A 57,287-nucleotide genomic window follows, 5' to 3' on the forward strand; every position below is an offset into this window, starting at 1 on the left:
ATAGGCTGTGCCTACGTATGCCAAATTAAGAACAGTACTCGCCAGCAAGCAGCGCTTGAATGTCATTCATCTTCTCCCCGATACATGCCCCTTTTTCGAGAGCATCAGCGGTTACTTATCACTTCCCGAATCGTAGCCGAATTTGTTTCGCTAGAAAGGCATTCCAACGTTATGGGCTGCGTATGCTTTCTATGCGTATACGAAGCCCAGACTAGACATCGCAAGGACGGAGGTGACGCCCGGCCCTTGGAAGTGCGCATGTTCAAATTGGCGGTAAAGTAAGGCCAGCAGGGAACAAAAACGCCATTACATCTCGGGGGCGCGGGCAGTTGCCACAGACACGCTTTCCCAACTGTCGAAGTCACTGGTAACACGGGCCAGCTTTCCTCGAGTCCATCCAAGCGCGTCGGCCCCGAGCGCAAGTCGCAGCGGAGGGGCATCCGCATCGAGTGCGGTCAGGATCGCCTCCGCCGCCATATCCGGATCGCCTAGCTGGCGGCCATGAAAGTGGTGCATGATCTCCGTCATGTCACCGGCCAGCGTACCCGCATATGCCGCAATCCGATGGGTCGGCGCGGCGAGCTTCGCGGAATTGAATGCGGCGCGGATAGCGCCGGGCTCCACGATCATAACGCAGACGCCGAATGGCGCCAATTCCTCCGCCAGCGCCTGGCTCAAATCCTCGAGTGCCAATTTGGCCCTCAAGTTCGCTCCTCCCTGTTATGCTTATGCCTCGACCACCTTCGGATCACCGACGCGCCATGGCGCCACACCGACCGTCCAGCCGCCATCACACACGATGTTCTCGCCGTTGATGAAGCCCGCATTATCCGACGCCAGGAAGGTCGCAAGCGCGCCGATATCTTCCGGTGCGCCGTTGCGCGTCACATAGGATACATCCAGCGCGGACTGGAGCGTGTCCTTCATCATTTCCCGAGCTTTGCCATGGGCGATGAAACCTGGGCAGATTGAGTTGCAGCGGACGCCCTGCTTACCATATTGCACCGCGGTGTTCTTGGTCAGCGAGATCACGCCCGACTTGGCCGCATTATAGCTGGTGAGCCAGCTATCGCCCACGAGACCACCGGTCGACGAAATGTTCACGATTGCTCCCTTACTGACAATAAGATGAGGCAACGCGGCCTTTGTCGCGATAAATACCGCACGCAGGTTCGATTTAATGGACTTGTCGAAGGTCTCGATCTCAGTTTCGAGGATGGTGCGGTCGGCATAGGTGAGGCTCGTATCCGCCGCATTGTTAACCAGAATGTCGAGCTTGCCATGGCAGTCGATCACCGTGCGCACCATCGAGAAGATAGTGTCGGCGTCATAGGCGTCGAAGGACACCGCCATCGCATCGCGACCGATGTCCCGGGCGATTTTCTCAGCACCCTCGACATTGATGTCGGCCAGTACGAGCGTCGCGCCCTCGTCGGCCAAATGGCGGGCGATTTCCCGGCCGATGCCACCTGCCGCACCCGTGACAATGGCGACGCGATCATCGAGTTTTCCCACGTGCAGTCCTCTCTTTTAATGACCCTCGGCCCCCAGTCGAGCACAGCGCGAACGCGGGCAAAGTCTGTTTCCGATTCTCGATGGACAACACCTGCTCGCCACTTACGCCCGGAATCGCAGCCTGGTCGCCTGTCTGCACGACCAGCTCTGCCCTCGCCGCAAAGTTGCGCACTACCCCGCGGTCACGATCCTCACATTGCCTGCCATGCGCTACCATGTGTCGTTTACGGCGCTGTTCAACCCGAAATCGTATATCCGCCGTCTACGGGGATCATCACGCCGGTAACGAAGCTACTTTCGGGTGCACACAAAAAGCCGATGACGTCGCCCAACTCAGATGCTTCCCCCCAGCGCCCCATCGGCGTACGCTGCAAGGCCGGACGAGACGCCTCGTCGTCCTCCCACATTGGTCGCGACATATTCGTCTTGATCCAGCCCGGCGCCACCGCGTTTACTCGGATGCCGTCCTTTGCCCAAGCGACTGCTAACGACCTGGTTAGAGCGGCGATGCCGCCTTTGCTGGCCGCATAGCCTGGAGTCATCGCGCTACCGAAGGTCGAATAGATTGATCCGATGTTCACGACTGCGCCGCCTTGGCGGGCCAGCAAGGGGTGCGCGGCCAGCGCCATGCTCATCGTGCCGGTCAGGTTGATGTCCAGCGTGCGGGCAAAGGTGGCGAGGTCAAACTCGCCGTAAATCGCCCGGCCTGCCGCATTGACCAGCGAATCCAGACGAGGAAGATCGGAAACCAGCGCAGCCACCGCATCGGCGTCGGTCACATCGAGGACGCGAGCGGTGATGCCCTGCTCCAGAGGGGTCAGGGCGATCTCGGCGGCGTCGATGCCGGTAACGATCACCTGGTAGCCTTGCCGCACGAGCGCACGCGCGCTGGCAAACCCAATCCCCATCGGATGCGCGCCGCCGGTCACCAATGCGATCTTATTCATCGCGTTCAATCCTCTTCAGTTCGTTGAAGCCGCGTCAATTGACCCAGGAATGATTGCCGCGCGGCCAATTGCTCGCCCAAGCCCAACACGGAAACTACGCGCTTTTGGGTTTGGCATCCCGGCAGACCATTGGCTTGGACTCAGTGAAACGATGCTGTTTCGCCGCAGTCAACGCGGATGTTGCTACCGGTCATGCAGGCCGCAAGAGTCCCCGAAAGGAAGACGACCGCGGCCGCGATCTCGTCGGGCCGTGCCATGCGGCCAACGCAATTGTGCCATTTTTCAGCCACGAGCCGTCTTTCGATTACGTCAGGTTCGGTGTCGGTCCATCCCTCAGCTTGCGCGATGGGAAGCAGATTCGATGTCATGGTCTCGGTCAGCACTGCGCCTGGGCTGATGATGTTGGCGGTAATCCCGGTGTTGGCGAGTACGCGAGCAAGACCCACTATGATGTTGACAAGCGCCGCCTTGCCCGGCGCGTAGGCGGGGAAATCGATGGTGGGCTTGGAATAGGCCGCGCTGCCGATCACAATCACCCGCCCCCATCCGCGCTCCCGCATACCCGGGACGAAATTCTGGACGAGCCTGACCGCGGACAACACATTGCGGTTGTAGGTGCCAGCCCACTGCTCGAGATTGACGGCAAACCAGTCGGGCGAGAACGGCTGCGCATCCCCGGCATTGCTGACCAGCACGTCGATCCCGCCGATCGCAGTGTTCACCTCATCGACCAGGGCTGCCACCTGGTCATCGTCGGAAAGATCGCCCAGCACCGCGATGGCGCGGCCGCCGGCTTCGACGATATCCTTCACAACCTTGTCTGCCCGGGCACGGTTGCGCCCGTGGACTACCACGGTCGCCCCATGAGCGGCCAGCATCCGTGCGCAGGCTGCGCCGATGCCGCTGGTGCTGCCACTGACGAACGCGCGCCGTCCTTTCAGTCCGAACTCCATCTCATTCTCCCCTAGGGATCGCGGCGACGCTCTGGCCGCCGTTCGGTTTCAGGCTTTGGCGGGCAGTCCCTGCCACCGGATCCGCATCGGGTGCGCAGCGGGCGCGCCAGGCACCTGCGGCTGACCAAAGATCTCGACTGCCAGCGAAACCTCGGTCAGGCTCAGCACGATGCGGTTGAGCAGGTCCTCTGGCTCCGGTAGCTGGCCCAGCGGGAACGCGTCAAGATGCACGAAGATCGCGTCGAGGCGCGGCTGCACCACGTTGTAGAAGTGCTGCAACTCGGCCATCGTCGACTGCACCCTCACCCGGTTGCGTTCGTCTTGCGTGAAGCACTGGCCCCAGGTGGGCGCAAATTCAGCAAGGTCCTCAAACCCGGCGGGCAGGGCCACATTCTTTGCCTCGGTCATGGTATCACCTCACTCGTTCGCGACTGGACAAGGCTGTCAGTACCAACAGACATTCAGGTCGTCGGGTCCGCGCAGATTGAGCCCGACGATCTCGGACCGCGGGGCGTCCGAATCGCGACGGATTGCTGGCAGGATGTCGAGTATCGCGTTCATGGCCACTTCTACCTCCAGCCGGGCGAGCGGCATCCCAAGGCAGATATGCGCACCAGCCCCAAAGCCCAGCATTGTCGGCGTCAGCTTACGGTCGAAATCAAGCTCGTCAGGATTTTCAAAGACGCGTTCATCGCGGTTGGCCGATCCGATGCAAAGTGACAGCGCAGTTCCTGCGGGCACCTTCACGCCATGGAATTCGGTATCGACACGGGTTTCGCGCGCAAGGTAGGCTGCGGTCGGCTCCATCCGCATCGTCTCGGTAATCGCCTTGGTCATAAGGCTGCGATCGTCGCGCAGACGCGAAAGCATTTCCGGTCGGTCCATCAGCAGCACCAGCATATTGCCCAGCGTGCGAGTGGTAGTCTCGGCGGCGGCTGGCAGCAAGCCTCGGATAAGGCTGGTGATGATGTGATCGTCGAGCGTTTCGCCTTCGTATTCGGCGCTGATCATGCGCGACATCATGTCGGTGCCATCGGCGCCGGCCTTGCGCCGCGCCTTCACCACCTCCAGCGTGGCGTCATAGATATTGCGCGAGGCTTCCAAGGCGGCGGCGTGGGCCTGGGTCACGGCTTCGGGATCGGTCGGCGTTCCCGACAGGATGCGCAGCGCCCAGCCGGCAAACTGCGCCGCGAATTCGCTGTCGTCCGGATAACCGAGAATGCGGTAGACGACGTCGATCGGGAAGCGGAGCGTAAATTCGGATACGAGATCGCACTTGCCGCGCGGCTTGAGCGCTTCGAGGTGATTGCGGATCTGCGGCTCGATCAGCTGGCTGCGCCAGTCGCGCAGGGTCGTCGGCGTCAGGGCCTTGGCCATCGCGCCGCGCAATTTGCGGTGCTCGGTGCCAGAATAGGCGGTGAGGATGCCGTCGCCCAGGAAATCGCCCAGACCGATCGCCTGCAGCCCGGCCGAGAACGTCTCGTCGTCCTGCAGCGCGCGGGCCACGTCTTCGTAGCGAAACAGGCTGTAAATCTGGCGCCCGCTCAGAATGTAGTCCGCCTGCGACGGAACGCCGTAGCGTGCCAGGATATCACCATCCATGATCGGCCGCTTGTCGCGGAGTTCGCGATACATAGGAAAAGGATTGCGTTCGACCGGATCGCCCGAGCTGTAGAGTTTGTTGAGGGCGGCGAACTCGCTCGCCACGTCCGCTGTTGTAGCCATTTTCCCATCTCCTAAGCGCAGCATTCTTGCCAGGCGCGGCCCGGCGGATCGATGGTTCGCCTTATTCGGCAGCCATCAGCATGTCGGGCAGGGGTTCTCCCCCATAGAGGTAGTAGTCGACCGCACGAGCGAACCAGCGCAACAGGGGTTCGTTCTCACCAAATGTCTGATGCGTTTTGGCTCCCATCTCGAACCCACGCTGCTGCAGTTCAGTCAGGGAAAAGTCTTCGGTCAGCACGTCGCGGGCATTGGTGGCGGCATAGGCCATAGCGAATTCCTCGCGCAGCGAAACCGGCGGCCGGGCCGAATGCTGGCGGACCTCGACAATGGTCCGGCTGGGCGCGAGCGGCCAGAACTCCATCCAGATATACCCGCCGCCCAGCGGCTGCAGGCACACATTCGGGAAGATCGTGATGGTCTCGACACCGAAATTGGGAATCCCGATGCGGTTGATCGAGGGATGCGTGGCGAAATCGCTCCGCTCGTTGCCGTCGCGCGGCAAGGTGGCCGGTGGCAATTGGTCAACCACAAACTGCACGATGGGCGTCTTGGGCCGCCAGTCAAAGTTGCGCTCGCTGGTCAAGGTGCTGTGCGGACCAAAGAGGCGGATGTCGAAGAAGTTGAAGGTGGGATTTTCGCGCGTCACGATCTGCGGGGTTAGCGTCCGCGCATGCGCGGTGGTGATGTGATAGCCCTCGCTGAAGGTGTGCATCCCCGATTTCCAGTTGGACGCGAATTCAGTAGTGGCCTTGGTGTGAAAAGGAAAGCGCTCGAACGGCAGAGTTTCATGCAGCTCGCCCAGCCCACCCAGGAATTCGCGCAATGTCTGGGCCGGCTCGGGTGCAAAATTGATGAAGATGAAGCCGTTCCAGATATCCAGCGCGATCGGAGTCAAACCGTGCTTGGCCTTGTCCACTTTGGGAAACTGCTCGGCCGCCGGAATCGCGCGCAGGGTACCGTCGGCACCATAGAGCCACGAATGATACGGACAGCGAAACGTTAGCGAAGAGCCTTTATTCTCGTTCACGACCACCGCACCGCGATGTGAGCAGGTGTTGTAGAAGGCGCGGATCTCGCCATCCTTGCCACGCACGATCAGCGCCTCGGCCTTGACCGTGGGCACGTCGCGCACGAAAAAGTTGCCGGCTTCGGGAATGTCTTCCACCCGCCCTGCGATCAGCCACAGCTTGCGATAGATCTGCTCGACCTCGAGCGCATAGATTTCGGGCGAGACGTGGCTTTCGACGGTTGCCGTGTGCTGGTCGATCCCGAGCTGGCCAGCCGTTGTCCAGTAACGCGAGAGGTCGTTCATGTGGTTGCTAGTCCCTTGCAATTCATGGGGCGCACCGCGCGTCATGACCCCCGTCGGAAATGCGGATCCACCCGGTCAGCACAACAGCGCGCCGTCGACCATGACCTCGGCCCCCGACATGTAGCTGGCTTCATCCGAACACAGGAACACGACGACCCGCGCGCATTCCTCGGAACTGCCGACCCGGCCCATCGGCATCATGGTTGCGGCATTGTCGCGCACCGACTGGACCAGCGAAGGGGTGTCGATCGCGCCCGGAAACACCGTGTTTACGCGCACGTTGAACCCCGCGAGGTCCTTGGCCGCAAGACGCGTCATCCCGCGCACGGCCCACTTTGAAGCGCCGACCGGAAAATATCCCGCCAGGCTGGTGGTCGCCAGTCCGGAGGAAATGTTGACGATGGCGCCGCCGCCTTTTTCGCGCATCGACGGCAGGACCGCCCGAATGCCGAAGAAGCTGCCCATGAAGTTGATCTCCATGATCTCGCGCATGTAGTCGGTCTCGATCTCGTGGATGCCGCCATAGGCCCCCACGCCGCCGTTGTTGATCAGCACGGTCGGTGGTCCGAAGCGTTCGCGCGCCAGGTCGACCACACGGGTCCAGCCTGCCTCGTCGGAGACATCGTGCTTCATGAATACCGCGGCATCGCCAATGTCGCGCGCGATCGCCTCTCCGGCCTCGTTCACGTCGGTGAGCACGACCCTGCCGCCTTCGGCCGCGATTAGCCGCGCTTCCATTTCCCCCATTCCGCTTGCCGCGCCGGAAACGATAGCGACCTTGTCCTTGAAACGGTTCATCGTTGTTATCACTCGCCTTCGTCGAAAATTCCCACGCACGATGCCGGGGCAAACGCGCGTTGCAACGCCAGACGGATCGGAAAAAGGAAGCACTAACGCCAGCCCGTCATCGTTCTTGCCGCAAGCGGCAATCGCCGCCAGGCACCAACAGCCCGGGTAACTCAGCCTCGGTTCAGACCTTTCACACTCCCGTAGCGGCAGACAACTTCAAGCGTTCAAAGGTTGATCTTTCGCCCGATTCCGTCAAACCGCAAAGTGCCCTATGGGCGGTTTGGCGGCCACTGAATTCGTTAGAAGGCCTTGGCAACCCCGGCCCTGCGCCCCGCACGCAAGAGCCGGCTAGGCCAGAACGATCATACCTTGCGCCGCAGGGCGCGGAAGCAGGCGCGCAGCTCCTGCACGAACAGATCAGGTTGTTCGAAGGCGGCAAAGTGCCCGCCGCGCTCCAGTTCGTTCCAGTAGATGATATTGGAATAGGCCCGCTCCGCCCATCGACGCGAAGGCCGGAAGATCTCCCGGGGAAAGATACTAACCCCTACCGGCATGGCGATGGGGATGCGCCGGAAAAAGTCCGCCGCCTCCCAATACAGGCGCGCCGACGATGCGGCCGTGGCGGGCAGCCAGTACATCATGATGGCATCGAGCATCTCGTCGCGCGACAACACGGTTTCAACATCGCCGTCGTGGTCGGTCCAGAAATGGAACTTCTCAAAGATCCACGCCGCTTGCCCGGCCGGCGAATCCGTCAGGGCGTAGCCCAGGGTCTGCGGCCGGGTGCCCTGGATCGCGGCATAGCCGCTGCCATTTGCCTGGTGCTGTTGCATGTTGGCGAGGCTCAGTTGCTCGGCGGCAGTCAGATCGGCGAGATCGTTTTGCTCCGGCAACACGATCTGCATATTGAGGTGGATCGCAAGACATCCGTCAGGCCGGTCCGCGCCGATCTGGGTGGTCACTGCGGCACCCCAGTCTCCGCCCTGCGCGACATACTGGTCATAACCCAGCCGCCGCATCAATTCGGCCCAGGCCTTGGCAATGCGTTCGATCCCCCAGCCCGGTCCCGAGGGTCGGTCCGAGAAGCCGAAGCCAGGCAACGAAGGGGCGACAACGTGGAACGCGTCACTCGCATCGCCGCCATGTGCGACCGGATCGGTCAGCGGCCCGATCACTTTCAGGAATTCCACCACGGAACCCGGCCAACCGTGAGTTATCAGCAGCGGCATTGCGCCGGGATGGGGTGAGCGGACGTGCAGAAATGGATGCCCACCCCGTCGATCTCAGTGCGCCACTGGCCCAGGGCATTGAGTCGCGCTTCGCAGCGCCGCCAGTCGTAGTGCTTGCCCCAGTAGTCGCACAGCGCCTGCACTTTCGTCAGCCGCGCCCCCTGGCTCCAATCGCCGGTCGCTTCGGGTTCCGGCCAGCGGGTACGTTGCAGGCGCTGCCGAAGATCATCGAGTTCGCTTTGGGCAATCGCAAGTGTGAATTCACTGATCGAAACGGACACGGCCTCTCCCCTGCGGGCGCGAACGCCGCACAACCCTTACCGCGGCAAGCGGATAAGTAGCGTGTAGGCGCGCCGCCACTAAAGAATTGAGTAATTCGGGCCTTTCCGCGCTGCTCAGCATCTGCGGTGCGGGCATAGAGCGGATCTTTCCCCCGTTATAAACGATGCGGGACTATTGCGAAGGCCATGCCGCTTGGGACACTCCCAGCCAAGGCATCAGAGGCCTTGCCCTGCTCGCCCCCACGCGCACGATACGCATGGCGGCGCGCCAGTTAGCTACTCTGCGGCGACCGCAATCGGCATCAGTCCATCGACTGCACCCTGCACGACCGCGGCGCTGTGGCGACACATCATTTCCTGTTCGCCAAACTGGATATAGGGCACCGCGCCAGATTTCAGCACGGCCTGCTGGCGCTCGATCGCGCCATTGTCCTCGATCAGCGTATCGCGGTTGAAGGCAAGCGCGTAAATCTGCGAGAAGACCTCGCTGTGGGAGCTGGGCGTGCGGTAATAGTAGACCGCTTCCCACTCGCACCGGTCTGGCGAAATGGGCTGGAACCGGTTCAACCAGCAGCCATTCGAGCCGGCATTGATCTGGGCATGGGGGAACAGTACCATCTGATCGGAGCCCCAACTAGCCGGATCTCCCCGGTCGATGGCCTCCCTCCCGTTGAATCCGTCAGCCTTTTCCTGTGTCGGATCGGCATCCGTCGCGCCGACCAGTTGAGCCGAGTGCAGGAACGAATACTTCTGCACCGGGCGGGTGTCAGACAACTCGTATTCGGGATTGATCGCAGTCGACCAAGTCCGGTGCTGGCCGAGCGCCTCCCAGAACAACGGATGGCAAAACGGATTGGCAGTGGTCGACACCATTCCGCTCACTGTGCGCGAATGCAGAGCCCGGATGTGATAGCTTTCGCTCTGCGCCTCAAGCCCCAGCTTCCAGTTCGTGTCGATCACCTGTTTCATCGTGACGCGGTGGGGAAAATCCTTGAACGGCAGGTTCTGGAACCGCGCGCTGACGGGCGCTAGGTATTCAGCCAGAGTCTGGCGGGGCTCCGGATCGAGGTTTATGAAGATAAACCCTTCCCACACGCCTAGGTTGACCGGTCGCAGAGCCGAGGCCTCTTTGTCCAGTCCAGGAAAACACCCCTCATCGGGGACAGCCTTCAGTCTGCCATCGGCGCCGAAGGCCCATGCGTGGTATGGGCAGGAAAATCGTAGACTGTTGCCACTTTCGCCCCACACCAGCTTCATTCCGCGATGAGTGCAGATATTGTGGAACGCCCGCAGTTTGCCTTGCTTGTCGCGCCAAATCAGCACCGAGGCCGAACGGCAGTGCACATCCCTGACGATCCAGTCGCCCGGATTGGCCACGTCGGCCACGTCCGCGATATTGAGCCACACCTTGCCAAACAGCTCGGTTTCGGCGGCAAAGCGCTCCGGCGACGTGTAGACCGCCGTATCGACATGGCCCGTGGACATGATCACCGGGTCCGGCTGCAGCGTGCCGCTGCCCAGGGTAAAGTTTTGCGGTTCGAATTTCGGCAGAGCGAACACAGGTCTCTCCTGTAAGGTTGGTCTTGGGTTCAAATGTTGGCAACCGGAGGAAATCCGGCAGCCCTCGCATCAAAAGGCTATGGCCTCCATAGCACGCGAGCATTGCTCCGAGGATGCAGGATGAACGACTCGAAAGCACCACACGACCTGCGCAGCCGGTTGCTGCGCGCTATCCACACCCGCTCAATGAAAGATCCAATCACACTGAATATACTCTCACGGCCAAGCTGCGCTGCTGCTTGCCAGAAGTTGGCTACCGTGGTTCCGTCGGATTCGATCTTCATCCGGGTTCACCTCTCCTTCCTAGGCCGTCGCCCATGCCCGCCGGGCTAGGATCGGCGTAAACGCCAGCAGGCATTTGCACCATCCGTCGAGGCTGGGCCACACGCCTAAATTGTGTTTTCGCGACCGATGCGAAGCTATGCATGAAGATTCACAGAGTCCATCGCGTACTTTGGAACCCGCTTCCAATCCCCCCCCCCAGATCATAATCCGTGCATTATCTTGATATACATTAATGATTGTACGAAATGCCCTCGCCTGCGCTGTCCGGAGCTGGCTGGATAGCCGGCGTATCCTTTTGGCCGGGCCTGCCCGCGCATAAACCGTAGCTTTTGCCATTGGGTCAATCATTTGCACCCCGCGCGACATTTCAAAGCCCAGCGACCAGATTGGAGTGCGGGCCACCGTCTCGTCGGCTAACCTCCGCAAGGCGCACGGTACCGGCCCGCCTACTACAAACGGCAGACGCGACCGCACCCCTTGCGAATCCGGACACATAAAGCCATATCATGCATTATTTGGCGCGCAGCCAAATGCTTGGCGCCGAGTTTGGGAGAATACAATGAAAGTCCGCGCCCTTGAAGCCGACTTCACCGAAATCGGTCCGCGCTGGGCCGAAAACCGTGAATTTGCGCAGCTTTACAACGCAGCGTCGATCTGCCCGGCCTATCTCGAACCGTTTCTGGTCAAGGTGATGATCGAGGCGCGCAAGAGGCTGCGGCCGGATCAGAGCGTAATCGACGAGCAGATTCGCCTGTTTAACCTTCAGGAAATGCAGCACTGCAAGCAGCATATGGCGTTCAACAAGATGCTGTTCGCTCACTATCCCGAGATCGAGCCGATGGCAAAGGCCTACGAGGCGGACTACAACCGCTTCCTCAAGACCCGGTCGCTGCAGGCCAACGTGGCCTACTGCGAGGGCTTCGAGGCGATGAGTGCCATCCCCACGACCTGTTTCTTCGAGGATTTCGACGAGCTGTGGGCAGGTGCGGACCCGCGCGCCGAAGCTCTTTGGAAGTGGCATTTGGCCGAGGAATATGAGCACCGCGAAGTGGTTCATTCAGTCTACACGGCACTTTATGGGCGGGGACCAGTGGCCTATTTCGTCAGGATCTATGGCTTCTTTTTCGCTACTGCACATATCTTGTCTAACATCAACAAGATCGGCAAGTATTTGCTGGCGCGCGAGCGCGAAGGCATGACTGCGGAGCAGCTCGCAGCGTCCAAGGCCCGTGAGAAGCAGGTGACCAAATTGGCGAGCAAGCATTTCTTCAGGCATCTCCGGGCGATCCTCTCGCCATGGTACGATCCCGCCAAACGCCAGCCGCCGCGCGGGGTCAGCGAAGTGCTGGCGCGCGACAATGCGCCGGTGCCGATCGTGACGCGACCCGCGCTGGCCTGATCGGATCGGGAAGCACCGGCTGGCACGCGCCACATCTGATCCTGCGCCGGGATCCCGGATTCATCTTTGCCTCATTCGGGAAATGTCCGATGTCTACGTCCGAAGCCTTGCCTGAAAGCTTGTTGGGCCCAACCGAATCTATAGGTCCGTCGGCCGACAACGAAACCTCGGTCGACCGGATTGTGACGGCTGCGCTGTCTGAATTCGCGCGTTTTGGCTTCGAAGCCGTGACAATGCAGCAAATCGCCCGCGCCGCAGGCGTAAGCACCAAGCTAGTTTATCACTACTTCGGGCGGAAGGAGACGCTCTATTTTGAGGCGCTGTTTCTGATGGCGCGCAGGTTCTTCGAAAAATTCGAATATCCTCCATTTGAATCCGGAGATCCCGTATCGGCTATCCGCCAGTTTGCCTTGCGCTATGCCGATTTCTATCTCGCAAATCCGCAGACAGGCCGCCTGATCCTGGATCAGGTGGTACGCGGCGGGCAGCAAATCCGGCGCAGTCGCTCACTCGAACGGCGGCGGGAAGACGATCTGCTCGAGCCATTGCGGCAGGTGTTAGGCGCGGGCGTCGCACGGGGTGAGTTCCGTCCAGACCTGTCCGCCGAAGGGTTGTTCTTCCACGCCCTGATTGTCACCATTGGCTATTCGACCATGTCTAGCCTGCTGGGGCCGCTGCATCTTGGAATCCCGGATTTGGAGAATGCTGCGAACACGCGAGATGTTGTTGCCGACGCTATCGTTGCCTTCGTAAGGAGTGTGCCTGCCTAAGTCACCATGTTGACCGGCACGCTGAGTTCCTATAAAGTCAAAATCACTGGAAGCGCCCACACGATTGCTGCCGTTTTTTGGTCCTGTTTTGAGCAGCGAAGCATCTGAGAATTCGGCTCAACCGGATGTAGCCTCGGGGCATGCTGGCTGCGCAGCGCGTCGCTGCCCAGTGCTACAACCCATTTGCCAAGGGGCACTGACGCAATACCGAGGCGGTTGCCTGTCCGAGATTGGATTCGATAAAGGCAACCACCTTGTCGTGGCTTTCCTGCCAGAGCGCGACAGCCTCTTCGACCTTGCGGTCGATCACGGCATCTAGGAACTTTCGATAGTCTTCGCTGAGTCGTCGCTCATAACGGGCGAGTTCGCGGAACGTGTGACGATACCGCATTTGTTGGGCATAGAGCTGCGATCAAGCGCGAAGCAGCCACCGGTTCTCGCACTTCGAGAACAAAATACGTTGAAAATCCTCGCGATGGCACACATAGTCATCCATGCTCATCTCGTCCTCCCCCACTTGGCCCAGCACCCGCGAGGAAATATGGTAGCCTGAGAGCAGCGCCCCCTCCCAAGCAAAATCGCTGCGGGCGATCGACGAACGCAATAGCGGCAATTCAATGGTAAGGCAGGCCTCGGCCAGTTCGCGAAAGCCGTCTGCCGAGATCGGCACCGCACGAAAGCCGCTGTTACGCTCGATGGTAACCAGCCCCTCTGCCGCAAGACGGGACAGGCCCTCGCGCGCGGTAGCCTGGCTGATATTGAGATCGCGCTGAAGCTGAGCGATCTTGAGCCGCGAACATGGCTTCAATCGGCAGGAAATTAACCCGGCACGGATCTGTACATAAGCGCGATGCTCTGGTCATGACCCTCTAACACCTCCGGACTGTCGGAATTCTCGACCAATGCATTCATCCGTGCCTTGTCCCTGCTTTCCGAAGTTCCGCCGTGTGGCTCCGCGCCCGGGCCGGGACTTGCACCGCGCGCGCCGAATGTATGTGAAAACCTGTCGGACAATGCCTTAGCAACATCGCGACCGGCATTGTCAATTGCGCTCGGATTCCAACAGCATCGCCTCTTGGGGCGTGCAGTCATTGAGCGGACGCAAACGAGAGCATGTCGCCCGACTTGTCGAACTGCTGCTCGTCCGGACGGAAGCTCGCGAGACTGCTTGGCATATGGATTTTGCTGGGGCGACAAATTGGAATGACATTGCGACAACTTTGGCTACCATCAGGACGAACCGGTCCTTGATCCTGCGGTACCTTCTGCAAACGGGGTGTCGAAAGTCAGTCCGATCCCACGAGGGGCTAAATGACACTCAGCGGCGACCCCTAGCGGCCGCAGATTGTGCTACAGCGATGTCTTCGGGCGATGGCAAGTTGAAAGCGTGGCAGCAAGTCGGCGCCTATCGTGTGACATTGGCCACCAGCGCCACCCCTGCTTCGCTTCCGCGGTTGGAACCAGCAACCAATCAATTTTCTGGCAAACATGGACCATTTTCTGGCATGCCGGAACAAGAATGACGCGAGCCAACGCGCCTTGAGACGGGAGATTACAGATGCGCAGATTCGACGGTCGTACCGCCATCGTCACGGGCGCAGCATCGGGTATCGGGGCGGCCACGGCGCGGCGCCTAGCCAGCGAAGGTGCTTCGGTGGTGGTAGCGGACATCAATTTGCCCGGTGCGGAAACGGTCGCACACGGCATCGGGGATGACGGCGGCATTGCCATCGCCGTGCGCATGGACCTTAACGACGACGCCAGCATCAGTGCCATGGTGGCAACGACAGTGGACCACTTCGGCGGCCTGCGCGTTCTTCACAACAACGCCGCCGACATGCGCCCTTGGCATCTCGACGAGGATATGGCCGTTGAATTTATGGACCCGGCCGTCTGGGACAGCATCTTCCATGCCAACACCCGCGGCACCATGCTGGCGACTAAGCATGCTCTGCCCGCACTGCTTGCGTCGGGCGATGCGGCCATCGTCAACACCAGTTCGGGGGCCAGTCTCACAGGTGATCTCTATCGTCCTGCCTACGGGGCCTCGAAGGCGGCGATCAACAATTTTACGATGTACGTGGCAACCCAGTACGGCAAGCGCGGCGTGCGCTGCAATGTCGTTTCGCCGGGTATCGTTGTCACACCCGCGGCCTCCGAAGCCTGCGACGACGATCGCTATGCGATGTTGATGCGCCACGTGTTGAGCCCGAACATCGGACGGCCGGAAGATCTGGCGGGCGTGGTCGCCATGCTGGCGTCGGATGACGGGCGATATATCAATGGTCAGATCATTTCGGTGGATGGCGGAATCCGCGCGCACTTTGCCCATGTAGCCGATGTCGAAGCGACATTTTGGCAGGATATGAAGGCGCGCCATGCCTGACTGCGGAGGTAGCCAGCATCATATCAGTTGGGAGCTGCCTTTCGCTACCTAGCTTGTTCAGCAGACATCCGCCAGCAGAGGGTTTTCGCATGTTCCGATTGACCACATTTCTTCGCCGCGCACCCGGCGTGAGCCGCGGGGATTTCGTTACTCAATGGACCGGAGCGCTGAGCGAGGCGATCATGGCCAACCCGCAGTTTCGCCGCTCCGTTCGCTCTTATGTGGTAAACCTGCCGTTCGACCATATTCCGGAAGAGTTTCTGTGGATCGCCTGCAATGATTTCGACGGTGTAGCGGAATTGTGGTTCGATACTCTACCGGCAGCCGTTGTCACGGCGAACGCCATCTCAGCCGATCCCGCCGTGCAGGCTATCGCTTCGGGCATTATTGATATCGCGGCATGCGCAAGCTGGATCGGGCACGTTGTGGATGCGTTCGACAAGCCCGGAATAGCCGTCAAGCGGATCGTCGCCGGGCAGCCTCGGCCCGATCTCAGTCTGGAGGCAGCGCAGGATTATTGGCTGCACGAACACTTGGCCTTCTTTTCGGGCTATAAGGAGTTCATGGCTTTCATACTGCGCTATCGGGCGATCTATGGCGTGCCCACGCAGGGCCTGCGCATCGCCAGCCATCGGTTGATGGCCATGTGTGCCGATGTGGGTTTCGCTTCGCTCCAGGATCTGTCGGATGCTTATCGCGAACCGCGCCATGCTGCCAACATGATGACCGACATCGTCAAATTTGGCGCGAGCGGCGGTGCAATAACGTTCACCGCCGATAAGGTGAAAGTGCTGTCCGGCGCAGTCCTGGGCTAACGCGCGGCAAATTTTCCTCTCGCGAGGCAGCTGCCTTTCGGTCCGGTGCGATCAAGAGCGTGTGCCTATCGCAGGGCAAGACATGAACGACTGTCGGCGGGATCTTTCTCCCTCCGGCGATGCGTGGCGTAACGCAGCGCAATTGGATCGTGATGTCCCCGATGGCCTGGGTGGGCTGGCCCGGCGGGGTTCGGTCAGAAACGGCGGACGCCTATCATCTTCGTCGCGCCGGCATCGGCGGAGGCGTGATCACCCTGCAGTCAAAAGCGCGCCCGAACTCAATGAGCGAATCGCGGCCGGCGAATTCGATCTTGCCGGGGCGGGTCACTCGCTGATCTCGGACCCGGCGTGGGCCGAAAAAGTGCGCGCGAACGGTGCGTTCCTGCCGTTCCATCCGCGCGTGCTCGCCACCATCGTATAACCAGCCAAGGGGAAGAGCGCGAGGGACGTCTGAAAGACAAGGTCATCCTGATCAATGGCGCTGGTTCGGGCATCGGCGCCGCCTGTGCGGCCGAATACGCGCGTGAAGGTGCCCGGGTGGTGGTGGGAAGCCAGAGCCGCTCGTCGGAGAAGGTCGCGGCCCAGATCGTGGCCTCGGGCGGCGATGCCAAGCCCTATTCCGCCGACATTTCCGACGAGGCGCAGGTCCGCGCGATGGTCGCGTTCACGCTCGAAACGTATGGCCGGATCGATGTGCTGCACAACAATGCGGCGATGACCGGGCCCGATATCATCACCCGCGACGTCGATGTGGTGAACATGGACGGCGACCTGTGGGACCGCACGATGGCGGTGAACGTCAAGGGGCCGATGTTCTGCGCCAAGCACGCGATTCCGCACATGATAGCCCAAGGCGGCGGCTCGGTGATCACCACCGGATCGCCCAAGGCGCTTCAGGGCGATCTCGCGCAGACGGCTTATGGCGCGTCGAAGGTGGCGGTCCACAACCTCACAGAGGAGGCCTTGAGAATCTGGACAGGGTGCTAAGAGGATTTTCTGCCTGACGGCGGCCAGAGTGGCCGCATGACAGGAGACGAAATGAGCAGACGACCCCGCCGGAACCACAGCCCGGCATTTAAGGCGAAGATGGCGCTTGCTGCCGTGAAGGGCGAGAAGACGCTGGCTGAGTTGGCGCAGCTGTTTGACGTCCACCCGAACCAGATCACGATGTGGCGCAGCCAGTTGCTGGATGGCGCGGCGGGCGTGTTCGGAGCAGATAGCGCGGCGGATTCACCCGAGCCGGCAATCGACGTGAAGACGCTGCACGCCAAGATCGGCGAGCTGACGCTGGCGAATGATTTTTTGGCCGGCGCGCTCGGGAAGGCCGGTCTGTTGCCGAGCGCAAAGCGATGATCGATCGTTCGCATGACCTGCCAGTGACGCGGCAAGCGCGGGAGTTGGGGATCAGCCGGGGCAGCGTCTACTACCTGCCGCGGCCGGTTTCGGAGGCCGATCTGGCGATCATGCGGCGGATCGACGAGTTGCACCTCGAGCTACCGTTCGCCGGGAGCCGGATGCTGCGCGATCTGCTGCGGCAGGAAGGCATCGAGATCGGCCGCCAACATGTTGCCACGCTGATGAAGAAGATGGCGATCGAGGCCATCTATCGCCGGCCGAACACGTCGAAGCCTGAGCCAGGTCACAAGATCTACCCCTATCTGCTGCGCAAGCTGCCGATCGTGCGGCCCAACCAGGTCTGGGCAACCGACATCAGCTACAGTGCGCCTCGTCCCGGATGGTCCGGGGTGCATATGACTGGAATGCAAAGGAGAAAGGAGGAACTGAACGAATGCCTTGCCCTCTGCTGTGAGGGGGCATGAGCCCAAGCGGCGGTGACCTGCCGTCAACTGGCAGGGTGACGTAGCCCGCAGGTAAAGGGGATTGAGGCGAAGCCGTTACGCCGAGATGGTCCCCGAGGCTGTAGCGCTGGAAGGTTGAGGAACACGAACCGGTTAATCCGCATCCGAGGGCTGAAATGTCGCCTTCGCCTACACGGCTTAACAGGCGGAATGCTGATGATGGCGCCGGAGACGTATGTCGGCGACATCCGAATGTGGCCGGAAATGTAGCCCGTCCGCATGGAGCCATGGAGAGAATGCAGCCAGGCCATGGCATCGGCATCGACTTGCGGGACGCAAGGACAAGGACTGCGACCGGCAGCCTCCCCAGCGCGCGAAAGTCCAGCATATGAACGAGGGAAGGCATGATGGAATGCCAAGGGAGTTGGCCCCGATGTCCACCGTGCTGGCGGAGTCCCCGTAGTAGTCCGCGACAGGGAAAGCCTGTCACATGGCGAAGGGGGACAGTTCAATCAGCTTGAAGTGCAAACTACCTGACCAAACGAGGTGAAGACCTTTGATAATCAGCGAAATGCAGCACAAGCTCGCGACGTGGGCCGAGAGCGACCAGAACCGCAAGTTCGATCGCCTTCTCCGGCTCATTGCCGATCGGGCGTGGCTTGCCGAGGCGGCTCGGATCGTGCTGGCGTCGAGTGGCGCCAATACGCCGGGCATCGACGGAATGGACAAGCGACGGATGCAGGCCGTACTGGCAGAACAGCTGGCCAGTCTGCGAACGGACTTGCTGACGGGGAGTTATCACCCGCAGCCGGTCAGGCGAATCTATATCCCGAAAGCCAATGGCAAGAAACGACCACTTGGTATCCCGACCCTGAAAGACCGCATCGTCCAGCGCGCGATGCTGATGGCCATGGAGCCGATCTGGGAAAGCGACTTCCATCGCCTCTCCTACGGCTTCAGGCCGGAACGCAGCGTGCATCACGCTGTCCGGACCGTGAAGATACAGTTGCAGGATAGTGGTGCCGGAGCGCGGGGCCGCTGGATCATCGAAGGTGATCTGGCGAGCTACTTCGATACGGTCCACCACCGGCTTCTGCTTCGCTGCGTTCGGCGGCGAATCCGGGATGATCGGTTTGTTGATCTGCTCTGGCGATTCCTGAAGGCGGGCCACGTCGACCGTGGCCTGTTCGTCGCCTCAAGCGAAGGTGTACCGCAAGGCGGCGTGCTGTCGCCGCTCCTGTCCAACATCATGCTCCATGAGTTTGATGCGTGGCTGGAGGCGAAATACCTGAGCGACAAGGCGCGAAAGGATCGCTGGGCATGGAACTTCGGCATCCAGCAGGGGCGCCCCATCACGGTTCGCGAGAACCGGCAATGGAAACCTGCTGTCGCCTACTGCCGTTACGCCGATGACTTCGTTGTCATCGTCAAGGGCACCAAGGCACATGCCGAGGCCATCCGCGAGGAATGCCGGGCCTTTCTGGAAGACGACCTGAAGCTGACGTTGAATATGGACAAGAGCCATATCACCCACGTCGACGACGGGTTCGTGTTCCTCGGGCACCGGATTATCCGCAGGCGGGGATCGAGCGGACGCATGTCCGTGGTCTCAACGATACCCAAGGAGAAGGCCAAGACCTTCGCTCGCCGATTGGTCGAGGCTCTCTCCGGCAATCATGAGGTTGCCGCGGTGGACATGATCGACGGTCTGAACCGCCAGCTGGCGGGATGGGCTGCGTTCTACAGGTTCACCGACTTCACGGCGCGCACATTCCGGCGCATCGACACCGTCGTGTTCTGGAAAATGGCGCACTGGTTGGCGCAGAAGTACCGGTCCCGTATCAAGCCTTTGATGCGTAAATGGTACCGCATGCCGGAAACCGGCCAATCGAAGACGTGGCTGGTCTACGGTCGAAGCAATCAGGGCAATGCCGTCGGCAAGGCGCTGCGACGACTGGTCACAAGCCAGAAGATGCAGTTCCGGTGGCGGAATCCGGAGCGAAATCCCTACATCTATCGGGACGAGCTCCGAAACACCGTCACCTCCCGCTATCGTGATGTCGCCATGGCCTTGGACCAAGGTTGAATAGAGAGCCGTATGCGCTGAAAGGTGCACGTACGGTTCGGGGAGGGGAAGCGCTTATGCGCTTCCTACTCCACTCCCGATGGCGCGGGGTTTCGTCTATCTGGTGGCTATCGTCGACTGGTTCAGCCGCAAGGTCCTGGCCCACCGGGTATCAATCACGATGGAGGCCGACTTCTGCGTCGAGGCGCTTGAGGAAGCGTTGGCGCGGTATGGAAAGCCGGAGATTTTCAACACCGATCAAGGCAGCCAATTCACGTCGCTGGCGTTCACCAGCGTGCTGCGCCGGGAGGAAATCGCCATCAGCATGGACGGACGCGGCGCCTGGCGCGACAATGTCGTCGTCGAACGCCTGTGGCGCTCGGTGAAGTACGAGGAAGTCTACCTGCGTGCCTACGCAGCGGTCAGCGAAGCCCGGGCGTCGATCGGTCGCTACCTGACCTTCTACAATGCCAGGAGGCCGCACTCGAGCCTGGCCGCCAAGACTCCGGATCAGGCATACTTTGACAACCTGCCGCTGGCGATGGCAGCATGACCTTGGCCGCCGATATGGGCCGTCACTCCGGTCGGGCTACGCCCTTCCTGCATGACGGCCCATATCGGCAGTTCGAAACAGCAAGCGGCGGACGATCCACTAATCTGTTGCCAAACCCTGTGCAGACCAAACAAGCCACCTCTGCTGGTGCTGGCTCAGGCAGAGCGGGTGATGAGGGTCTGCCAGCGGCTTGCAGGGTGTATCGCGGACCCGCGCGAACCTGCGCGGGTGGTCCATCGGCTTGAGGATATCTTCCTTGTCCGGGTGCTGGCGATCGCGTGCGGCTATGAGGATGCCGATGATCTCGACTCCCTGCGCGATGATCTTGGGTTCCGCCTGGCGCTGGGCAAGCTGCTGGGGGCAGGTGCGGGACTTGCCAGCCAGCCGACGATGAGCCGCTGGGAGAACGCGCCAACCACGCGAGATCTGGCCAAGATGCTGGCGGTCATGATCGACATCTACAGTGCGAGCTGGTCGATGCCGGCCCCACCTTACATTATGTTGAGGACCCTTGGGGTCATTATAGCCTGCGCGGCGGGTCCGAGGCTTGGACCACGCAACTGCAGCGCCTTCTGGAAAAGGCAGGGCCGGATCGCCTATGTGTGGTCACCTCACGCGACGACAGGATGCGAAGTGCCGACGTGGGAACCGGGCTCAACAATTGGTCGATCGAGCTCGATGGCGATCAATATCCACTCATTGCCGCGATCCGCACCTGATCGCGGCCAACGCCATCAGCAAAAAATCCGACAAAGCCGCCCGTCTTAACAAAATGTGCTACCTTCGCCGTGGCGCGTTTTTTTTCACAGCCTCTGTCGATAGCCGCCCTGTGCGATGATTGATCCGAATGGCCGCTAACCCGATTTCGCAACCGTGCAGCTGCCTTTCGGTTCGTCCGACATTTCAGTCACAAATGCCCGCAGACAACTCAATAGAATCGGGGACGGTTCAGGGGGAACGTCGGCTCAATCGCCGCGAAGCTTTTGGCTCCCAACCGAAACTGCGGAAAGGAAATCGCCTCAAAATCAGGAAAACTGCCGGTCCCGATCTCGCAGTTGGGTACAGTTCAATACACACCCTACGCGACAAATCGCAGCGGTTAAACTTATGATATAAATTCATAATATGCCATTTTTTCGACGTGGCAGCTTCTCCGTCAAATCTGACTTGCCATGCATTCAGCCTTCGGCGGCAAATCAGTTGGCGGAGAAAAAGGCGGACTTCCTGCATTCGCAAGCCTCTTGACGTCCGGTCTGAACATAAGTAGAACAAACTTGCCTTTCGCAGTGCGTGCCAGGCTCCAGATCACTGGAGTTTTCAATGACACGTAATGTTTCGATCCAGACCTACCTGCCAAAGCATGTCGCTGTCTGGGTGCAGGACGAGGCCACCCGCGCCAAGCAGAGCCGCAGCCAATGGATCGGCGCTATCGTCACAGACCTGTTTCAAGGGCAGGAGTTCCGAGAGGAGGGTCGCAAGAACGTCGAGCACATCAAGCGGCAGTTGACCTTCATTGCCGTTGCGCTCGATGGCTTGCTTCTCGAACATTCTGACAAGACCCTCCGCGGCCGGGTACACGACGCGCACAGACGAAAGGTGGCCCATGCCGATCCGGAGCAGGGCGAGTGATCCGGCGCGCAGGATCAACAGTGCGCGATGGCGAACAGCTTGCGCTACCTTTTACCCAGCCCGCTGCGATGGCAACCACGCTCGAGCCGATCTCAGTCAGGATCGCGGACGCCATCCGGTTGACCGGCATCCGGCGTTCCAAGCTCTATGAATTGATAGCTTCGGGCGATCTGGAGACGGTCAAGATCGGCCGGTGCACTCTGGTCCCGGTGGCCAGCCTGCACGCTCTAATCGAGCGTGCGCGGCAAGGGCGGTTATGACGCGCTGTGGCCGAACTTCGGGCGCAGGATGGTCGCGCCGTCGCGCAGCTGATCGATGTAGTCGGACCAGTGCTGCATCATGCGGACGCGCTCCTCCCAGTACTGCCCACGGGCATAGGCGCGGCGGATAGAGTTGCCGTCCGCATGTGCTAGTTGTCGTTCAATGGCATCGGGGTTCCAGATGCCCATTTCATTCAGCAGGGTGGCGGCCATGGCGCGAAAGCCGTGGCCTGTCATCTGATCCTTGCTGAAACCGAGACGGCGCAGAGCCGCATTAATGGTATTGTCCGACATCGGACGGTCGAGGGCGCGCAGCGACGGAAAGAGGAAGCCGCTGTAGCTGGCGTCGTGCTCAATCTCGCCGATGATCGCCAACGCTTGCCGTGACAGCGGCACGGCGTGAGGACGGCGCATTTTCATCTTGTGGTCCGGGATCGTCCAGACAGCTTTGTCGAAGTCAAACTCGCTCCATTCTGCCCAGCGCAGCTCGCCCGGGCGGACAAACAGGTGCGGAAGGAGGCGCAGCGCAATCCGGGTCAGTGCATTGCCCTCGTAGTCCTCGACAGCGCGTAGCAATGCGCCAGCATCGGCCGCAGTGGTGATCGCGGCCCGGTGGTTGGTGCGCGGGGTGACGAGCGCGCCACGCAGGTCCGAGCAGATGTCACGCTCCGCTCGCGCGGTAGCAATGGCGTACCGGAAGACCTGGCTGCACGTGCTACGGATGCGGTTGGCGGTGTCGTACCGCTTGGACGCTTCGATCTTCTTGAGGACGAGCAGCAGTTCATGGGCCGTGATTTCGGAGATCGGTCGCCTGCCCAAGACCGGGTAGGTTTGCGCCAGCAACCAGCGCGCCTTCTTGAGGGTAATCGGTGCCAGCCCTTCCTTCTCGATCTTCTCCAGCCATTCTTCTGCCACGGCCTGAAACGTATTGGTGGCAGCGATGGATTTTGCGATCTTTTCCAGCTTTGCCTGCTCCAGCGGATCAAGGCCTTTGGCGAGTTGGCGACGCGCTTCGAGCAGCATCTCGCGCGCATCACCCAGCAGGATCTCAGGCCAGCGCCCGAACGACAATGTCCGTTGCTGTCCGCCGAAGCGGTAGTTCATTCGCCAGTATCGGATGCCGGTGGTTTTCACGAGAAGGTAAAGGCCATCGCGGTCCGACAGCTTGTAATCCTTATCCTTGGGTCTCGCGTGCTTCACCGCGTTTGCGGTCAGGCCCGTCTTGCGTTTTGCACCGTCCGACATTGATGGACCTCCGAATCCATGTTCGGGGTCCGATCCATCATCCGTACCATCATTGTACCCGGATGCAGGTGGAACCGTCCGAACCGCTGCGGGAGATGATATCAGAAAAAATGCCGGAAAACAGCCGTTTGGTGGACGTTATCGGACGTCTTCAAACGGTGAAATGGAGGCCCGAGCCGGAATCGAACCGGCGTAAACGGATTTGCAATCCGGTGCGTAACCACTCCGCCATCGGGCCTCGATCGCAGATTCTGCGTGGTTCGGGGCGGTTAGCCCGAAGCGGGCTGTGTCGCAAGCGGTTCTTGCAGGGGATCAGTCTGCCAGGGTAAACGACAGGCGGCGCGCGGGAACGTCGGCAGCTTCGAGGCGCAGGTTCAGGCGCTGGCCGGGGGCCGCGCCGGGAACTTTCGCGCGGGTGACCACGGGGAGGTCCACCAATTGCACACGCGCCGAATCGCCATCGGTATCGGTAATGCAGGCGCCAAACAGATCGCCTTCGCGACCGTGAAGCATCACCGCTTCGGCAAGATCGATCACTGCGCGGTCAATCTGCCCCGAAGTGGCACTGGCCTTGGCCATGACCGCGGGCAGGCGCCGGAACGCGTCCTCTACCGACGCAGGGACCGGCTGTGCGTTGGCAACTGCCAAGGTGGCGCGAATGACATAGCGATCGGCAAGGCGCCGCAAGGGCGCTGTGGCGTGAGCGTAAGTCGCCGCGATCGCCTCGTGCCACGGAGTGACCCCCGGAAGCCATGGTGCGTAGCCCGCGCCGTTGCCAGCACGGCGAATGGCGAGCATGAAGGCGGCATGATGCGGATTGCGCTGGTCCAGCGTGCGCTCCAGCGCCTTCAGGTCGGTGCCTTCGGGCCAGGCTATCCCCAGCCCGGCGGCGGTGGAGCGGAGCCGCGACAGTGCCCTGGCGCTTGGCCCGGCCATGACCCGGAACAGGCCGGTCCCAGCCTGCTGGAGCGCCGCAGCAATAGCGAGGTTGGCTGACAGCGACAGTGCGGCATTGTGCCTTTCGGATTCGCGCAGCGGCCGGAACGCAAGCGCAAAGCGGCCATCGCTCAAGGCTTCGACTTCCTGCTCTGGCGGATCGACGCGGGCAGCGCCGCGCGCAGCCTCGGCGCGGTCCATCCGCGCGGCATAAGCGGCAAAGGCCGGTGGCAGATCGGCAATCGCGACGCTATCGTAGGCCAACTTGGCACGGTTGCGAATGACCGCGCGTTCCGCGCCCTGAAGCGTTGGGTTGCCATCGGGATCGAGCCGCACGGTGAACACGACCGCAGGCCGTGGGCCATCGGGGAGCAGGCTGGCCACGCGTTCGGACAGGACCTGCGGGTAAAGCCCCGCCTTCCCATCGGGCAGGTATATCGTCTCGCCACGTTTCCACGCCTCGACGTCGATAGCATCGCCATCGTCCACGAACCAGGCGACGTCGGCAATGGCGTAGAACAGGATCAGGTCATTGCCGGCCTGTTCGATCCAGAACGCCTGATCGAGATCGGTGGATGACGCCGGATCGAGCGTGACAAACGGGATCGCGGTGCGATCTGCATGGTCGGTAAGCGGACGAGCGGCGGCGGTTTCAGCCGCGGCGAGCACTTGCGGCGGAAAATCGGCAGGCACCTGATATTGTTCGCGGATGGCGGCGAGTCCGGCGGCCAGCGCGCCATGGGGATCATGAATGGCCTTCATGGATCGACGAATTCAGGATCGCGCTTTTCCATTCCGGCGCGGACGGCTTCGATCTGATTCTTCGAAAAGAGCAATTCGTGCTGCGCCTTCGATTCAGCCATCAACACCTGGTCAACATCCATATCGGGTGTCCGGTTCGACAGGAGTTTGGCACTGCGCAGGGCGGTGGGGCTTTTTCCCGCGATTTCCTGCGCAAGTTTCATCGCATCGGCGAGCGGATCAGCGCTGACGTGCGTGGCAAAGCCAAGCGCCACGGCTTCATTGCCAGTGAATTCGCGGTGCGTGTAAGTCAATTCGCGCAAGACATCATCGCGCACATTGCCGCGCCACAGGGCATAGCCTGCCATGTCGGGGACGAGGCCCCATTTCACTTCCATCACCGCCAGCCGCGCATCGGGCGCGACGAAGCGGATGTCTGCCCCGCTTGCCACTTGCAGCCCGCCACCGAAGCAAACACCATGAATCGCGGCGATCACCGGCATCGCAAGCTTGCGCCAGACCATCGCTGCCTGTTGCGGACGATTGGCATTGCCATGAGTGCGATCGATCAGATCATCGCCTTCGTTCAAGCGACCAGCATCGGCCATGCCGGAAAGATCCAGCCCCGCACAGAACGATCGTCCTGCCCCAGATAGCACGACGCAGCGCACACCCCGCGCATTATGGAGGTAGTGCCCCGTGGCAATGATGGCTTCGAACATCGCATCGTCGAGCGCATTCATCTTGCCTGCCCGGTCAAGCAGGACATGAGCGACGTGGCCATCGATCGTGACGGTCACGCGTTCGAGGAAGGTGTGAGTCGCAGACATTATGGGCGGCATCCGATATCTATGTTTTATCGATGCTTATCGTGCCCAAGCATTTGCCTGTGGTCCAGCGTTGTAATGAAGCGCGGGTCTGCAAAATGCAGGCGGCCCTTCCCGAACGTGTCGGGAAGGGCCGCTGCAATTCGACTTCCCCGAAACCTCAGGCGGCCGAGGAATTGACGCCCATGCTTTGCAGGTAGCGCTTGATGTTGCGCGCGGCCTGGCGAAGGCGCTGTTCGTTTTCGACCATGGCGATGCGGACATAGCCTTCCCCGTCCTCACCATAGCCAACGCCCGCGGCCACCGCGACTTCGGCATGGGTGAGCAACTGCTTGGAAAATTCAAGGCTGCCAAGGTGCTGGAGCGCGGGCGGAAGCGGTGCCCATGCAAACATCGACGCCTTCGGGCTGGGAATTTCCCAACCGGCACGGGCGAACGATTCGACCATCACGTCGCGGCGCTTCTGATAAAGTTCACGGTTGCGGGCCACGATATCCTGCGGACCGTTCAGCGCGGCGCAGGCAGCGGCCTGAATCGGCGTGAACGCGCCGTAATCCAGATAGGATTTCACCCGCTTGAGTGCGGCGATCAGGTGCGGATTGCCCACGGCAAAGCCGACACGCCAGCCTGCCATCGAGAAGGTCTTGGACATCGACGTGAATTCGACGGCGATATCCTTGGCCCCCGGAACCTCAAGGATCGAGCGGGTGGGATTGCCATCGAAATAGAGTTCGGAATAGGCAAGATCGGACAGGACCCAGACCTTGTTCTCCTTCGCCCACGCCACCAGCCTTTCGTAGAAGGCCAGATCCACCGTTTCGGCGGTAGGGTTCGACGGATAATTGACGATCAGCACCGAAGGACGCGGCACCGAATACTTCATCGCGCGATCAAGCGAATCCCAGTAGCGTTCGTCAGGCGTGGTGGGCACCGAACGAATCGCGGCCCCGGCAATGATGAAGCCGAACGTGTGGATCGGGTAGCTGGGGTTCGGCGCGAGCACGACATCGCCCGGCGCGGTGATCGCGGTGGCGAGGCTGGCGAGGCCTTCCTTCGACCCCATGGTCATGACGACTTCGGTTTCGGGATCGAGATCGACATTGAAGCGCCGACCGTAGTAATTGGCCTGGGCCTTGCGCACACCGGGAATGCCGGACGAGGCCGAATAGCCGTGAGCGTCTGGCTTGCGCGCCACTTCGCACAGCTTGTCGATCACATGATCGGGCGGCGGCAGATCGGGGTTGCCCATGCCGAGGTCGATGATGTCCCTACCGGCGGCGCGCGCCGCGGCCCGCATCGCATTCACTTCGGCGATAACGTAGGGCGGCAGGCGCTTCATGCGGTAGAATTCTTCGTCCACGTGCAATTACTCGTATGGATAGGCGCGGCAGGAGTGCCGCAGCAAAGGCCCTTACGCCAAATGCCGATGCGTGGAAACCTCGCTGTCGCCGCAGCAGGACAAGCCGAGCAAGACAGGGCTAACATGGCTCGTTATCGCGTGTATATATAACTACAGCACAAACGCAGGGGACAGGCATGACTGACAAGGCGCTCACGGATTCGGTCGTGTTCGAGGATCTGTTTCGCCAGCAGGGCGAGGCGATGCGCGCCATGTTCGCGCCGCTGATGCCCGGTGCGGAAACCACTGTACCCGATCCGGCAGACCTGCAGCATTGGGCGATGTCCGCAGCGAAGCTCCAGAAGATGTGGCTCGATTTCAGTGCCGAACAATCCGGCCATGTCGAGCCGATGCTGGCGCGAATGGGCGACATCGGCAAATGGACGCAACTGTTCGTGTCCATGGCCGGGCAATTGCCGATTGCCCAGGCCGAAACGCAGACGCGCCTGTGGAACGACGGCATGGCGCTGTGGACGTCGCTGCTCGATCAGTTCGCCGCAGGCGAGGGCACTGAGGCACCCGCCCTGCCCCGGAAGGACCGGCGCTTTGCCGACAAGCGCTGGCAAGAACAGCCGGCGTTCGCACTGATTCACCAAACGTATCTGTTCCTTGCCGAAAAACTCCAGCAAATGGTGCAGGATGCGCAAGGATTGTCACCTGAACGCAAGGAGCAACTGGTTTTCGCAACCAAGGTCGTCACCGACGCGCTCTCGCCTGCGAATTTTCCACTGACCAACCCGGTGGTGATCGAACGGACGATGGAGACCAGGGGCGAGAACCTGGTCAAAGGCGTGGAGCATCTGCTGGGCGACTTGCGCAAGGGGCAATTGACGCACACCGATCCGAACGCGTTCGAAGTTGGCCGCAACATTGCCATGACGCCGGGCAAGGTCGTGCACGAAACGCCGCTGTTCCAGCTTATCCAGTACACGCCGACCACCGATGAAGTGTTCGAAACGCCGCTGCTGATCTTCCCGCCGTGGATCAACCGATTCTACATTCTCGACCTGAATCCTCAGAAAAGCTTCATCCGCTGGGCCGTGGCGCAAGGGTTGAGCGTGTTTGTGGTATCGTGGAAATCGGCCGATTCATCGATGACCGACGTGGTGTGGGACGATTACATCCGTGCCCAGATCGAGGCGATCGATCACGTGCGCAATCGCCTGAAAGTGCCCGCGGTTCATGCCATCGGCTATTGCGTCGCAGGGACGACGCTGGCAGCAACACTGGCCATACTGGCGCGGCGTGGCGAGGCCGAAAAGGTGGCAAGCGCAACGTTCTTTACGGCCCAGGTCGATTTTGCGGACGCGGGCGATCTGCGCAATTTCATCGATGATGCGCAGATCAAGATGCTCGAAAACCTGTCGACCGATGGCTACATCGACGGACGCTACATGGCGGTCACGTTCAATGCGCTGCGGGGATCGGATCTGATCTGGAATTACGTGATCAACAACTACCTGCTGGGTGAGGATTACCCGGCCTTTGATCTGCTTCACTGGAACGGCGACACCACCAATCTGCCATCCAAGTGGCACAGGGCCTATCTGAGCGATCTTTATCGCGACAACAAGCTGGTGATTCCCGATGCAATGGAAGCAGACGGGACACCGATCGACCTGCGCCGCATTGCCACACCGTGCTACATCCAGGCCGGGCGGGAAGATCATATTGCACCGCCGCAAAGCGTGTGGAAGCTGACCCGGCATCTTGCCGGTGACTGGCGCTTCGTGCTGGCCGGATCCGGGCATATCGCAGGGGTGGTCAATCCTCCCGAAGCGGGCAAATACCAGTACTGGCTCAACCCTGGGAACACTGCGACGCTTGAGCAGTTTATCGAAGGTGCGACCGAGACCAAAGGCAGCTGGTGGCCCAATTGGGCTGAGTGGATTGCGGATCGTGCGCCCGCAAAGGTTGCCGCCAAGGGCAAGCGCATACCCGGCGGAAAGGGTGACAGGACGATCGAGGACGCGCCGGGAAGGTATGTCCGCACACGCTGATCCCAATGCCCGGCCACACTGCCCCGTTTCAAAAATGGTGCAGTGCACAATTTTCTTGACATCGGCGCACACATTCCTATTTTGTGCAGTGCAACAAGAGTGAAACGCGACCGTGTCAGGATCGCAGCACGCTTGAAAGCAGGAGCTGCCAAGATGGTCGATGAAGTGAAGGACAGCATGGACGAGCCCACCCCCGCGGTGGAACCTGTCGCTGCTATGCCGGAAGTTCCGGCGATTGCGGTGCCCGAACTGGCTGCACCGGTTGCCGAATTGGCTGACAAGCCGGTGCGAGGACGCAAGGCAAAGAAAGTATCGGCCGAAGCGGTTGAGACACCGGTCACGCCCGATGCGGTCCCGGATGCGATCATTGCCGAACCAGGCGTGGCAGCAAAGCCGGTCCAAAAGCCAGCCAAGGCTCCGAAAACGGCAGTTGCAATAAGCAAGACAGGACCTCGCGCCGCCAAGCTGCCTGCAAAGGCAGCCGCGGAGCCGAAGCCTGCGGTGAAGCCCGCGATCAAGCGTCCTTTCACCGCTACTAACCGGGTCAAGACCCCCAGCGTGAAAACATTCGTCGGCAGTGCAAAAGCCCCGACGGCAAAAAAGGAACTGTTCGCAATGGCTATCACCACCCCCACCGAATTCACCGACAAGATGCAGTCCGCGTTCAAGGACGCCCAGGAAAAGGCCAAGGCCACGTTCGGCGATGCCGGATCGTTCGCCAAGGGCAATGTCGAAGCGATGGTCGAATCGACCAAGATCCTCGCATCGGGCCTGCAGGACATGACCAAGGGTTATGTCGAGGAAACCAAGACCTCGTTCGAAACCATGACCGCCGACGTCAAGGACCTCGCCGCGGTGAAGTCGCCGACCGAATTTTTCGAAAAGCAGTCGGCCCTGATGCGCAAGAACTTCGACGCAGCGGTTGCTGCCAGCTCGAAGAACAGCGAAGCCATGCTCAAGCTGATCAATGAAGCGTTCCAGCCGATCTCGACCCGCGTCAGCCTCGCGGTTGAAAAGATCAAGCACGCAGCCTGATCGGGCGATGCGGCAGCGGAGCGATCCGCTCCGCACGACCCAACGCCAGACATTGCGGACCGGTTGGTATTGGCTGACCGGTCCGTTTGGCATTTGGCCCGATTTCAAACAGACTTCCCTGAGGTGCCTCTTGTCGTAAGGCCTGGGGAATGCGATATTGGGCCTATCATGCCAACGCATCGTATCGCCCAACCGGACATGTCCGTAGACCCGCGCTGTGCGGGTGACGATGATTCGCGCAGGCCGGGCGGCGGCGATCAGATCGGCATTGCCACCAGAACACGGGCCAAGCCGAAGAAGCCGAGCCAGTTCAAGGTGCTGATGCTGAACGACGATTACACCCCGATGGAATTCGTGGTGATGGTTCTCAAACGCTTTTTCCATATGGACCTGGAACAGGCCACGCGCGTGATGCTCCACGTCCACCAGCGCGGCGTCGGCGTGTGCGGGGTATTCCCATATGAAATCGCCGAAACCAAGGTGAACCAGGTGATGGACTTCGCCCGGCAGAACCAGCACCCGCTCCAGTGCACGCTGGAAAAAGACTGACGGTTCCGATCGAACGCGAACCGGATATCAGCGCCGGATCAATGCGCGCTGGTCGCTTTCGCCTCGATTGACTGACGGGCCAGCGCCCGCAGCAACGCGGCCAGCCACGCCATCGACAGGCTGCGCGCGTTGCGCGAATGGGCGCCGGCACTGCCTTCGGGAATGACCTGCGCAACGAATGTTCCGTCCTTCATGCGCCCGCCGGTAAACGTGGCGGACTGCGGAATCAAAGCGATGGCGGCGCTTTCAAACGCCCCCGAATCGGCCAGCAATGATATCCACCCGGATGCAGCGTCCTTGCGCGCATCGGCCGGGGACCCGCCAAAGTCGGCTATTTCCCCCATAATCCGCTCGAAACCGCGGCCCTGCTCGGCAGGATCAAGGCTTTCACACCATTCGGCCAATTTGTTGTAATAAGCCGGGTCGGATGCGGCGTTGCGAGCACTGGTCCACCAAGTGGCGGTTGCTGGTTTGGTAGGCACGCACATCTTCTCCCCACAGGTCGCAGGCAAGGACTATACCATAATGGATACATTTCCATAACTTTGGTTAGGCCATCAGTCAGAATGCCGCTTTTCCCTTCCCCGCGGCTGACGATACGGCTAGTCCCTCGACACGTGTCGTTCATGCCTTCCCCGGCAGAACGCGAGCCTTCCGCATTCCGATTCCAACACCTATGGTTGCCTCCGCCTCACGTGAAAATCCTTACCGCCACTGACCGCTATATCGCCCGGCTCGTATTCGTGCCGATGCTCACGGTGTTCGTGCTTGCCGCGTCGCTGCTGATTCTCGACAAGATGCTCAAGCTGTTCGACTTCGTGGCAACGCAGGGCGGGCCGGTCAGCGTCGTATTCAAGATGCTGGCAAACCTTCTGCCCGAATATGCCAGCCTTGCGATCCCGTTAGGCCTGATGCTGGGCATCCTGTTTGCATTCCGCAAACTGGCGACGAGTTCCGAGCTTGATGTGATGCGCGCAGTGGGCCTGTCCTATACCCGGATGCTTCGCGTACCTTACATGTTCGCAATTGCGCTGGCGACGCTCAACCTGCTGATCGTCGGCTACCTTCAGCCGCTTTCGCGGTATTATTACGAGCAATTGCAGTTCGAGCTAAGATCCGGCGCGCTGGGGGCATCGATCCGTGTGGGCGAATTCAACTCGCTGCAGGACCGCACGGCGCTGCGCGTCGATTCGAGCCGGGACGAAGGCCGGGACTTGCGCGGGATCTTTGCGCGCATCCAGACCGGCAATGGCCAGGTGATGGTCATCTCAGCCCGTGAAGGGCGGTTTTTTGCCAATCGCGAAAGCCCCGATACGGTGATCCTGCGCTTGACCGATGGTCAGATCGTGCAGGACGGGCCGGACATCACTTCGCCCCGCGTTCTCAGCTTTGCCAGTCACGATCTGCCGATCGACCTGCCCCGTATCGAACAGTTTCGCCAGCGTGGCGATGCCGACCGCGAATATTTCCTCCCCGAACTGCTGAGGATCGGCTGGAACGATCGCTATTCCGAAGAATTGCGCAACCAGTCGCGGGCAAGCCTGAATTACCGGCTGGTCGAGGTGGTGATGATGTTCCTGCTGCCGCTTCTGGCGGTGGCGCTGGCCGTGCCGCCCAAACGCTCCACCTCGGCGCTGGGCGTGTTCCTGTCGATCGTGCTGGTCGTTGCCTATCACAAGGTCAACCAATATGGGCAGGATGTGGCTTCGCTTGGCCGCGTCGATCCGGTGCTCGCGCTGTGGGGGCCGTTCGTGGTGTTCGCTGCGATGATCGTGTGGATGTATTGGCGTATAGCCTATGTGCCCGGCGGGCAGCCTATCGGTGCGCTGGAAACCGGGTTTGCCAAGATTTCCGCCTCGGTGCGCAAGCTGTTCCAGCGCAAGGTGCTGCGGGCAGAACCTGCTGCGGACGTGAGCGACGAGGCCCCTGATGCAGCTTGAATTCTTTCCTTCGCCCACCCTGGCGAAATACATCGGCAAGATGTTCCTGGTCCGCATCGTGGCGGTGCTGCTGATGCTGGTCCTTGTGCTGCAGATGCTCGATCTGCTGAGCGAGAGCGGCAAGGTGCTTGCCGCCCCCGGCAATGGGCAGGAACAGCTCCTGACGTACGTTTCATTGCGCATCCCGCAACTGGTGAGCCGGTTTCTGCCCTATTCGGTGCTGCTGGCCACGATCATCACGCTGATGACGCTGAACCAGAACAGCGAAGTGATCGCGATGAAAGCGGCCGGCCTTTCCGCGCATCAGGTGCTGGCGCCGCTGTTTCTGGTGGCGGCGGTTACCTCTGCGGTCACTTTTGCGTTCAACGAGCGCGTTGTCACGCGGTCCACTGCAACGCTGAAGGCGTGGCAGAACGTGGAATACGGGCCGATCCCTGAAGAATCCGCGATCAAGACCAATGTCTGGCTGCAGGATGGCCCGAACATCCTGTTTGCGCGCACCATCGCGGGCGAGGGCAAGGAAATGCGGATGACCGGGGTAAGCTGGTATCGCCGCGACCCCACCGGCATGGTGACGGAGATCGTCACCGCGCCCGCTGCGGCTTACGCCAATCCCGGATGGACGTTCCGCCAGCCCGTGATGTTCGACGTGCAAAGCGCGCGCAAGTCTGCCTCGCCGACCGACCGGGTCTATGCCCGATCGGTGGAGCCGGTGCAGGTGGTGATCAGCAGGGTCGATGCCGATGCCGAATCGCTGACCCAGTTGAACGGATCGATCGCGGCCATTCGCGAGGCCGGATTCCGCACGACCGAACTGGAAGGCAAACTGTGGCACAAGGTGGCAGGGCCGCTTTCAGCGTTGCTGATGCCCTTGCTCGGCGCGGTTGCGGCCTTCGGTCTGGCACGGTCTGGCCACCTGTTCGTGCGCGCGGTGATCGGGATGGGGCTGGGCTTTGCCTATTTCGTGTTCGACAATGCCGCCCTGGCCATGGGCAATTTCGGGGCTTACCCGCCCTTCCTTGCCGCATGGGCACCGTTCGTGCTGTTCCTGCTGATCGGCGAAACGGTGCTGATCCGTACCGAAGAGTGACCGTTCGCCGGTAGCGGGGCAGCCATCACGGGTTAGCGGGGCATCATCGTGCTGCGCGCAAGCCGCCCGACCAGTGGAACCAGGCCGGGATAATTCGATTTCTGGTAAGTCGACCCAAGGCCGAGATGCGCAGTGATCCGACGGTGCGCCTCGTCCAGCGAATGATAGGGCATCGACGGCAGCAGGTGGTGCAATGCGTGATAGCGCAGGCCCACAGGTGCCCACAACGGCGCCAGCAGGGCCGGTGGCGGAACATTGACCGAATCGAGATATTGCCCGGTCACGGTCATCGCTTCACCCTCGTTCTCCCACAAGTGCGCCACCAGCGTACGAATCTGGTTGAGCAGGGCGGTGAGCGAGAGGACCGCAAGGCCGATCAGCAGCGGGCGCCAGGAATGCGTCGCGCTCCACCACAGGACGAAAATTGCCCAGGCCGATGCGCCGAGTTCCTGCCAGAATACCATCCGTGCAAAATCGCCTTCAGGTGGCCGTCGGCGGAAATCGGGGTTGATCGATAGGGAGGAGGCGCGCTCCCACACCAGCCTGCGCAAGGGCGGAACGATCACGCCCAGCGGCACCAGCAGCGCAAACCGGACCAGCAGGCCGATCGGCAGCAGCAGCGCGGTGATCACGAAAACGGGCAGCGACCACGGCTTCATCAGCGCCAGCGGCAGGTATTCCGGGTCATCCGCGGTGCCATAGCGGGTGCGCGCATGATGCAGCGTGTGAACGCCTTCATACATCAGCGACGGGATCAGCATGGGAATACCGACCAGCAGATTCCACGCAAAGCGGAAGCCCGGAAGCGCGGTCTTGTGAATATGCGTCAGTTCATGGATGAACAGCAGCGCACGATAAAGCGCCAGCGCCGATACGACGCCCGAAAGCGCGGCATAGACGGGGTTTTCCATCAGGATCGCGCCCGCAAGTGCCGCATAACCCAGCGTTGCGGACAAGAGCATGTCAGGCCAGTAGATCGCGGCGCGCGCGGTTGCGATATCGCGGGTCAGCTCCACGGCAGCGCGGAGCATGTCCTTGTCGTCAGGTGTTCCGGCAAGACCTTTCGGCAAGGCAGGTTGTGCCGGGGCAGACGTGGCGAGGGGACTGAGCGTTTCGGTAGCGATCATGCGTGAAATTCCAAAGTGACCCTGTTTTCCCGGCACCCTCCTTGTGGATGATTGCCGGTCATTTTCACCAAGGCCGCCCCCACTTGCGCCCTGTGGCTTGACAATGCGACGGATTGAACCGCAGTTCGCCGACGAAATCCGCTTTATGCGCAAACAAAGGCAAGATCGTGGCCCAAGCCGAAGTAATCATCTCCCCCGTTTCCGGCAAGGCCGACCGCAAGGCCTTCATCGATCTGGCCTATCGCATGAACGCCAGCGATCCCAACTGGGTGCCGCCGCTGCGCATGGAAGCCGAAGAGCTGATCACGCCGGGCAAGAACCCGTTCTTCGATCATGCCGACGTCCAGCTGTTTCTGGCGCGCCGGACAGGCGCCGTCGTGGGGCGCATTTCTGCCCATATCGATCATCTGGCCATCGCGATGGATCCGTCGCAGGGCATGGGACCGGGCACGGGCAACTGGGGCCTGCTCGAAGCCGAGGACGAAACGGTAGCCCAAGCCCTGATCGGCCATGCGGAAGACTGGTTGCGGCAAAAGGGCATGACTCGTGTGCTGGCACCGCTATCGATGTCGATCTGGGAAGAGCCGGGCCAGCTGGTCAAGGGTTTCGATCATCCGCCAACGGTGATGATGGGCCACCAGCCGGAACGCTATCGCGATTACATCGAAGCATTGGGATACAAGACCGCCAAGACCCTCAATACATACGAACTGGATATCACGCGCGAGTTTCCGCCGCTGATCCAACGCATCATCCAGTCGGGTGAAAAGAACGCCAAGATCCGCATCCGCAAGGTCGACCGGTCCAGGTTTGACGAGGAAGCCGCCTTGATCCTGGATATCCTCAACGATGCCTGGTCGGACAACTGGGGTTTCGTGCCGTTCAGCGATGCCGAGATCAAATATGCCGGCAAGAAGTTCAAGCCGATCGTGCGCGAAGACCTGATCATGGTGGCGGAGTACGAAGGCGAGCCGGTGGCCTTCATGATGACGCTGCCCGACCTTAACGAGGTCGTAAAGCCGATGGGGGGAAAGCTGTTTCCGTTCAACTGGGCCAAATTGCTGCTTTGGCTGCGCAAGCCGCGCGTCCGCACGATGCGTGTGCCGCTGATGGGTGTGCGCAAGCGGCTGCAATCGTCACGCATGGCAAGCCAGCTGGCGTTCATGATGATCGAATATATCCGCCGCAACGCAACCCGCGATTACGGATCGACCCGTGGCGAGATCGGCTGGATTCTGGAAGACAATCAGGGAATGAACGCCATTGCCGAGGCGATCGACAGCAAGATCAACAAGGTTTACGCGATTTACGACAAGCCGCTCTGATTGCGGTCGAAATCGATCCTGCCTTGCGGAACGGGAGCGGCATCGCCTGCGTTTGACGAAATAAGTGCAAGCCACGCAAGCGCACACAAGGAACGACATTGTGATCGACAGTGACCATGGCCCCGTGCGGTCGGCGCCTTTGCGGAGCAGCCGGTCGCTTGGCCATGCACTGATCGTCGAGGACGATGGGCTGATCGCGCTCGATCTTGCCGAAGCGCTTGCTGCAGGCGGAGCCGACAGCGTGGTCACCTGTTCCAGCATTGCCGAAGCGATGGAGCACCTTTCACGGAAAGTGCCTGCCCTGCTCATCCTTGATGTGCACCTGGCCGACCGTGACGATGGCTGGGCGCTGGCGGAACTTGCCATCCAGTTGGGAGACAAGCGCCCGCTTGTGGTCTTTACCACGGCAACGCCCGATTCGATTCCCCCGTCCGCTGCGCAACTGGGCCATGTCCTGGCCAAACCGTTCCGCATCGAGGATCTGATCGCACTGGTGCATCGCCATACCCCGACGGGTCTGCTGGGCCGCATCCGGGGCGCACTGGCCAACCGCGGTTAGATTTTGGCGACTATGTCGTCTGCAAACACAAGCCCTGGCTTCGTCGGCTTCGCCGCCTCGCAATGACGAAGTGACGTTTGGAAAGAGTGTAATCACCTGAATTTTGGGGTCAGGTTTTGAGGTTCGATGCCGGGGGCTATGTCCGCATGTCCCCTGTCCGAATGCTGTCCGAATGTCCCCGGCCGCGCCACCATGAGACACGACCGGGGCACCCGAACCCGGAAAAAAAGGTCCCCGTCGTTTCCGACGAGGACCTTTCGGGATCGTATCACCAGCCGCTTGGACGGGAGGGGGGTCTCGGCGGTGACATACCAAAAACGACCGATCAGACCCACGGTTCCCATACCAGTCAAAATTTTTTCTGCTTTTATTTTCAATGTGCTAATGACAATTTCAAATATAAGGACGTGGCGATCCCGATACATTTCCGTCAATCCGGGCATATTGACGCGCCTTTTCGAAATCGGGAATGCGGATCGCATTGATCGTCCAGTCGACAATCCCCAACCGCCGCAAGGTCTGCATGGTGCGGTTGGTATGGACGAGCGACAGGCCCAGCATGTCGGCAATCTGCCCCTGCGTGACGGTCATGGTCAGCACACCATCGGGCGCCAGGCCGGTATCGAACGCGCGCTGCACCAGAAACACGGCAAGCGCGGTCATCCGTTCGCGCGCATTGCGCTGCCCCAGCGAGACGATGTGTTCTTCCAGCGCCGCCTCTTCGTGCGCCGCAAGCCAGGTCATGTCAAATGCGAGGCGCGGCTGGCTCGCCACCATGTCGAAAAATCGCTCGCGCGCAAACACGCACAAGGTGGCTGACGTTACCGCCTCCACCGCGTGGCTCATTTCACCATCCAGCGCCGCCTGAAGTCCGATGAAATCACCCGGAAACATGAAGTTTATGACCTGGCGCCGCCCGTCTTCGAGCAGACGAGTACGCATCAGTACGCCACTGAGCAGCGTATAGAGCTGGCGAGGGCGCGATCCTTGCGCAAAGACCTGTTCGCCCCGCACGAACCGGGCCTCACCCTGCCGAAAAGCCGCGATCCACTGACGCAGTTCGACAGGGGGCTGCCGCAAGCCTTCGCAAGCAATCAACGGACAGGCGACGCACCGGATCGCCGTGCCCGCTTCTAAAGTATCTGCAACAAATTCTTCGGTTTCGCCGTCGCTCGCCATCAATGCCCCCACTTTTGCCCGTATGTCACGGGCATCTCGTCCACGTCATCGTCCCGGCGCTCTGCAAACACGGTCGTCTCTTTCGCCGCTATGTCAAATGACAACGTGGGTTCCCGAATTGTGCCCTAACGAACCGGCGAAACCTATGGATGGGCCGGAACGTGTTCAACAGTCAAACAAATGCCCCGCTTATCCTGGTGGTGGAAGACAGCGTGCTGGTGGCAATGGCCATCGAGGATGCCCTGCAGGAGCGTGGCTTTGCGGTCGTCGTCACCTCCACACTGGCAGGCGCGAAGGAGCTGATCGGCCAGCAGATGCCTGCGGCGGCACTGCTCGATCTGCAATTGCCGGATGGAATTTCGCTGGACCTCGCCTCGCACCTGCATCGCAACGGATGCCGGGTTGCCATCAGTTCCGGCTTCGACAGCCAGGGCAATTGCGAAGGCCATGATTTCGCTGTGCAATTCCGCAAACCTGTGTCTCCTGACATTCTGGTGGATTGGGTCACTGCTGTAATCGCGGACTGATAGCGCTCTTGTCGCGTGGATTTCCCTTGCCCAGGGCCGGGAACCGGACGACAGCTTGATGCGTTGAGCTGCACGATACTGTCCGGGAAGGGGTACGAATGTCTCTGGGTGCCAAAGTTGCCAATCAACTCCCATATCTTCGCCGTTACGCACGCGCACTAACCGGAAGCCAGGCCGCTGGCGATTCCTTCGTTCGGGCGACGCTGGAAGCCGCCCTTGCCGACGATGACCTGCGCACCCTGATCGGCGAGGGTCGTCCACAGCTTTACCACGCATTCAACCGGGTGTGGTCCACTGCTTATGTCGATACTGCGGATCGTTCTTCGGGCGTGATCGGCCAGCATGAAACTGCTGCGCAGGAACGTCTGGCGGCAATGACTCCCGCCAACCGCCAGGCGTTGCTGCTGACCACGCTGGAAGATTTCAGCATCGATGAAGCAGCATTCATCATGGACCGTGATGCCGAAGAGGTTGAAAGTCTGGTCCAGGACGCGATTGCAGAAATCGATAGCGAATCGGCCACTTCAGTTCTCATCATCGAGGATGAGCCACTGATATCCATGCAACTGGAAGACCTTGTGCGGTCGCTTGGCCACGATGTCTGCGGCATGGCAGCCACCCGCACACAGGCGCTGGACATCGTTTCGCGCGAAAAACCGGGTCTGGTGCTGGCCGACATCCAACTGGCCGATGGCAGTTCGGGGCTTGATGCCGTGGACGATATTCTGGCGATGGGTTCGGTGCCCGTCATCTTCATTACGGCGTACCCGGAGCGGCTGCTGACGGGAGACCGGCCTGAACCGACCTATCTGGTGACCAAGCCTTTTCAGGAACAGACCGTGCGTACCGCCATCAGCCAGGCCTTGTTCTTTGGGTCGAGCCGTCCACTGGATTGAACCCCGACATTGCGCCGTGTTTAACTTTCAGGGCCGCGCCGTCAGGTGCGGCCCTGTCGCATGGTGAAATCGTTGCGCCGCCGAACGGGGATCAGGAGCGTACAGCGTACGCCTTCGGGATCGAAGCGCAGGTCTACTGGATTGCGCAGTTCATGCGCGACGATCTTTTCGATCAGTTCGGTGCCGAACCCGCGCTTGCGCTTTTGTTCGACATCGATGGGCGGCCCGCCAGTCTCGACCCATTCGATCCGGGCAAGGTTTTCTCCCGCAATCTCCCACGTAATCGCCACCCGCCCGCTTTCGACGCTGAGCGCACCATATTTGGCTGCATTCGTGGCAAGTTCGTGGATGGCAAGGCCAAGCGACAGCGCATCGTTGGGCGCAAGTTCCACATCCGGCCCTTCCATCGTCAGGTGCCGCTGCACGTCAAGCGCATAAGGCGCAAGCTCTGCGCGGATGACGAGGGCCACCGGTGTCGTGCCCCAATCCGATTGCGTCAGCAGATCGTGCGTGGCCGACAAGGCGCGGATACGGCCTTCCAGGCTATCGGCAAAATCGGCCAGACTGATCGCACGGCGGCGGGTGAGCGATATGATCGAGAGCACATTGGCCAGCGTGTTCTTGACCCGGTGATTGAGTTCACGGGTCAGCGAGTTGCGGATCGAGGATTGCTGTTCGAACCATGCCAGCGCGATGCGATCTTCCGCAGCCTGCTGCGTGAGCAAGCGGGCAAGCACCAGCAACAGCGTGGCGACAAGCAGGCCGAACAGTAACGTCATCACCGACATGGTCGAGAACATCGGCGTGGCAGGTGCTTCTATCTCGATCACGAAGCGATGGCCGGCAATCTCGATCGGGCGGCGGATGGCATCGCCAGACCGTTCTGCGGGTGCGACTTCCGCCATCAGAGTCATGCCATTGGCGTCTTCATCATACAGCCGCACACCGGCCCCATCGAGGCGGGCAGCATCGAAGGACGATTCAAGAAACGTCTGGGCATCGAACGGTGAATAGACATAACCACGAAGGCGTTTTGCAGCGCCTTCTGCCTCAAGCGCAAATACCGGCATGTAGACAAGGAAGCCTGCACCGCCATCGGGCCGGGCTTCCTGCTGAAGCACGACATGGCCCGTGGCAGTGGGCTGTCCGCTGCGCTCGGCCGCCTTCATCGCGGTGCGCCGCATGCTTTCGGAAAACATGTCAAAGCCGATGGCGCGGCGGTTGCGGATGGAATCGGGTTCGAGAAACATGACCGGCACTACATAGGGCCGTTCGGGTCCGGGCTTTGGGCGGATAGAAAAATCCGGGTTGGCGTCATTGCGCATGATCGCCTCGACGGTCGGAATCGCATCGCGATCGACCTTCATCGCCCAGCCGATCCCGTCCGATCCGACATAGCGGCCTTCAAGGTGCAATTGCTTGATGAATGTGCGAAACAGTGGCGCTTCGACGATCTGCTGGGTGGCGAACAGCGCCGCGCTTGACCGCAGATAGGCCGCATTGGTGTTGGACCGGCGTTCAAGCCCCGATGCAACCGCTTGTGCGGTTTGCGCAATTTGCGCGGTTTGCCGCATATCCTCGGCGTTTTCGATCGCATAGACGCTGAGCAGCGCGACCGCCATGGTCAGGCCGAAGATGCCCACGGGAACGGCACGCGGAAACCGCTCGTACCACCGTGGGGTCAGCTTCTTATTGGCAAGAAGCTTCTCCATCGCGCGCCTTTCCCCTCCCTTTCGAAGAATCCGTCCGGAACGGTCGCGCTCCTTCCACCCAAATGCACCGTATGCAAAGAAAATTCCCGTTGCGTCACAGCAAAAATGGGAACCGATGGCACCCCATATCGTTCCACATCCGAACAACCATTTGCAAGCGGGCTGTATCAGCCGGGTGCCGATGGTGTAGGAAACGCATCTGCCGCGCCGTTGCGGTGTGGATTTGGTTAATCCCTGGAGGGGGAGGCGTTGTCAGAGCGAATGTCGAAAGAAAAGCCGATGAATCCCGGTCAACAACGCCGGAAGAGCGGGAAACCGCGCACCCCGGAATGGGCTGACGGGCTCAAGCGGCTCTACGATTCCGTCGTGGACGAACCGCTGCCTGACAGTTTTGCCCAATTGCTCGATAAACTGGATGACCCTTCGCATGGCTGAGGCAGACATGTCGCCCCGCCCGGCGATCGATCCGGTAGCGTTCAAGCGCGAACTGACGGGTGTGATTCCGCATTTGCGAGCATTTGCCCGCGGGTTGTGCGGACGGCCCGATCTTGCCGACGATCTCGTGCAGGAAACCTTGCTCAAGGCCTGGGCGGCGCAGGAGCGTTTCGAACCGGGCACTTCGATGCGTGCCTGGACCTTTGTCATTCTGCGCAATGCCTATCTTACCGACATGCGCCGCAACCGTTTCCGCGCGGACTATGACGAGACCGTGGCTGAACGCATCCTTGTGGCCCCGGCGGCGCAGGAAGGGCCGATGCACCTTTCCGACATGCATCGTGCCTTGTTGACCCTGCCGCCCGAACGCCGCGAGGCCCTGCTCCTCGTCGGCGCAGGCGGGTTCAGCTATGAAGAAGCGGCGCAAATCTGTGGTTGCGCTGTCGGCACGATCAAGAGCCGCGTCGGACGTGCGCGCGCCGCGCTTTCGCAAATGATTGAAAACGGACAGATTCCGCGCCGCAGCACCAATGATGCTGTCGCGCATACCGCCATAATGGGCGAACTTGACCATACCGTGCTTCACGGACACCAGAACGACTGAACAGCCTGCGTGGCTATCCCGCCATTGGCCCGCCATTGGCCCGCCACCGTCCCGCCACTACAATGGCAAATCGTCCAGCATCGCAAAGCAATCCTTGATCCGCGCGCAGCGACGGTGAATTGAACGGTTGCGCGGGTGTTTCGCGTGATTCAGTTGCAAGGCTGCCTGTTCCGTGAACCAGTCGACCATTCCAGAACAACCGCTGAGTCCGACGGGCCTGGACGATTTGCCTGATCGGCGCGCGCGATTGCAGTCGGCGATAGTCCTGTTGCTGGGGCTGGGGCTGTTTCTGGCATTGCCATTCGTACTGTCTATCGGGTCCGTAGTGTTCCTGCCTCCGGTTACGGCGATGATCTTCACCATCGTGCTGTCACCGCTGGCGGACCGGCTGACGCGACTGGGCCTGCCAAACATGCTCGCATCGCTGCTGGCCATCATGGCGCTGGTCGCGGTGGTGCTGGTGGCGTTGCTGCTGATCCTGCAACCAGCCTATGTCATGGTGGATCAGGTGCCTGCACTGGCTCGGCAGGTTGCGCGACGGTTCACCGAATTGCGCGGCAACTTTTCATGGATCGCTGATGTCAATCGTCAGCTCGCCCGGATCACCGGCAGCAGTTCGACCCGTGAGGTCGTGGTCGCCACCCCTTCGGTAATAGAACAAGTGGCTTTCGCGACGCCGAGTGTGATTCTGGAAGTCATCCTCACGCTGCTGATGACCTTCTTCATGATCGAATCGCGCATCCGCATGAAGCGGCGCATCCTGCTGGATCGCCACTCCTTCAACGCCTCCGTCCGCCTTGCCCGTGTGTTGCGCGATGTACAGGAACGCGTGGCGAGCTATATCCTGACGGTGGCGCTGGTGAACTTCTGCGTTGGCGTGATCGTGGCGTTTGGCGCGTGGATGTTCGGGCTGAGCGCGCCGGTGATGTGGGGAGGCCTCGCCTTCGTGCTCAACTTCCTTCCCTACATCGGACCTTTGATGTTCATGGGACTGATCGGCCTTGTCGGGCTGGGCACCGCGCCCAGCGTGATCGTGGGATTAATCCCGATGCTGGCCTACCTGGGGCTGCATGCCGTGGAATCGAACGTGGTGACGCCAGCGATCCTTGGCGCGCGGTTCACGCTGAACCCGGTCGCGATCCTGATTTCGATCAGCTATTTTTCATGGATATGGGGTGTGCTGGGCGCGCTTCTATCCGTCCCCATCCTGCTTTCGATTGCGGCACTGCTGGACCATATCGGCAAACCCAATCTGGTCGGCTTCATGTTCGGGGAAAACCTGTTCGAACCGGGCCGCCTCGCCGGAATGGACGAGGACGACCCGGCAGCCGAGGTTCAGCCAGGATAGGCCCAGATGCCATCGCGGCCCAGGTTTTCCGAGGCAAAGGCCCAGTTCAGGCGCGTTTCGATCACGGCCTTGAGGTAATCGGGACGCAGATTCTTGTGATCGAGATAGTAGGCATGTTCCCACAGGTCGATCACCAGCAGCGGCTTGGCTTCACCTGTCGCGAAGGTTGCGGCATCGTGAGTCTGTTCGACCTTGAGACTGTTCCCATGGGCGACAAGCCAGACCCACCCCGAAGCGAAGTGCGCGGTGCCTTGTGCGAGCATTTCTGCCTTCAGTGCGCCGAGCGAGCCAAACGAAGCGTCGATGGCCGACGCCAGATCGCCAGTCGGCGCTGACGCTTCCGGCGTCAGGCTGTTCCAGTAAAACGCGTGATTCCAGCTTTGTGCCGCATTGTTGAACAGCCCCTTGTCGCCCTTGGCTTGGGCAGCGGCAATGATCTGTTCGAGACTGGCATCGGCAAGATCGCTGTCTTCGATCGCGGCGTTGGTCTTGTCGACATAGGCCTTGTGATGCTTGCCGTGATGGGTTTGCAGCGTAGTGGCCGAAATGGCCGGTTCCAGCGCATCGTCGGCGTAAGGCAGCGGGGGGAGGGAAATGGCCATGGGCAATCATCGTCCTTGAGATATTTCGTTCGCAAACCAACGCACGAACAGCGCATCGGTTGCCGCGAGATAAGGTTTGACGCGCTGTTTTGCCGTTGAATTTTTCTTTGGTGCAGTTGCGAAAATCGCTAATCCGCGCGGGGTGCCTTGCGGTCGACCGCAGCCGTGACTGCGACATCCATCGTCACGTTGCCAAGCGTACGCATCAGGTCTGGCAGCACTTCCACCGCCACCAGCAGGGCCAGTGGTGCCACTGGAGCGTTCATCGCAATTGCGATGGGTCCCACCGAGACCACGAAACTGATCGACCCCGGCAGACTGACAGAACTGAGCGAAACGAGGATCGCCACCAGCCAGGCCGATGCAAGCACCATGGGCGATAGCTCCACACCGTAAAGATGCGCGACATAGATCGCGACGGCGAGGTTCATCGCCGGGCTGGTCGCGCGGAACAGCGCGACGGCCAGGGGCATCACGAATTCCGACGTCGTCTCGCGCACCCCAAGATTGCGACACGCGCCAAGCATTGCGGGCAGCGAGGCGAGCGAGGACTGCGTGGACAGCGCGATGGCCTGCGCCGGCAGCATCGCGCGGGCAAACCGGCCCAGCGGCTGGCGCGCGATGGCGACGGCAAATGCATAGCCCGCCAGCAATACGATGGTTCCGGTCAGCACCACGATCATCACGTAATGCGCCAGTGCGCCAATGGCTGCGGTGCCACTGGTTGCAGCTACGGCCATGCTCAACGCGAACACGCCGATGGGGGCAAGCGCCAGGACCCAGCCGATCACCACAAGCATGGCCGAGGCCAGAGCCGCAAAGAATGTGGTCATCACCTCGCGCTGCGGCCCCGCCAGCCGACCGACTGCCAGCGCAAAGGCGGATACGAACAGGATCAGCGGCAACAACCGGTCATTGGCCGCAGCGTCGATCACGTTGGTCGGCACGATCGCGCGCAGGAACTCGGCAACGCCCGGAACCGGGCCGGGTTCGGTGGCGCCGAGGGTGTTTCGCAGCGCCGCACCGGCCTCTGTCGGGATCGGCAGGAGCGATAGCAAAATCGGTGTGAACACGATCGCCACGCCTGCGCTGAAGGTCAGGAAACCAAGAAACATGCCAAGGCTGCGCCGTGCCATTGCCCCGGCGCTTGCCATCGCGATGGTCTGCGTCACGCCGGTAAACAGCAGTGCCACGACCAGTGGCACGATGGTTGCCTGAAGCGCGCGCAGCCACATGTCGCCAACGGGCTGGACCCATGTCTGCACCACGGGCAGCGCACCGGGTGCCAGAAACGCCACCGCCAACCCGCCGAGCAACCCGCCGACAAGCCCCATGAATGTCCACAGCGCAGGCACTTGCGCAATAGGCGGCAGCGCGGTGGACGATTTTTCCAGATTCGGTAAGGTCATGTTGAGGTGACATTAGCTACACATCCCCGCATAGCAATCTGGCAAGCAAAGCAAACTGGCAGGCCGCTCCCTTTGCGGCACGGACGACAAGGACAAGTCTTTCCATGGCACGCAAGTTCTTCGGCACCGATGGCATCCGGGGCCGGACCAATGCAGGGGTGATGACCGCCGCCACCGCGATGAAGGTGGGGCAGGCCGCCGGCACCTATTTCCAGCGCGGCGACCATCGCCACCGCGTGGTCATCGGCAAGGACACGCGCCTTTCGGGCTACATGATGGAAAGCGCGATGGTGGCAGGATTCACCTCCGTCGGGATGGACGTGGTCCTGCTTGGGCCGATGCCGACGCCCGCCGTCGCCATGCTGACGCGTTCGATGCGCGCCGATCTGGGCGTGATGATTTCGGCCAGTCACAATCCGTTCGAAGACAACGGCATCAAGCTGTTCGGTCCCGATGGCTACAAGCTGTCGGATGATGCCGAGCTTTCCATCGAGGCCATGCTCGAACAGGACATGACGCTGGCCGATGCCACGCAAGTCGGCCGTGCCCGGCGGATCGAGGATGCGCGCGGGCGCTATATCCATGCGGTCAAAGCCAGCCTGCCCGACAATGTGCGGCTCGATGGCCTGCGCATCGTGATCGATTGCGCGAACGGCGCAGCCTATCACGTGACGCCTTCGGCCCTGTGGGAACTGGGCGCCGAAGTGATCGCCATGGGCGTGGAACCCAATGGCAAGAACATCAACCTCAACGTCGGGTCCACGCACCTCGATGCAATCAAGGCCAAGGTGCGCGAAACCCGCGCCGACATCGGCATCGCGCTGGATGGCGATGCCGACCGCCTGATCGTGGTCGATGAAAAGAGCCAGACGGTGGACGGCGACCAGATCATGGCCTTGATCGGTACGCAACTGGCCGCGCGCGGGGAACTGCGCGGTGGCGGCATCGTCGCCACGGTGATGTCGAACCTTGGGCTTGAGCGATATCTGAACGCGCAGGGGCTGACGCTGGAGCGCACATCGGTGGGCGATCGCTACGTGCTCGAACGCATGCGCAGCGGCGGGTTCAACGTGGGCGGCGAACAATCGGGCCACATGATCCTGACCGATCATGCCACGACCGGCGATGGCACCGTGGCCGCGCTGCAAGTGCTTTCGGCCATGGTTTCATCGGGCAAGCCCGCCAGCGAACTGCTGCACCAGTTCGATCCGGTGCCGCAGATCCTCAAGAACGTGCGCTTTGCCGGTGGCAAGCCGCTGGAAGCGCAGAGCGTGAAGGACGTGATTGCGGAAGCCGAAGCGCGGCTTTCCGGCAAGGGCCGTCTGGTAATCCGGCCTTCGGGCACTGAACCTGTCATCCGCGTGATGGCCGAAGGCGACGATGCAGTCGAAGTCGAGGCCGTGGTCGATGCGATCTGCAATGCCGTGCGAAAGGCCGCCTGATGCTGGAAATGCGCCCCGATTGCGAACGCTGTGGCACCGATCTTCCGGCGCAATCGCCCGGCGCGTTCATCTGTTCGTTCGAATGCACATTCTGCGCAGAATGTGCCGACGCACTGGATGATCGCTGCCCCAATTGCGGCGGCGAACTGATGGACCGCCCGACGCGGGCCAAGGCGCTGCATGCCAAGCACCCGCCATCGGTCGAACGCAAGTTCAGGGGTTAAACCCCATCCCGTTCATGTCGAGCGTACTTCGACAGGCTCAGCTTGAGCGAAGATTGGCGGTGCATTCAGAAAGCCCGCTCATGCTGAGCTTGTCGAAGCACACGCGGTGCCTTAGCCCAACTGCATGACCCCACCGCGCATCCTCTCCATCGCAGGCTCTGACTCCGGCGGCGGTGCCGGCATTCAGGCCGACATCAAGACAATCACCATGCTCGGCGGTTATGCCATGACCGCGATCTGCGCGCTGACCGCGCAGGATACGACCGGCGTTCATGCCGTGCTGCCGGTCGATCCGGCGATGGTCGCGGCCCAGATCGATGCCTGCGTGAATGATCTTGGCGTGGACGCGGTGAAGATCGGCATGCTCGGCTCGCCCGAAATCGCGGCAGTTGTGGCAGACCGGCTCGAACGCCTGTCGGTGCCGATCGTGTTCGATCCGGTGATGATCGCCACCAGCGGCGCGGCGCTGGCCGATGCGGCAACGATTGCGGCGTTCGAACGGTTGATGGCGCTGGCCACGCTGACCACGCCCAACGTGCCCGAACTTGTCGCGCTGGGGGGCGATGCGGCGATGCAGAAGCGCGGCATCGCCTATATCGCCAAGGGTGGGGATGCAGACGGCCCGGAGGTGATCGACCGGCTGGTGGTGCCCGGCCTGCCTGAGAAGGTCTGGACCGCGCCGCGGATCGTCACGCGCCATACTCACGGGACCGGGTGCACATTATCGAGCGCGATTGCCACGTTCCTTGGCCGGGGGGCTTCGCTGGAAGAGGCGGTCGAGGGCGCGCGCGAATTCGTCCGCGCTGCCTTGCTGGCCGCCCCCGGATTTGGCGCAGGCCACGGGCCGCTTGGCCATCAGGCGGTGCGCTGATCCCAGTCCTCGCGGGTCATCGCGAAATACACGCTGTCGCACCACATATCGCCGACCAGCCAGGTGCGCGCCTGACGGTGGGTTTCGGTCAAGCCCAGCCGCTGGAGCAGGCCCATTGATGCCTTGTTGCGCGGATCGACATCAGCCGTAATGCGCGGCAGATTATGGACTTCGAAACCGCGCGCGATCACCGCCCCCACTGCCTCGCGGCCAAGGCCCCTGCCCCACACTGCCGGATCGAACAGGTAGCCGAGATCGGGGAAGCGATAGAAGCCCGCCTTGCCGATTACCCGGCCTTCGAACTCGACGATGAAATCCTCACCCAGCGCAGGTTCGATTGCCGCCATGTTGGCCAGCCACTCGCGCGTCTGATCGTCAGCGTCATGCGGCGGAGTGGACCAGTAGGCCATCGCCCTGGGCTGGCACAGGATGGCATGCATGGCGGCAAAATCGTCTGCCTCACGCACGGGCCTGAGCAGCAGCCGGGGCGTACGGATCACCGCATCACCCGCAATCGAGATCGTAGAACTTCACGATGTGCGACCATGCCTCATCCGCCGTCTCGACCATGGTGAACAGTTCCAGATCCTCGAAATTGATCACGCCTTCTTCGGCCAGCGCCTGGAAATTGACCACGCGGTTCCAGTAATCCTTGCCGAACAGCATGATTGGGATCGGCTTCATCTTGCCGGTCTGGATCAGGGTCAGCAGTTCGAAAAATTCATCGAACGTGCCGAAACCGCCGGGGAACACCGCCACGGCGCGGGCGCGCAACAGGAAATGCATCTTGCGCAGCGCGAAGTAATGGAACTGGAACGACAAATGTGGCGTAACATAGCTGTTGGGCGCCTGTTCGTGCGGCAGGACAATATTCAGCCCGATCGATTCCGCGCCTGCTTCCTCCGCGCCGCGATTGGCGGCCTCCATGATCGAAGGGCCGCCGCCAGAGCATATCACGAACTGGCGCTTGCCGTCCTCGACCACGCCGCAACTGCTGGCAGTCTGTGCCAGCTTGTAGGCTTCGTCATAATACTTGGCCTTGGCGGCCAACCGTTCGATCACGGCCTTTTTTTCGGGCGTGGTTGCCGTGGCCATCGCGGCTTCGGCCATTTCAGGTGAAGGAATGCGCGCCGATCCATAGATGACCAGCGTGGAGCCGATGCCCGCTTCGTCGAGCAACATGTCGGGCTTGAGCAGTTCAAGCTGGAACCGCACGGGCCGCAATTCCTCGCGCAGGAGGAAATCGGTATCACGGAACGCCAGCCGATAGGCCGGGTCTTGCTGCTGCGGGGTAGTCTTGGGCTGGCTATCTGCGAACCCGGCTTCCTGTTCGGCCTTGTAGAACTTGCGTTTGGTAAGGTCGTGCTGCTTTTCTTCTTCTGTCATGCTCCATACGTCGGCCTGCGCGCGCAAAAACGCAAGTGGGCGCGCGGTTGTGGCCACACTTTGACAGGATTGCCTAGCGGTCGGCGGAAACCGTGTCCGCCACACGCTTCGGCGCGGCATCGCGTTCCTGCATCGCCTTGCCGATCAGCAAGAGCGCCGGACCATCGCCCAGCGCCGTCTTCGCGGCCAGCGGCAGCAGGTCCAGCCGGGTATGGAAATGGCGTTCATCGGGCAGGCTGGCCGATTGCACCAGCGCCACCGGCGTTTCGGGCGGCATGCCCGCGCGGATCAGGTTGCGCGAAACATCGCCTGCAGCCGCCTTGCCCATATAGATCGCCAGCGTTGCGTCGGGATCGGCCAGCGCCTGCCAATCGAGGTCCAGCTCCTCACCCGCGCGGGCATGGGCGGTTACCAGCACCAGCTTGCGCGCCAGCCCGCGCAGGGTGAGCGACAGACCCATGCCCGCCGCCGCCGCGCTGGCCGCCGTCACGCCGGGACATACCTTTACCGCCACACCGGCAGCGCGGCAGGCTTCGAGTTCCTCGGTCGCGCGCCCGAAGATCGATGGATCGCCGCCCTTCAGCCGCACCACCCGTTCACCCGCAAGGGCCGCAGCCACGATCAGCTTGTCGATCGTGGCCTGATCCTTCGAATGGCGCCCTGAACGCTTGCCGACATGGACCAGCCGCGCGCGCGCAGGCACCATGGCAATCACTTCGGGGCCGACCAGCGCATCGTGGAACACCACGCTGGCGCTGCGAATCAACCGTTCGGCCTTGCGCGTCAGCAATTCCGGGTCACCCGGCCCTGCGCCCACCAGCCAGACCATGCCTGCCGGAAAGTCGGATTTTGATAAATCGGTCATTCCGCTGGCTCCACAAGCTTGTCGTTCCATTCGCGCAGCAGCCGGGCGATGGCAGGGCGGCACGATCCGCAATTTGTACCCGCAGCGCAGGCCTTGCCCACATCGGCCACGGTGCAGGCTCCGCCATCTGCTGCGGCCAGGATCTGCTTTGCGCCGATGCCGTGGCACACACAGACCATCGGTCCTCTGTCGGGCGCAGGAGTGCTGGGCCGCGCGGCGAGCATTTCAGGGACTTGCGCCAGACTTTGCCCCAGTTGCGCGGCAATCCAGTCACGCTCTGGCAACTGGCCTGCCCGCGTGATGTAAAGCCCCGCGGAAAATGCGCCATCGGCATCCAGCATGACAATCCGGCGCATGCCCCGCACCAGATCGACCGCCTCGATCCGATCACCGGCAGGCAGCAGCGCATCGGCATCCACCGCGCCATCGCCAGCCAGTTCATGCAACCATCCGCCCGCGACGCGCGAACGGCTCCACCATGTCAGCCCTTCGGGCGTCACAGGCTCGGCGCGAACCAGAAACGCGCGCCAATCGCTGGTCACCGGCGCAATCCGGCAGGCATTGTTCTTGAAACCGGGCTGGCCCGATACGGGATCGACCGCTTGATCGGGCAGCAGATTGCCGCGCCCGCCGCTGGCCATGGCATCGGTCCAGTGCATCGGCACGAACACCTGCCCGCGCGCTTGCGCATCGGTGACGCAGACGCGGAACGTCGATTGCCCCGATGATGTGACGACTTGCGCCAGAGCGCCATGGACCACGCCCGATGCGACAGCATCGGCAGGATGCACTTCCAGCAGGGGTTCGCGACGGTGCTGCGAAAGCGTGGGCGAAAGGCCGGTGCGGGTCATCGTGTGCCACTGGTCGCGATAGCGGCCGGTGTTCAGCCGCAGCGGATAATCGGGATCGACGGCCCGCGTCCGCGCTTCGACCGGCACATGGTGCATCGCACGGCCCGCCATCGGATGGCGCCCACCCCAGATGAACGGCACCATCGCTTCGTATTCGTCATCCGAAATCGTGGCGCTGCCGGTCAGGTCGAGCACTTTGCCGTGGGCGACCGCCAGCGCCGTCATCGCGGCATATTCGCGAAACACGTCCGCCGCGCAGGTCCAGTCGAATGCTGCGCCATGACCCATGCGGCTGGCAACATCGGCAATGATCGACCAGTCTCTGCGCGCCTCGCCCGGCGCAGAAAACAGCGCACGCTGGCGGCTGATCCGGCGTTCGGAATTGGTGACCGTGCCATCTTTTTCGCCCCAGCCGAGCGCGGGCAGGCGAACATGCGCGAATTTTGCGGTGTCGGTATCGGCGATCACGTCTGACACGACCACCGTTTCGCACCGCGACAGTGCCTCCCGCACGAAACCGGCGTCGGGCATCGACACGGCGGGGTTGGTCGCCATCACCCACAGGAACCTGATCCGGCCATCGTGCACCGCGCGGAACATGTCCGCCGCCTTGAGGCCCGGCGCGCCACACAGCCGATCGGTTTGCCAGAACGCCGCCACATCGGCGCGCTCAGCATCCGAAAAGCCAAGGTGGCACGCCAGCATGTTGGCAAGCCCGCCCACTTCGCGGCCACCCATGGCATTGGGCTGCCCGGTCATCGAGAACGGTCCCATGCCGGGCGCATTGATCCGGCCCGTGGCGATATGCAGGTTGATGATCGCGTTGCCCTTGTCGGTCCCGGCGACCGACTGGTTCGCACCCATCGAGAAGACCGTCACCATGCGCGGATGTTCGGCCACCATATCGGCCAGCGCGACGAACACTTCGGGATCTACCCCGTGATCAACCGTGCCACCTTCGCCTGGCGCCAGCCCGCGATGGACCATGTCCGCCAGCAGGGCATTGAACAGCGCCACATCGCCATCGGGCGCGACCGCAACGTGCAGATCGGCCTGCTCGGCGGTTTCGGTACGGCGCGGATCGATCACCACGATCTTCGTGCCGCGCGCCTCACGCGCGGCCTCGATCCGTTGCCAGATCACCGGATGGCACCACGCGGTATTCGATCCGACCAGCACGATCAGATCGGCATCGTCGAGATCGTCGTAAGTGACCGGCACGATGTCTTCGCCGAAGGCGCGGTTGTGCGCCGCCACAGCGCTTGCCATGCACAACCGGCTGTTGGTGTCGATATTGGCGCTGCCGACAAAGCCCTTCATCAGCTTGTTGGCAGCATAATAGTCTTCGGTCAGCAACTGGCCGGAGACATAGAACGCGACGCTGTCCGGCCCGTGCGTTTCGATGCATACGCGCATCTTGTCCGCCACCAGATCGAGCGCCGCGTCCCAGCCCACCTGCTTATCCCCGATCATGGGATGAAGCAGGCGTCCCTCCAACCCGACCGTTTCGCCAAGGTGCGTACCCTTGGAACAGAGCTTCCCGAAGTTCGCCGGATGATCGGCATCACCCTTGATCGTAACCGTCCGCTCCCCCGTCACCGTGGCGCGAATGCCACAGCCGACCCCGCAATAGGCGCACGTGGTGCGGACGTCCTTCACGCTGCGCGCTTGCCCACGACCGCCGAGCGCAGCAAGTAAATGCGGCCCGCATCAACCCGCAGCGGGATTGTCGGTACGCAGCCCTTGTCCTCGCCCAGCGCCTCGCCGGTTTTCAACGAGATGTTCCAGTTGTGTAAGGGACAGGCCACGACATTGCCATGGACGATGCCCTGGCTCAGCGGACCCTGCTTGTGCGGGCACTTGTTGACGAGAGCGTAGAATTCATTCGCCTGTGTACGGAACACCGCGATTTCATCGGCCCCCACCACTGGCAAAGTGCGCGCGGTGCCGGGGGTGATCTGGTCCACCGGGCCGATATCGAGCCAATCGCCGATCATTGTGCGTTCTCCATCTGAAGCGGGCGCACTTGCGCAAGGTGCTGGTGCAGATCAGCATCCTTGCCCGCGACGCGCTCTGCCCACGGATCGTCCTGACAAAACGTCTGCGAATAACGGAACCTGGCGGCGAGGCGCTTTACGGTGTCGGCATTCTTGAACAGCGCGGAAGAAACATGGTCGAGACCAACGCGCTCGATCCACGGCGCGGTGCGTTCAAGGTAATGCGCCTGTTCGCGGTAAAGCTGGATGAAGGCGGCGCAGACTTCCATCACCTCTTCCTCGGTCGTCACCTTGCACAGCAGGTCGGTGGCGCGGACCTTGATCCCGCCATTGCCGCCGACATGCAGTTCATAGCCCGAATCCACGCAGACCACGCCGAAGTCCTTGATCGTGGCTTCGGCGCAATTGCGCGGGCAGCCCGATACGGCGATCTTGAACTTGTGGGGCATCCACGATCCCCAGGTCATCCGTTCCAGCTTGACGCCCAGCCCGGTCGAATCCTGCGTACCGAAGCGGCACCATTCGCTGCCGACGCAGGTCTTCACCGTGCGCAGGGACTTGCCATAGGCATGGCCCGAAACCATCCCGGCCGCGTTCAGATCAGCCCACACGGCGGGCAGATCTTCCTTCCTGATTCCGAAGATGTCGAGGCGCTGGCCGCCGGTCACCTTGACCATCGGCGCGTTGTATTTCTCGACCACGTCGGCAATCGCGCGCAGTTCGCGCGGATTGGTGAGACCACCCCACATGCGCGGGACAACCGAATAGGTGCCGTCCTTCTGGATATTGGCATGCATGCGTTCGTTGACGAAGCGACTCTTCTGGTCATCCTCGTATTCGCCGGGCCAGGCACACAGCAGATAGTAGTTCAGCGCCGGGCGGCACGATGAACAGCCATCGGGCGTGGTCCAGTGCAGTTCCTGCATCACCTGCGGGATCGCGCGCAGGTTCTTTTCCAGGATCAGGCGGCGTACGTCATCGTGGCTGAAGCTGGTGCACTTGCACATCGTCTTCGGCCCGGACTGCACTTCGCCGCCCAACGTCAGCGCCAGCAGGCTTTCGACCAGCCCGGTGCAGGAACCGCACGAAGCCGAAGCCTTGCAGGTGCTGCGCACAGCGTCGAGGCTGCAGGCGCCGGCATTGATCGAGGCGACGACAGTGCCCTTGGAAACGCCGTTGCAGCCGCAGATTTCTGCGTCGTCGGAAAGTGCTGCAACGGCGGCATTAGGGTCCAGCAGGGCGCCCCCGGATGCGAAGGCCTGACCAAAGATCAGCGCCTCGCGGATGTCCGAAATGTCCTCACCCTTCTTCAGCAGGTCGAAGTACCAGTTGCCATCGGCGGTATCGCCATAGAGAACCGCGCCGACCAGCTTGTTGTCCTTGACGACCACGCGCTTGTAGAGGCCGCGCGCGGCATCGCGCATGACGATGTCTTCCGCGCCATCCCCGCCCGAAAAATCACCGGCGGAAAACAGGTCGATGCCGGAGACTTTCAGCTTGGTTGAGGTGACCGAGCCTTCATACCCCGATGGCTGTTCGCAGGCATGATCGGCCAGCGCGCGGCACATGTCCCACAGTGGCGCGACAAGGCCGTAGCAGTTGCCACGATGCTGGACGCATTCGCCCACCGCCATGACCGCCGGATCGCTGGTGACCATGTGATCGTCCACCACGATGCCGCGTTCGACCTCAAGCCCCGCCGCCCTGGCCAGCGTGGTGCCGGGACGGATGCCCACGGCCATGACCACGATGTCTGCGGCAAATTCGCGTCCGTCCTTGAGGCGGACGGCGGATACGTGGCCATCCTTGCCGACGATCTCGGCCGTATCGCCACCCGTCACGATGGTCTGGCCGCGCCGTTCCAGTTCGGTCTTGAGCAGGTAGCCCGCTGCTTCATCAAGCTGACGCTCCATCAGCGTCGGCATAAGGTGAACGACGGTGACCTTCATGCCACGAAGCGAAAGGCCATGCGCTGCCTCCAGCCCAAGCAGGCCACCGCCGATCACCACGGCTGAACCGCCCTTTTCGGCAGCGGCCAGCATCTTTTCCACGTCATCCAGATCGCGGAATGTGACCACGCCCGCCAGATCCTTGCCCGGCACCGGAATGATGAACGGATCGGAACCCGTCGCGATCAGCAGGCGGTCGTAAGGTTCGACCCGGCCTGATTGTGCCACCACGGTCTGCGTCGCGCGGTCGATCGAAACGACCGGATCGCCCGAAACAAGCGTGATCGCATTGTCGGTATACCAGTCGTCACCATTGATGACGATGTCCTCGAACGCCTTCTCTCCGGCCAGAACCGGCGAAAGCATGATGCGGTTGTAGTTCACGCGCGGCTCGGCACCGAAGATCGTCACGTCGAACCGGGCGGGATCGCGGGCGAGGATTTCCTCGACCGCGCGGCACCCGGCCATGCCGTTGCCGATCACGACCAGCCGCTGGCGTACGCCTGCTGACCTTTCCGTTTCCATCAGTGTCGTTGGCGCGTTCACTCGAACTTTTCCTTAGCCGACGCGCAACACGAAAAAGCCGCCCGAACGCATCCCGAATGGGGAAGGTCTGGGCGGCGACGTTGCCACGCAATGTTGATCAATCAGGCCTTGCGAAAATCCACCCGACTCTGGGCGGCGCATGTGCCTTCGTTCACTTTGCTAACCGATTCGGCGGCTGCACTGCAAGTGTTATTTTTGCAGTGCAGCACACCGAAGCAATCAGAACGCCACTTCAGCCTGGAGCCAGAGAATGCTCTTGTCCGCGCCGAACGCCTTGGCGTTGTAATCGGCATACTTCAGCAGCAGCCCGACATTCCTGACCTTGAACCCAAGGCTGGCGTCCCATTCGGTCCCGAACTTTGTCGAGCCGATATCGCTGCGGAATTCGTGATAGGCCACGGTTGCGTTCAGGCCGGGCAGGGATTTCACCTTCGGCAGAACCTTGGCGAGCGAGAGGTAATAGTCCTCAAGCCCTGCCGCAGGCGTCGTCAGGAACAAGTCGGCCCAGCCGTTGAACTTGTGCAGCGTGGCAAGCGGCGTCTGGAACGATTTGCCCGCAGCCTTGTCCGCGCCCAGCAGTTCGTAACCGCCGGTCAGGGTGAAGCCCATCGACGACAGGCCGACCTCACCCAGCACGTAATCGGCTTCGTAATTCGCCGGGTTTTGCCCCAAGTCCATCTGGCGCGCATAGCTTGCCAGCACGTTCAGCTTGACCGCCTTCGAAAGCGGTACGCTGCCCGCAAGGCGCGCACCATACGTCTGCGATGAGTTGGCGAAGGCGAACGCCTCGTCATAGTCGATCATGTAGGAAAACGCCTTGGCGGTGATTGGTCCGAGCTTCGCGCCTGCGTTCAGGAATACGAAATCGCCGTCCATGCTGCGGCGCGGCCCGGCTTCAGATCCGAAGATCGAATCCTGCTGGATCGCATAAGTGCCATCAAGTGTGACCGGGCCAAGCGAGGCTTCGGCGCGCACCGCATCGAATGTCTGTTCGTTCTGCCGCCAGCCGACCGAGCCGACAAAACGCTGGTCATCAAGGTTGATCCGCTGCCGACCGACCGTCAGCGCGAAAGCCTTGGTCTTGTACTGCACCTGCAACCGGTTGAGATCGATGCTTTCGCCATCTGGCACCACGGAGAATCCGGGGCGACGCTGCGATGCGCCGGGCAGCGGAAACGGGAAGGCATTATAATCGTTCTGAAGGCCCAGCGTGCCCTCGGCTTCCACCAGGAACGAAAGGTGCGACGGCGCATGCTTGATCTCGAACCCCGCGCGCAGGCGTGCGGTCACGGCATCGGCATCGAGCGTCGGCTGGTCCACCGCTTCATAGCGCAGACGCGCCGCGATGATCGGATCGAAGGTGATGTCCTCGCTCACCGGAACCGGCGCGCCGAACGGC

The 57,287-nt window shown here is 61.4% G+C and carries 52 protein-coding genes, 1 tRNA gene and 5 pseudogenes (1 of these 58 cut by a window edge); 27 read left to right on the forward strand and 31 right to left on the reverse strand.

Annotated features, from left to right (window positions below):
- Window positions 1-306 precede the first annotated feature (306 nt).
- From LUA85_RS16195 to LUA85_RS16240, 11 genes and pseudogenes are all read right to left on the reverse strand, one after another.
- Window positions 307-705, reverse strand: a complete 399-nt coding sequence (locus LUA85_RS16195) for a hypothetical protein (RefSeq protein WP_231471281.1) — start codon at window positions 703-705, stop codon at window positions 307-309.
- A 21-nt stretch (window positions 706-726) separates the two neighbouring features.
- The gene (locus LUA85_RS16200) at window positions 727-1,515 is read right to left on the reverse strand and encodes an SDR family NAD(P)-dependent oxidoreductase (protein WP_231471283.1); all 789 of its coding nucleotides are present in this window, start codon (window positions 1,513-1,515) and stop codon (window positions 727-729) included.
- A 236-nt stretch (window positions 1,516-1,751) separates the two neighbouring features.
- Entirely contained in the window at window positions 1,752-2,462 is a 711-nt protein-coding gene (locus LUA85_RS16205) for an SDR family NAD(P)-dependent oxidoreductase (protein WP_231471285.1), read from the reverse strand.
- A 140-nt stretch (window positions 2,463-2,602) separates the two neighbouring features.
- Window positions 2,603-3,415, reverse strand: a complete 813-nt coding sequence (locus LUA85_RS16210; protein ID WP_231471287.1) for an SDR family NAD(P)-dependent oxidoreductase — start codon at window positions 3,413-3,415, stop codon at window positions 2,603-2,605.
- Window positions 3,416-3,463: 48 nt separating this feature from the next.
- Window positions 3,464-3,823 (reverse strand): hypothetical protein, encoded by a 360-nt coding sequence (locus LUA85_RS16215; protein ID WP_231471289.1) that lies wholly within the window; start codon window positions 3,821-3,823, stop codon window positions 3,464-3,466.
- A 36-nt stretch (window positions 3,824-3,859) separates the two neighbouring features.
- Window positions 3,860-5,140 carry a cytochrome P450 gene (locus tag LUA85_RS16220; RefSeq protein ID WP_231471290.1) on the reverse strand — a complete coding sequence of 427 codons (1,281 nt, stop codon included), beginning with the start codon at window positions 5,138-5,140 and terminating at the stop codon, window positions 3,860-3,862.
- 61 nt (window positions 5,141-5,201) lie between these two features.
- Entirely contained in the window at window positions 5,202-6,452 is a 1,251-nt protein-coding gene (locus LUA85_RS16225) for an aromatic ring-hydroxylating dioxygenase subunit alpha (protein WP_231471292.1), read from the reverse strand.
- Window positions 6,453-6,527: 75 nt separating this feature from the next.
- Window positions 6,528-7,250 (reverse strand): SDR family oxidoreductase, encoded by a 723-nt coding sequence (locus LUA85_RS16230; RefSeq protein ID WP_231471294.1) that lies wholly within the window; start codon window positions 7,248-7,250, stop codon window positions 6,528-6,530.
- Between the two features lie 353 nt (window positions 7,251-7,603).
- The gene (locus tag LUA85_RS16235) at window positions 7,604-8,470 is read right to left on the reverse strand and encodes an alpha/beta fold hydrolase (RefSeq protein ID WP_371823731.1); all 867 of its coding nucleotides are present in this window, start codon (window positions 8,468-8,470) and stop codon (window positions 7,604-7,606) included.
- Window positions 8,471-8,482: 12 nt separating this feature from the next.
- A pseudogene (locus LUA85_RS21740) lies at window positions 8,483-8,751 on the reverse strand (epoxide hydrolase N-terminal domain-containing protein); the annotation flags it as partial.
- 276 nt (window positions 8,752-9,027) lie between these two features.
- Window positions 9,028-10,311 carry an aromatic ring-hydroxylating dioxygenase subunit alpha gene (locus LUA85_RS16240; protein ID WP_231471302.1) on the reverse strand — a complete coding sequence of 428 codons (1,284 nt, stop codon included), beginning with the start codon at window positions 10,309-10,311 and terminating at the stop codon, window positions 9,028-9,030.
- An 844-nt stretch (window positions 10,312-11,155) separates the two neighbouring features.
- Here LUA85_RS16240 and LUA85_RS16245 point away from each other — a divergent pair.
- Both LUA85_RS16245 and LUA85_RS16250 read left to right on the forward strand, forming a co-directional pair.
- Window positions 11,156-11,995, forward strand: a complete 840-nt coding sequence (locus tag LUA85_RS16245) for a metal-dependent hydrolase (protein WP_231471304.1) — start codon at window positions 11,156-11,158, stop codon at window positions 11,993-11,995.
- An 89-nt stretch (window positions 11,996-12,084) separates the two neighbouring features.
- Window positions 12,085-12,765 (forward strand): TetR/AcrR family transcriptional regulator, encoded by a 681-nt coding sequence (locus LUA85_RS16250; protein ID WP_231471306.1) that lies wholly within the window; start codon window positions 12,085-12,087, stop codon window positions 12,763-12,765.
- A gap of 172 nt (window positions 12,766-12,937) precedes the next feature.
- Here LUA85_RS16250 and LUA85_RS16255 read toward each other — a convergent pair whose 3' ends face one another.
- On the reverse strand, window positions 12,938-13,156 hold the full coding sequence (locus tag LUA85_RS16255; protein WP_231471315.1) for a hypothetical protein: 219 nt from the start codon (window positions 13,154-13,156) through the stop codon (window positions 12,938-12,940).
- 21 nt (window positions 13,157-13,177) lie between these two features.
- Window positions 13,178-13,603 (reverse strand): annotated as a pseudogene (locus LUA85_RS16260) (GntR family transcriptional regulator); the annotation flags it as partial.
- A gap of 720 nt (window positions 13,604-14,323) precedes the next feature.
- On the opposite strand from LUA85_RS16260, the gene LUA85_RS16265 reads away from it, so the two are divergent.
- The 10 genes and pseudogenes from LUA85_RS16265 (at window position 14,324) to LUA85_RS16310 (ending at window position 22,272) form a co-directional block, all read left to right on the forward strand.
- On the forward strand, window positions 14,324-15,151 hold the full coding sequence (locus LUA85_RS16265) for an SDR family NAD(P)-dependent oxidoreductase (RefSeq protein ID WP_231471324.1): 828 nt from the start codon (window positions 14,324-14,326) through the stop codon (window positions 15,149-15,151).
- A gap of 89 nt (window positions 15,152-15,240) precedes the next feature.
- Window positions 15,241-15,966: a hypothetical protein gene (locus tag LUA85_RS16270; RefSeq protein WP_231471326.1), complete on the forward strand. Its 726-nt coding sequence runs from the start codon at window positions 15,241-15,243 to the stop codon at window positions 15,964-15,966.
- Between the two features lie 82 nt (window positions 15,967-16,048).
- A complete protein-coding gene (locus tag LUA85_RS16275) occupies window positions 16,049-16,387 on the forward strand; it encodes a hypothetical protein (protein WP_231471328.1) in 339 nt (112 codons plus the stop codon).
- A complete protein-coding gene (locus LUA85_RS16280) occupies window positions 16,315-16,953 on the forward strand; it encodes an SDR family NAD(P)-dependent oxidoreductase (RefSeq protein ID WP_231471330.1) in 639 nt (212 codons plus the stop codon). Before LUA85_RS16275 ends, LUA85_RS16280 begins: the two co-directional genes overlap by 73 nt.
- Before the next feature lie 51 nt (window positions 16,954-17,004).
- Window positions 17,005-17,684: pseudogene (locus LUA85_RS16285) on the forward strand (IS3 family transposase); the annotation flags it as partial.
- A gap of 637 nt (window positions 17,685-18,321) precedes the next feature.
- A complete protein-coding gene (gene ltrA, locus LUA85_RS16290) occupies window positions 18,322-19,851 on the forward strand; it encodes a group II intron reverse transcriptase/maturase (protein WP_008828485.1) in 1,530 nt (509 codons plus the stop codon).
- Between the two features lie 67 nt (window positions 19,852-19,918).
- Window positions 19,919-20,383: pseudogene (locus tag LUA85_RS16295) on the forward strand (transposase); the annotation flags it as partial.
- A gap of 141 nt (window positions 20,384-20,524) precedes the next feature.
- Window positions 20,525-20,875: pseudogene (locus tag LUA85_RS16300) on the forward strand (transposase); the annotation flags it as partial.
- Between the two features lie 828 nt (window positions 20,876-21,703).
- Window positions 21,704-22,012: a hypothetical protein gene (locus LUA85_RS16305; RefSeq protein ID WP_231471332.1), complete on the forward strand. Its 309-nt coding sequence runs from the start codon at window positions 21,704-21,706 to the stop codon at window positions 22,010-22,012.
- Window positions 22,009-22,272, forward strand: coding sequence for a helix-turn-helix domain-containing protein (locus tag LUA85_RS16310; protein ID WP_371823697.1), 264 nt, complete (start codon window positions 22,009-22,011; stop codon window positions 22,270-22,272). Before LUA85_RS16305 ends, LUA85_RS16310 begins: the two co-directional genes overlap by 4 nt.
- Here the strand turns inward: LUA85_RS16310 and LUA85_RS16315 are convergent.
- The 5 genes from LUA85_RS16315 to LUA85_RS16335 form a co-directional block, all read right to left on the reverse strand.
- Window positions 22,267-23,517 (reverse strand): integrase arm-type DNA-binding domain-containing protein, encoded by a 1,251-nt coding sequence (locus tag LUA85_RS16315; RefSeq protein WP_231471346.1) that lies wholly within the window; start codon window positions 23,515-23,517, stop codon window positions 22,267-22,269. The genes LUA85_RS16310 and LUA85_RS16315 overlap by 6 nt on opposite strands.
- Window positions 23,518-23,681: 164 nt before the next feature.
- Window positions 23,682-23,755: transfer RNA gene (locus tag LUA85_RS16320), tRNA-Cys, on the reverse strand.
- Window positions 23,756-23,829: 74 nt separating this feature from the next.
- On the reverse strand, window positions 23,830-25,215 hold the full coding sequence (locus LUA85_RS16325; protein WP_231471348.1) for an RNB domain-containing ribonuclease: 1,386 nt from the start codon (window positions 25,213-25,215) through the stop codon (window positions 23,830-23,832).
- The gene (locus tag LUA85_RS16330) at window positions 25,212-26,024 is read right to left on the reverse strand and encodes a crotonase/enoyl-CoA hydratase family protein (RefSeq protein ID WP_231471350.1); all 813 of its coding nucleotides are present in this window, start codon (window positions 26,022-26,024) and stop codon (window positions 25,212-25,214) included. Before LUA85_RS16330 ends, LUA85_RS16325 begins: the two co-directional genes overlap by 4 nt.
- Window positions 26,025-26,181: 157 nt before the next feature.
- A complete protein-coding gene (locus LUA85_RS16335; RefSeq protein WP_231471352.1) occupies window positions 26,182-27,381 on the reverse strand; it encodes an LL-diaminopimelate aminotransferase in 1,200 nt (399 codons plus the stop codon).
- Between the two features lie 176 nt (window positions 27,382-27,557).
- Here LUA85_RS16335 and LUA85_RS16340 point away from each other — a divergent pair, with 176 nt between their 5' ends.
- The 3 genes from LUA85_RS16340 (at window position 27,558) to clpS (ending at window position 31,004) form a co-directional block, all read left to right on the forward strand.
- Window positions 27,558-29,420 (forward strand): alpha/beta hydrolase, encoded by a 1,863-nt coding sequence (locus tag LUA85_RS16340; protein ID WP_231471354.1) that lies wholly within the window; start codon window positions 27,558-27,560, stop codon window positions 29,418-29,420.
- Between the two features lie 153 nt (window positions 29,421-29,573).
- The gene (gene phaP / locus LUA85_RS16345) at window positions 29,574-30,455 is read left to right on the forward strand and encodes a phasin family protein (protein ID WP_231471362.1); all 882 of its coding nucleotides are present in this window, start codon (window positions 29,574-29,576) and stop codon (window positions 30,453-30,455) included.
- Between the two features lie 168 nt (window positions 30,456-30,623).
- Window positions 30,624-31,004: an ATP-dependent Clp protease adapter ClpS gene (gene clpS, locus LUA85_RS16350; RefSeq protein WP_371823698.1), complete on the forward strand. Its 381-nt coding sequence runs from the start codon at window positions 30,624-30,626 to the stop codon at window positions 31,002-31,004.
- A gap of 38 nt (window positions 31,005-31,042) precedes the next feature.
- Here clpS and LUA85_RS16355 read toward each other — a convergent pair whose 3' ends face one another.
- On the reverse strand, window positions 31,043-31,486 hold the full coding sequence (locus tag LUA85_RS16355) for a hypothetical protein (protein WP_231471364.1): 444 nt from the start codon (window positions 31,484-31,486) through the stop codon (window positions 31,043-31,045).
- A gap of 213 nt (window positions 31,487-31,699) precedes the next feature.
- On the opposite strand from LUA85_RS16355, the gene lptF reads away from it, so the two are divergent.
- The gene (gene lptF, locus LUA85_RS16360) at window positions 31,700-32,944 is read left to right on the forward strand and encodes an LPS export ABC transporter permease LptF (protein ID WP_231471366.1); all 1,245 of its coding nucleotides are present in this window, start codon (window positions 31,700-31,702) and stop codon (window positions 32,942-32,944) included.
- On the forward strand, window positions 32,934-34,034 hold the full coding sequence (gene lptG, locus LUA85_RS16365) for an LPS export ABC transporter permease LptG (RefSeq protein ID WP_231471368.1): 1,101 nt from the start codon (window positions 32,934-32,936) through the stop codon (window positions 34,032-34,034). The genes lptF and lptG overlap by 11 nt, the downstream gene beginning before the upstream one ends.
- A 32-nt stretch (window positions 34,035-34,066) precedes the next feature.
- Here the strand turns inward: lptG and LUA85_RS16370 are convergent, their stop codons facing one another.
- Window positions 34,067-35,161, reverse strand: coding sequence for a fatty acid desaturase (locus LUA85_RS16370; protein ID WP_231471371.1), 1,095 nt, complete (start codon window positions 35,159-35,161; stop codon window positions 34,067-34,069).
- Between the two features lie 167 nt (window positions 35,162-35,328).
- On the opposite strand from LUA85_RS16370, the gene LUA85_RS16375 reads away from it, so the two are divergent.
- Window positions 35,329-36,486: a GNAT family N-acetyltransferase gene (locus tag LUA85_RS16375; RefSeq protein WP_231471372.1), complete on the forward strand. Its 1,158-nt coding sequence runs from the start codon at window positions 35,329-35,331 to the stop codon at window positions 36,484-36,486.
- A gap of 100 nt (window positions 36,487-36,586) precedes the next feature.
- Complete coding sequence (locus LUA85_RS16380; protein WP_231471374.1) at window positions 36,587-37,045, forward strand: response regulator; 459 nt, start codon at window positions 36,587-36,589, stop codon at window positions 37,043-37,045.
- Window positions 37,046-37,438: 393 nt separating this feature from the next.
- On the opposite strand, the gene LUA85_RS16385 is transcribed toward LUA85_RS16380, so the two are convergent.
- Window positions 37,439-38,224 (reverse strand): Crp/Fnr family transcriptional regulator, encoded by a 786-nt coding sequence (locus LUA85_RS16385; protein ID WP_231471376.1) that lies wholly within the window; start codon window positions 38,222-38,224, stop codon window positions 37,439-37,441.
- 161 nt (window positions 38,225-38,385) lie between these two features.
- On the opposite strand from LUA85_RS16385, the gene LUA85_RS16390 reads away from it, so the two are divergent.
- The gene (locus LUA85_RS16390; RefSeq protein WP_231471378.1) at window positions 38,386-38,751 is read left to right on the forward strand and encodes a response regulator transcription factor; all 366 of its coding nucleotides are present in this window, start codon (window positions 38,386-38,388) and stop codon (window positions 38,749-38,751) included.
- 98 nt (window positions 38,752-38,849) lie between these two features.
- Window positions 38,850-39,647 carry a response regulator gene (locus LUA85_RS16395; protein ID WP_231471380.1) on the forward strand — a complete coding sequence of 266 codons (798 nt, stop codon included), beginning with the start codon at window positions 38,850-38,852 and terminating at the stop codon, window positions 39,645-39,647.
- A 41-nt stretch (window positions 39,648-39,688) separates the two neighbouring features.
- Here LUA85_RS16395 and LUA85_RS16400 read toward each other — a convergent pair whose 3' ends face one another.
- Window positions 39,689-41,359, reverse strand: a complete 1,671-nt coding sequence (locus LUA85_RS16400) for a CHASE domain-containing protein (RefSeq protein ID WP_231471382.1) — start codon at window positions 41,357-41,359, stop codon at window positions 39,689-39,691.
- Between the two features lie 261 nt (window positions 41,360-41,620).
- Between LUA85_RS16400 and LUA85_RS16405 the strand changes: the two genes are divergently transcribed.
- The 3 genes from LUA85_RS16405 to LUA85_RS16415 all read left to right on the forward strand — a co-directional run bounded on the left by LUA85_RS16405 (window position 41,621) and on the right by LUA85_RS16415 (window position 43,746).
- Entirely contained in the window at window positions 41,621-41,794 is a 174-nt protein-coding gene (locus LUA85_RS16405) for a NepR family anti-sigma factor (RefSeq protein ID WP_231471384.1), read from the forward strand.
- Complete coding sequence (locus LUA85_RS16410) at window positions 41,787-42,398, forward strand: sigma-70 family RNA polymerase sigma factor (protein WP_231471386.1); 612 nt, start codon at window positions 41,787-41,789, stop codon at window positions 42,396-42,398. The genes LUA85_RS16405 and LUA85_RS16410 overlap by 8 nt, the downstream gene beginning before the upstream one ends.
- Window positions 42,399-42,570: 172 nt before the next feature.
- On the forward strand, window positions 42,571-43,746 hold the full coding sequence (locus tag LUA85_RS16415; RefSeq protein WP_231471388.1) for an AI-2E family transporter: 1,176 nt from the start codon (window positions 42,571-42,573) through the stop codon (window positions 43,744-43,746).
- On the opposite strand, the gene LUA85_RS16420 is transcribed toward LUA85_RS16415, so the two are convergent.
- Together LUA85_RS16420 and LUA85_RS16425 are read right to left on the reverse strand one after the other, a co-directional pair.
- A complete protein-coding gene (locus tag LUA85_RS16420) occupies window positions 43,734-44,348 on the reverse strand; it encodes a superoxide dismutase (RefSeq protein ID WP_231471390.1) in 615 nt (204 codons plus the stop codon). The genes LUA85_RS16415 and LUA85_RS16420 overlap by 13 nt on opposite strands.
- Window positions 44,349-44,476: 128 nt before the next feature.
- The gene (locus LUA85_RS16425) at window positions 44,477-45,757 is read right to left on the reverse strand and encodes a dicarboxylate/amino acid:cation symporter (protein WP_231471391.1); all 1,281 of its coding nucleotides are present in this window, start codon (window positions 45,755-45,757) and stop codon (window positions 44,477-44,479) included.
- A gap of 104 nt (window positions 45,758-45,861) precedes the next feature.
- On the opposite strand from LUA85_RS16425, the gene glmM reads away from it, so the two are divergent.
- The 3 genes from glmM (at window position 45,862) to thiD (ending at window position 48,294) form a co-directional block, all read left to right on the forward strand.
- Window positions 45,862-47,199: a phosphoglucosamine mutase gene (glmM, locus tag LUA85_RS16430; RefSeq protein ID WP_231471398.1), complete on the forward strand. Its 1,338-nt coding sequence runs from the start codon at window positions 45,862-45,864 to the stop codon at window positions 47,197-47,199.
- Window positions 47,199-47,423, forward strand: a complete 225-nt coding sequence (locus LUA85_RS16435) for a DUF1272 domain-containing protein (RefSeq protein ID WP_231471400.1) — start codon at window positions 47,199-47,201, stop codon at window positions 47,421-47,423. Before glmM ends, LUA85_RS16435 begins: the two co-directional genes overlap by 1 nt.
- A gap of 124 nt (window positions 47,424-47,547) precedes the next feature.
- A complete protein-coding gene (gene thiD, locus LUA85_RS16440) occupies window positions 47,548-48,294 on the forward strand; it encodes a bifunctional hydroxymethylpyrimidine kinase/phosphomethylpyrimidine kinase (protein ID WP_231471409.1) in 747 nt (248 codons plus the stop codon).
- On the opposite strand, the gene LUA85_RS16445 is transcribed toward thiD, so the two are convergent.
- The 7 genes from LUA85_RS16445 to LUA85_RS16475 form a co-directional block, all read right to left on the reverse strand.
- Window positions 48,279-48,794: a GNAT family N-acetyltransferase gene (locus LUA85_RS16445; RefSeq protein ID WP_231471410.1), complete on the reverse strand. Its 516-nt coding sequence runs from the start codon at window positions 48,792-48,794 to the stop codon at window positions 48,279-48,281. The two genes, thiD and LUA85_RS16445, sit on opposite strands and share 16 nt — an antisense overlap.
- Window positions 48,795-48,798: 4 nt before the next feature.
- Window positions 48,799-49,680 carry a TIGR00730 family Rossman fold protein gene (locus LUA85_RS16450; RefSeq protein ID WP_231471412.1) on the reverse strand — a complete coding sequence of 294 codons (882 nt, stop codon included), beginning with the start codon at window positions 49,678-49,680 and terminating at the stop codon, window positions 48,799-48,801.
- 73 nt (window positions 49,681-49,753) lie between these two features.
- On the reverse strand, window positions 49,754-50,545 hold the full coding sequence (gene cobA / locus LUA85_RS16455) for a uroporphyrinogen-III C-methyltransferase (RefSeq protein WP_231471414.1): 792 nt from the start codon (window positions 50,543-50,545) through the stop codon (window positions 49,754-49,756).
- Complete coding sequence (locus LUA85_RS16460; RefSeq protein ID WP_231471416.1) at window positions 50,542-53,055, reverse strand: molybdopterin-dependent oxidoreductase; 2,514 nt, start codon at window positions 53,053-53,055, stop codon at window positions 50,542-50,544. The genes cobA and LUA85_RS16460 overlap by 4 nt, the downstream gene beginning before the upstream one ends.
- A complete protein-coding gene (gene nirD / locus LUA85_RS16465; RefSeq protein ID WP_231471418.1) occupies window positions 53,052-53,393 on the reverse strand; it encodes a nitrite reductase small subunit NirD in 342 nt (113 codons plus the stop codon). The genes LUA85_RS16460 and nirD overlap by 4 nt, the downstream gene beginning before the upstream one ends.
- On the reverse strand, window positions 53,390-55,867 hold the full coding sequence (nirB, locus tag LUA85_RS16470) for a nitrite reductase large subunit NirB (protein ID WP_231471912.1): 2,478 nt from the start codon (window positions 55,865-55,867) through the stop codon (window positions 53,390-53,392). The genes nirD and nirB overlap by 4 nt, the downstream gene beginning before the upstream one ends.
- Before the next feature lie 240 nt (window positions 55,868-56,107).
- Window positions 56,108-57,287, reverse strand: the 3' portion of a protein-coding gene (locus LUA85_RS16475) for an alginate export family protein (RefSeq protein WP_231471420.1). The gene runs 77 nt beyond the window's last position; 1,180 of the gene's 1,257 nt are visible here — the last part of the coding sequence; the start codon falls outside the window, past its right edge; it ends in the stop codon at window positions 56,108-56,110.

It is taken from the genome of Novosphingobium sp. CECT 9465, from assembly GCF_920987055.1.
In the GTDB taxonomy this organism is placed as follows: domain Bacteria; phylum Pseudomonadota; class Alphaproteobacteria; order Sphingomonadales; family Sphingomonadaceae; genus Novosphingobium.

Bases quoted from the DNA above. Each gene is read 5' to 3' on its own strand.
- LUA85_RS16230 (WP_231471294.1), bottom strand. From the start codon at position 7,250: ATGAACCGTTTCAAGGACAAGGTCGCTATCGTTTCCGGCGCGGCAAGC.
- thiD (WP_231471409.1), top strand. From the start codon at position 47,548: ATGACCCCACCGCGCATCCTCTCCATCGCAGGCTCTGACTCCGGCGGC.
- LUA85_RS16340 (WP_231471354.1), top strand. From the start codon at position 27,558: ATGACTGACAAGGCGCTCACGGATTCGGTCGTGTTCGAGGATCTGTTT.
- LUA85_RS16405 (WP_231471384.1), top strand. From the start codon at position 41,621: ATGTCGAAAGAAAAGCCGATGAATCCCGGTCAACAACGCCGGAAGAGC.
- glmM (WP_231471398.1), top strand. From the start codon at position 45,862: ATGGCACGCAAGTTCTTCGGCACCGATGGCATCCGGGGCCGGACCAAT.
- LUA85_RS16395 (WP_231471380.1), top strand. From the start codon at position 38,850: ATGTCTCTGGGTGCCAAAGTTGCCAATCAACTCCCATATCTTCGCCGT.
- LUA85_RS16400 (WP_231471382.1), bottom strand. From the start codon at position 41,359: ATGGAGAAGCTTCTTGCCAATAAGAAGCTGACCCCACGGTGGTACGAG.
- LUA85_RS16210 (WP_231471287.1), bottom strand. From the start codon at position 3,415: ATGGAGTTCGGACTGAAAGGACGGCGCGCGTTCGTCAGTGGCAGCACC.
- LUA85_RS16245 (WP_231471304.1), top strand. From the start codon at position 11,156: ATGAAAGTCCGCGCCCTTGAAGCCGACTTCACCGAAATCGGTCCGCGC.
- LUA85_RS16425 (WP_231471391.1), bottom strand. From the start codon at position 45,757: ATGACCTTACCGAATCTGGAAAAATCGTCCACCGCGCTGCCGCCTATT.
- LUA85_RS16410 (WP_231471386.1), top strand. From the start codon at position 41,787: ATGGCTGAGGCAGACATGTCGCCCCGCCCGGCGATCGATCCGGTAGCG.
- LUA85_RS16215 (WP_231471289.1), bottom strand. From the start codon at position 3,823: ATGACCGAGGCAAAGAATGTGGCCCTGCCCGCCGGGTTTGAGGACCTT.
- LUA85_RS16235 (WP_371823731.1), bottom strand. From the start codon at position 8,470: ATGCCGCTGCTGATAACTCACGGTTGGCCGGGTTCCGTGGTGGAATTC.
- LUA85_RS16250 (WP_231471306.1), top strand. From the start codon at position 12,085: ATGTCTACGTCCGAAGCCTTGCCTGAAAGCTTGTTGGGCCCAACCGAA.
- LUA85_RS16255 (WP_231471315.1), bottom strand. From the start codon at position 13,156: ATGCGGTATCGTCACACGTTCCGCGAACTCGCCCGTTATGAGCGACGA.
- clpS (WP_371823698.1), top strand. From the start codon at position 30,624: ATGCCAACGCATCGTATCGCCCAACCGGACATGTCCGTAGACCCGCGC.
- LUA85_RS16315 (WP_231471346.1), bottom strand. From the start codon at position 23,517: ATGTCGGACGGTGCAAAACGCAAGACGGGCCTGACCGCAAACGCGGTG.
- LUA85_RS16420 (WP_231471390.1), bottom strand. From the start codon at position 44,348: ATGGCCATTTCCCTCCCCCCGCTGCCTTACGCCGACGATGCGCTGGAA.
- nirD (WP_231471418.1), bottom strand. From the start codon at position 53,393: ATGATCGGCGATTGGCTCGATATCGGCCCGGTGGACCAGATCACCCCC.
- LUA85_RS16225 (WP_231471292.1), bottom strand. From the start codon at position 6,452: ATGAACGACCTCTCGCGTTACTGGACAACGGCTGGCCAGCTCGGGATC.
- LUA85_RS16435 (WP_231471400.1), top strand. From the start codon at position 47,199: ATGCTGGAAATGCGCCCCGATTGCGAACGCTGTGGCACCGATCTTCCG.
- LUA85_RS16450 (WP_231471412.1), bottom strand. From the start codon at position 49,680: ATGACAGAAGAAGAAAAGCAGCACGACCTTACCAAACGCAAGTTCTAC.
- LUA85_RS16220 (WP_231471290.1), bottom strand. From the start codon at position 5,140: ATGGCTACAACAGCGGACGTGGCGAGCGAGTTCGCCGCCCTCAACAAA.
- LUA85_RS16385 (WP_231471376.1), bottom strand. From the start codon at position 38,224: ATGGCGAGCGACGGCGAAACCGAAGAATTTGTTGCAGATACTTTAGAA.
- LUA85_RS16370 (WP_231471371.1), bottom strand. From the start codon at position 35,161: ATGATCGCTACCGAAACGCTCAGTCCCCTCGCCACGTCTGCCCCGGCA.
- LUA85_RS16270 (WP_231471326.1), top strand. From the start codon at position 15,241: ATGTTCCGATTGACCACATTTCTTCGCCGCGCACCCGGCGTGAGCCGC.
- LUA85_RS16265 (WP_231471324.1), top strand. From the start codon at position 14,324: ATGCGCAGATTCGACGGTCGTACCGCCATCGTCACGGGCGCAGCATCG.
- LUA85_RS16330 (WP_231471350.1), bottom strand. From the start codon at position 26,024: ATGTCTGCGACTCACACCTTCCTCGAACGCGTGACCGTCACGATCGAT.
- LUA85_RS16305 (WP_231471332.1), top strand. From the start codon at position 21,704: ATGACACGTAATGTTTCGATCCAGACCTACCTGCCAAAGCATGTCGCT.
- phaP (WP_231471362.1), top strand. From the start codon at position 29,574: ATGGTCGATGAAGTGAAGGACAGCATGGACGAGCCCACCCCCGCGGTG.
- nirB (WP_231471912.1), bottom strand. From the start codon at position 55,867: ATGGAAACGGAAAGGTCAGCAGGCGTACGCCAGCGGCTGGTCGTGATC.
- LUA85_RS16325 (WP_231471348.1), bottom strand. From the start codon at position 25,215: ATGAAGGCCATTCATGATCCCCATGGCGCGCTGGCCGCCGGACTCGCC.
- lptG (WP_231471368.1), top strand. From the start codon at position 32,934: ATGCAGCTTGAATTCTTTCCTTCGCCCACCCTGGCGAAATACATCGGC.
- LUA85_RS16205 (WP_231471285.1), bottom strand. From the start codon at position 2,462: ATGAATAAGATCGCATTGGTGACCGGCGGCGCGCATCCGATGGGGATT.
- cobA (WP_231471414.1), bottom strand. From the start codon at position 50,545: ATGACCGATTTATCAAAATCCGACTTTCCGGCAGGCATGGTCTGGCTG.
- LUA85_RS16275 (WP_231471328.1), top strand. From the start codon at position 16,049: ATGAACGACTGTCGGCGGGATCTTTCTCCCTCCGGCGATGCGTGGCGT.